This window comes from Streptomyces sp. NPDC001828 (assembly GCF_042892175.1).
In the GTDB taxonomy this organism is placed as follows: Bacteria; Actinomycetota; Actinomycetes; order Streptomycetales; family Streptomycetaceae; genus Streptomyces.
Genome location: NZ_JBIATV010000003.1, coordinates 1 through 57,671, shown reverse-complemented (window position 1 = coordinate 57,671; position 57,671 = coordinate 1). Strand labels below are relative to the sequence as shown.

Genomic DNA, 57,671 nt, shown 5'->3' with positions numbered 1-57,671 from the left:
CCGCTCCATCCAGGGCCGTGCGAGCATCCCCGCCAGGCCTCGCTCCTCGCGGTCGACCAGACCCACGACATGGCGGCGCGCCCGGTCCCGCAGCAGCCGGACCCGGTCCAGCTCCTCGCCCACGTCCGGCACGACCTTCTTCGCCGCGTCGGTCGGCGTGGACGCCCGCAGGTCCGCGACCAGGTCGAGCAGCGGCGCGTCCGGCTCGTGGCCGATCGCCGACACCACGGGCGTACGGCACCGGCCGACCGCGCGTACCAGCTCCTCGTCCGAGAACGGGAGCAGGTCCTCCACGCTGCCGCCGCCCCGGGCCACGATGATCACGTCGACGTCCGGCCGCTCGTCGAGCTCCTCGACCGCCCGGACGACCTGCGGCACCGCGTGCACCCCCTGCACCGCCACGTTGCGCACCTCGAAGCGCACGGCCGGCCAGCGCCGCCGCGCGTTCTCCAGGACGTCCCGCTCGGCCGCCGAGGCCCGCCCGACCACGAGCCCCACGAGCTGCGGCAGGAAAGGCAGTTGGCGCTTGCGGTCCAGCGCGAAGAGCCCCTCCGCGGCGAGCGTCCGCTTCAACTGCTCGAGTCTGGCGAGCAGTTCACCGATGCCGACCGGCTTTATCTCCACCGCGCGCAGCGAGAGCTGGCCGCGCGGCGCGTACCACTCGGGCTTCGCGTGCACGACGACGCGCGCGCCCTCGGACACGACGTCGGCCACCGCGTCGAACACCTGCCGGTAGCAGGTGACCCCCACCGAGATGTCGTGCGAGGGATCACGCAGCGTCAGGAACACCACGCCCGCGCCGGGCCGCCGCGAGAGCTGGGTGATCTGCCCCTCCACCCAGACCGCCCCGAGGCGGTTGATCCACCCCCCGATGAGGCGGGACACCTCGCCGACGGGGAGCGGCGCGTCCGCACTCGTATTCAGAGCCATGTACGCAGGCTAGCCCGCGCCACCGACAGTCCCGCCCGGCGCCGGGGGCTGGGAGTCGCGGCCGTCGCGCCGGCCCCACTGGATGGCGAGGACCACCAGGCCCAGCGCGAGCCAGCCGAGGCCGACCAGCTGGGCCGTGGTCGTCGCCTCCCAGACCACCGCGACGATGACGGCCGCCCCGAGGACCGGGACCACCACGTGGCGCAGCCAGTTGGGGGCGCCCTCCATGCGGCGCACCGCGTACCAGGCGATCACGGAGACGTGCAGCAGGAAGAACGCGGTCAGCGCGCCCATGTCGACCACGGAGACGAGGTGGTCCATGCCGTCGTCCCGCCGGGCCGCCCACACCGCGGCGACCAGCGTGACCACGGCGGCCAGCAGGAGCGCCGCGCGCGGCACCCCCGACGCGGTCCGCGACAGGACGTGCGGCAGCCGCCGGTCGCGGGCCATCGCGAAGACGAGCCGGCCCGCCGCGGCCTGCCCGGCGAGCGCCGCGAAGGCTGCCCCGATCGCCTTGCTGACCGCCACCAGGGTGTGCAGCCAGCCGCCGACCGAGGTCTCGACGGTGTCGTAGAACGCCGAACCCTGCTTGACGGGGTCGGCGGCCAGCTGGGCCGACGACATCGGTTCCAGCAGGGCCGCCAGATAGGACTGCGCGACGAACAGGAACCCGGCCAGGACCAGGCAGAACAGCACCGCGCGCGCCACCTTCGCCGAGCCGCCCGTCACCTCCTCGGCGAACGTGGCGATCGCGTCGAAGCCGAGATAGGACAGGACCGCCACCGACACGGCACCCAGCACCGCGCCGAGAGTGAAACCGGCGTCCCCGGTCAGCGGCGACAACCAGCCCCGCTGCGCCCCGTCCCGTACGAGCACGACCACCGCGGCCACGACGAAGACGAGCAGCACCACGATCTCCATCGCGAGCACCGCGAAGCCCACCCGGGCCGCGGCGCGTACGCCCCACAGGTTCAGGAGGGTGGTGAGCACCACGGCGATGGCCGTCCACACCCAGCGCGAGACCGAGGGGACCAGGGAGTTCATCGCGATGCCGGAGAAGAGGTAGGCGACCGCCGGGATCAGCAGGTAGTCGAGCATCGCCATCCACCCGGCGATGAACCCCGGCCCCTCGCCGAGCGCCTTGCGCGCGTACGCGAACACCGACCCGGCCAGCGGGACGACCCGGACCATCTGCGCGTAGCTGTACGCCGTGAACCCCATGGCGACCGTGGCGACCAGGTAGACCAGCGCGACGGCGCCGTGCGACTTGGCGTCCAAGGTGCCGAAGATGCCGACCGGGGCCATGGGCGCGATGAAGAGCAGCCCGTAGACGACCAGGTCCCGGAATCCCAGACTCCGCCGCAGTTGCCCGGCCCCCTCGGCCCCCTCGGCCCCCTCGGCCCCCTCGGTCCCCTCGCCGGGGCCGGTCCCCTCGGGGCGGCGGGGCCTGCCGGAATCCTCGTGCTCCTCGCGTACGCCACTCATGCGCCCAGTCTCACCGGCTCCGCGATCTTTGGCCCGCCGGGGGCGCCGGTCGGGCGCCGGGGAGGACGGCGGCGTTGCGTGGGGCCGGTCGGGCTGTCCGTGCCAGCCCCTACCATGGACGGCATGACTGCTACTGCTGCCCGCCGGGTCCTGCTCGCCGCTCCCCGTGGCTACTGCGCGGGCGTGGACCGTGCCGTGATCGCCGTGGAGAAGGCCCTGGAGCAGTACGGGGCGCCCATCTACGTCCGGCACGAGATCGTCCACAACAAGTACGTCGTGCAGACCCTGGAGAAGAAGGGTGCGATCTTCGTCGAGCAGACGGCGGAGGTGCCCGAGGGCTCCATCGTGATGTTCTCCGCGCACGGCGTCGCCCCGACCGTCCACGCCGAGGCCGCCGAGCGCAAGCTGGCCACCATCGACGCCACGTGCCCGCTGGTCACCAAGGTCCACAAGGAGGCCGTGCGGTACGCGAAGGAGGACTACGACATCCTCCTGATCGGCCACGAGGGCCACGAAGAGGTCATCGGCACCTCCGGCGAGGCCCCCGAGCACATCACCCTGGTCGACGGCCCGGACGACGTGGCCAACGTCGAGGTCCGCGACGAGTCGAAGGTCGTCTGGCTCTCCCAGACCACGCTCTCCGTCGACGAGACGATGGAGACGGTCGACGCCCTCAAGAACAAGTTCCCGAACCTGCTCTCGCCGCCCAGCGACGACATCTGCTACGCCACGCAGAACCGCCAGGTGGCCGTGAAGAAGCTCGCCGAGGACGCCCAGCTGGTCATCGTCGTCGGCTCCAAGAACTCCTCGAACTCGATCCGCATGGTCGAGGTCGCCCTCGACGCGGGCGCCCCCGCCGCCCACCTGGTGGACTTCGCCGACGAGATCGACGAGGCCTGGCTCGAGGGCGTCAGCACGGTCGGCCTGACCTCCGGCGCCTCCGTGCCGGACGTCCTGGTCGACGGCGTCCTGGAATGGCTGGCCCAGCGCGGCTACGGCGACGTCGAGACGGTCAAGACGGCGGACGAGTCGATCACCTTCTCGCTGCCCAAGGAGCTCCGCCGCGACCTGCGCGCCGAGGCGGCCGAGCTGTCGGGCGAGTAACACCGTCCAGCACGTCGCACCGCGCGTCCGCCCGTAACGTGGATCTCATGAACGCCATGAAGAACGTGTTCGGAGTGGACGTCGGCGGAACCGGCATCAAGGGTGCCCCCGTCGACCTCGATCGGGGCGACCTGGCGCAGGAGCGCCACAAGGTGCTGACGCCGCACCCCGCCACCCCCGATGCGGTGGCGGACCGCGTCGCGGAGGTCGTCGGCCACTTCGGCTGGTCGGGGCCGGTCGGCATCACCTTCCCCGGGGTGGTCACCGCGAACACCGTCCGCACCGCCGCCAACGTCGCCAAGGACTGGGTGGGCGTGGACGCGGCCCGCCTGCTCGGCGACCGCCTGGGGGACATGCCCGTCACCGTCCTGAACGACGCGGACGCGGCCGGCGTCGCCGAGATGCGCTTCGGCGCGGGCAAGGGCCGCAAGGGCACGGTGATCCTGCTGACCTTCGGTACGGGCATCGGCAGCGCGGTCTTCATCGACGGCAACCTCGTCCCCAACACCGAGCTCGGCCATCTGGAGCTGCACGGCCACGACGCGGAGAAGCACGCCTCGACCAAGGTCAAGGAGGACGAGGACCTGAGCTGGTCGCACTGGGCCCGCCGGGTCCAGAAGTACCTCGCCCATGTGGAGATGCTGTTCTCGCCGGAGCTGTTCATCATCGGCGGCGGGGTCAGCCGCAAGGCCGACAAGTTCCTGCCGCTCATCGAGGGCATCGAGGCGGAGATCGTCCCGGCCCAGCTGCAGAACAACGCGGGGATCGTGGGGGCGGCGATGGTGGCGTCCGGACGGTAGCCCGGCGGCGAGCACCGGGCTCGGCCTAGCCCGGGCGGGGGCTTGGGCGGGGGCTTGGGCGGGGCTTGGGTGGGGGTTTGGGCGGCGTTACGAGGGCGGTGCCGCGACGGCGGCATTACGAGGGTGGCGTTACGAGGACGGGTGCTGCGAGGCCCGTCCCCCCCCACCCGGGTCAGCGGCGGGCGTCGGCCTTGCCCGGGCCCCGGGCCTTGAGGGAACCCCCGGCCTTGACGGAACCCCCGGCTTTGACAGGGCCGCCGGCCTTGAGGGGCCCGCGCCGACGCCCCATGAGCCGCACCTTCCGTACGGTGGCGATCACGCCGGCCACCAGCGTTCCCGCGTACAGCCAGCCCGCGTGCAGGGCGAGCGCGGTGACCACGGCCATCGCCTGACCGCCGAAGCCGCCGGTGCCGCCCGCGACCGGGATGATCCCCACCGCGAAGGCGATGGGCACGCAGATCGGGGCGGTCACCAGGTCGGCGGGCCGCACCCACAGCGCGGTCACCGCGCAGACCGGCAGGAACAGCACCCCGTACACCGCGGGCGAACCGTCGAAGAGCAGCCAGTCCAGGGTGCCCAGCGCGAACATCAGGGCCGCGGCGAGGAGCCCGCCGCCGAGCCCGGTGAGCCGGGGGGACGGCAGTCTGCGCAGCGCGAGGACGATGGGCGGCACCCGCCGGGTGCGGCCGGCCGCCCGGTAGACGGCGGCGCTCTCACCGGTCACCGCCGCGCCGGCGGGCACGCCGAGTGGCGCCCGGGAGGGCCCCGGCGCCGAGGTCCGTGCTCGCTGTCCGTTCTGCGGGGTGCGCGTCCTAGATTGCTCCACCGCACCAACGTAGGTCGCGACAGGGGCGCAACCATCCATTGGACACGCCCTTTGAGTGAGCTTGCCCCTGCGTTCGACGGTCCGGGGCCGTCACGGCCGGTATCGCGCGCCCGTAAACTGGTGGGCGGTCCACCCTCCGGACCGTCCACCGCCCTCGTACCGGGAAGTCGCCACGTGTCGCTCACGATCGGAATCGTCGGTCTGCCGAATGTCGGCAAGTCGACCCTGTTCAACGCCCTGACCAAGAACGACGTACTGGCGGCCAACTACCCGTTCGCCACCATCGAGCCGAACGTCGGCGTCGTCGGCGTCCCCGACCCCCGCCTGGCCAAGCTCGCCGAGGTCTTCAGCTCCCAGCGCATCCTGCCCGCCACGGTCGACTTCGTCGACATCGCCGGCATCGTGCGCGGCGCGAGCGAGGGCGAGGGCCTGGGCAACAAGTTCCTCGCGAACATCCGCGAGTCGGACGCGATCTGCCAGGTCATCCGCGCCTTCAAGGACGAGAACGTCGTCCACGTCGACGGCAAGGTGTCCCCGAAGGACGACATCGAGACGATCAACACCGAGCTGATCCTCGCCGACCTCCAGTCCGTCGAGAAGGCGGTCCCGCGCCTGACGAAGGAGTCCCGCCTCCAGAAGGACAAGATCGCGGTCCTGGCGGCGGTCGAGAAGGCCCAGAAGATCCTCGAGGCGGGCGACACCCTCTTCTCGCACGGCATCACGAAGGGCACGGAGCAGGGCGACCTGCTGCACGAGCTGCACCTGCTGACCACCAAGCCGTTCCTGTACGTCTTCAACGTCGACGAGGACGAGCTGGTCGACGAGGACTTCAAGAACGAGCAGCGCGCCCTGGTCGCCCCCGCGGAGGCGATCTTCCTCAACGCGAAGATCGAGTCCGAGCTGATCGAGCTGGACGACGACGAGGCGCTCGAACTCCTCCAGTCCATGGGCCAGGAGGAGCCCGGCCTCGCCACCCTCGGCCGCGTCGGCTTCGCCACCCTGGGCCTCCAGACCTACCTGACGGCCGGCCCCAAGGAAACCCGCGCCTGGACCATCCCCCAGGGCGCCACGGCCCCCGAGGCGGCCGGTGTCATCCACACCGACTTCCAGAAGGGCTTCATCAAGGCCGAGGTCATCTCCTTCGCCGACCTGATCGACGCGGGCTCGGTAGCCGAGGCCCGCTCGCGCGGCAAGGCGCGGATGGAGGGCAAGGAGTACGTCATGCAGGACGGGGATGTTGTGGAGTTCCGGTTCAACGTGTGACCGGGTGAACCAACAGGCGTGTGCCTGACCCGGCGAGCGCGCGGGTCGTAAGGGGTCGGCTCATTCGTGAGCCGGCCCCTTCGCGTTTCGGGTACGGGGGTACTCGCTCCTCGTCTAGCCCCTGCTGATCGCCGGGACGGCAGCATGGGGCTGACTGTCCAGCGCGGCGGTGCCGACCAGCTCCCGCAGCTTCTCGCGGGTTTCGGCATCCGTGGAGTAGAGCACCGTGCCGATCATTCCGCGTGTGAGCAGCACCTTGTAGGTGTTGCGGATCAGGCGGTCGACGGCCGCGTCCGGAGTCGACTTCTTGAATACCGGGTCCTTGGACGCCGTACGGTCGGTGACCCAGCCGTCGCGGCGCCACACCAGGTCGGGGCCGATGATGACGCCGCTCCAGTCGTACTCGAAGCCCTGGGCCGTGTACACACAGCCCACCTGTCCGAAACCGGCCGGGTCGGTGGCCCACAGGGCGGCTGGAGGGGCGCCTTCGACGGCCCGGTCACCGAAGACGTTCCAGGGCCGTTCCCACTCTCCGATGACCACATCGGCCGGCAGGCTCTGCCCAGGGGCCACCTTCTTCGTCCACTTCCAGCAGTAGCCGGCGGACATGCGTGCGCTGTACTTCCGCGAGCGCTGTTCCTCGAGGAACGCTTCCATCTCCTGCGGGCTCTCCGCGAGCAGGAGTCGCATCCTGCCGTCGGGTTCCCATGCCGTGGCTCCACCTGGCTCGAGCCCCAACAGCCGCACCACCCACCGGAGATACGCATCGCTGCCCCCGCACCGGAACTGGCTGTCCAGCGGCACCACGTGACAGCGGAGCCCCTTCTTCGCGGCGGCCGCCTTGATCTCCGCGACTGTACCCATCTCACCGGGTCGCACGACTTGGTGCTCGTCCAGCAGGAAGACCGGGACGCGTGCGGCGTCGATGAGTTCCTCGATCTGGGGCTTGCCCGTGCGGTTCGCCGCCGACGTGTACCGGTTGGCGGACGTCTCCCTCATGCGGTGGGCCTCGTCGCAGATCAGGACGTCGAGGCTGTTGTGCTCGGCGGTCATGAAACTGTTGAAGTACTTGAAGAGCTCCTGCACCTCACGCTTCCGGGCGCCCGCGACCTTTCTCATTGTCGTGGTGAAGGAGCTGGAGCCGGTGGCGTGCAGCGCGGTGATGCCCTGCCGGTACAGCTCGCCCAGGAGCGACAACGCGATGACGCTCTTCCCGGTACCGGGCCCGCCGGTGACGATGACGACTTCCTTGTGGTCGGACTGCTTGGCCCGGCGAACGGAATTGAGAACCGTGCGGTAGGCGATCTGCTGCTCGTCCAGCAGGACGAACTGCTCACGCTCACGCACCTCTTGGGCGGCTGCCGCCATGAGCTGCTTGGAGGGCCCGATCCTTCCGTTGACCAGTTCGTCCGCGGCTTGAGCGCCGGACGCTTCTCCCAGCTTCGTCCGCAGGAAATCGATGAACTCGCCCCGGCGCGCGCCGATGAACAGCTGGCCGTACTGGTTCTGCTCGGCTTCGAAGAGGCCGGCGACGCCGAACTCGGTCGCGTTGTGCAAGTACGCGGCGCCATGCACCCGCTCCGGGTGTTCGGCCAGTGCCCCGTTGAAGGAGATGAGGTACTCGCAGTAGCCGCGGACCTGGTCGACGGGGTTGAGCACCGCGCGACGGTAGGCGTCCACCCGGCAGAGCGACGGATCGTCGTCGTCCGGCTCCGCACTGCTCCACTGCTTCAGTTCCACGATGACGTACGAAGGCAGCCCGGTGTGGGGGTGGACCCCGGCCAGTACCGCGTCGGCCCGCTTGCTGTTCAGCGGCAGCCCGTACTCCAGGAGCATTTCCACCCGGCCGAGCCCCGCGTCGGTGAGCGCGTTCGCGAGTGCCGGGATGCTCCGCTCCCACGAACGGATCTCGGACGAACCGGGTTTGTGGCCGTGCACGTGGACGAACTGCTCCGTCAGGCGGAGAAAGAGAGCGCCGGAAAGGCACTCGGCGGCAACCGCGGCGGCGGAGTCGCGGAACAGCAAGGTATGCCCCCCGGGCAGCACGAAGGTACTCGTGCGGGTGGGGGCATGTCCTTGGTGGCTCCGCCGGGCGGAGTGGAAGCCCGGCGGGCCGCAGCTACGACGGGATCAAGGTTACCCGGGACGCCTGCTGTAGGCCGGGGGCAGTTGGGATCCCTCCGCGGTGAGCTGCGGTTGGGCACCATCGAAGTGCTGCATGCCGATGGTGCCCGTGATGAGTCTGCGAAGCTCGTTCTGGGTCTCCGGGTCGACGGCGTAGACCACGGTGCCGACGACGCCCCGGGTGAGCAGCACGTGGTACGCGTTGCGGATGCAGCGGTCGACGATCGAATCGTCGACCGGACCGCGGAAGGCGGGGTCGCACGAAGCGGACCGCTCGATCCTGAACTTTCCGTCCCGGAACAGCAGGTCGCGCCCGATGATGACGCCGTTCCAGTCGTACTCGAAGGTCTGCGCCGTGTAGACGCAGCCGATCTGTCCGATGCCACGGGAATCGGTGGACCAGAGGTCGGACTTCGGCGCGTCCGGAACGCTGTGCTCCGGCTTCACGTTCCAGGGCATGTGCCAGTCGCCGATGCGTACGTCGTCGACGAGGTGCTCCCCGGCTGGATTGCTCCACGGCCAGCAGAAGCCCGCGGTGATGCGCGCCGTGGCTCCCGCCCGGCCACGTTCCCGGATGAACCGCTCCATCTGCTCGGGGGAGTCGGCGACCGTCAGGGTCATCCGCCCGTCCGGCCGCCAGGTCACCGGATCGGAGGCGTCGAGACCCAGCAACTGCTGGACCCAGCGTTGGTACCGCTTGCTGCCGCCGGCCCGGAACGTCCCTTCCAGGTCCGTCACTTCGACCAGGCAGCCGCTCTCCTCGGCGAGTTCCTTGAGATAGCGGGCCGTACCCACCTCGTCCGGACGGATCGACTGGTGGTCGTCGAGCAGGAAGATCGGTACTTTCGCCGCTCGGATCACCTCGGTGGCCTGCGGCCGATTGTCGTCCCGCAGCTCCTTCGGCGTCCAGCGGTACGTCGAGCTGCGGCGCATGCGGTGCGCCTCGTCGCAGATGAGGACGTCGATGCTGTCCGGCGGGGTTTCGCTGAAGCTGTTGAAGTAGCGGTACAGCTTGTTGGCCGCACGACGCTTGTCCGCCACCTGCCCCGGCCGTGCCGTACCGAGCATGATGTCGCGCAGGGTCTCCGTGTAGGCATGGGAGCCACTGGCCAACACGGCCTCGCGGCCCTTGAGCCCGAGCGCCCGCTGCAACTCCAGGGCGACGGCGCTCTTGCCGCTGCCGGGGCCGCCTCGCAGGATGTACACGCGTTTGACGCCCGGGTCGGAGGCGGGGGCATGGGCGGTGCTGGGCTCGTAGAACAGTCCGACGTCGAAACCGGTGAAGCGCGCCGTCTTCTCCAGATGCCGGGTGATGCGGTCGACCGCGACGTACTGCTCGTCCAGGAGCGTCAGGCCGCCGCCCCGGACGGACCTCTGCCGCGCCACATCGGTGACCTTGAGCAGGGGGTCGCGGCGTGCCTGCTCCAGCGCGAGTGCCGCTCCCTTTCCCGAGGCCGCGGTGAACCGGGAGGTCAGGGCTCTCCGGAACCGACCCAGGTCGTCGAGCGTGTAGAGGAAACCGTGGTCGCTCTCGGGCAGTTCGAAGAGAGCCTCCACGTCCGCGTCACGCGCGTTGTGCAGCAGTGCTACGCCCATCAGGGGGTCCGCGCTCTCACGAAGGTGCGGCAGGTAGCGCATCATGTACTCGCAGTACCGCTGGACCTGCCGCACCGGATGCAGCTTGTTCTTCCCTTCGCCGAACCCGAGGTCGACGGCGATCGGGCAGCGAGGGTCCACCGTGGCGTGGCGTACCTGCTTGAGTTCGACCGCGAGGTAGGAGTCCGCCCCCGTACCGGGATGCCGGCCGCACAGCACCAGGTCGACCGCGGAGTTGGTGTGCGGCAGTCCGACCTCGACCTGTACCTCCACCGCGTCGAGCCCGCAGTCGAGCAGCGCTTTGACCACTACGGGGATGCTGTTGTTCCACGACGCGACATCGTGCGACCCGGGCGTGCCTCCCTTGATCCGGGAGTGCTCGCTGATCAGCTGCTCGGTGAGCGGGAGTTGGGACGAGCCGGGCCGGGCAACGACGAGTTGACCGAGTTCAGCCGCGGACAGTTGCAGGAGCACGAAGGTTCCCCAGGCACGAGATGACTCGTGCGGGTGGGGGCGTGTCCTTCGTGGTTCCGCCGGGACGGACCGGAAGCCCGTCGGGCCGCAATGACAACCCGTAGATTAACCCGGGCCGAGGGGGTGTGGGCGGGCCCCTGGAGGCCCGCCCGTCCGCCGGGCTCAGCCGAGGCGGTGCACCACGATCTGCGCCAGCGCCCACATCAGGTTCGAGCCGAGGCTCACCGTGATGCCCACCAGGACGTCACGGACCCAGGTGCGAGGCTTGGGCGTGTACTCGACGGTAGCCATGGAAATGCGTCCCCTTCGGTTACGACCGGTGACGGTGCCGGTTGGCTCCCGCCGGGAGCGCACCATGGGGCCGCGTCACCGAACCGAAAGGGCCTACGTCTCCGCAGGTCGCGTCGCGTACAACCTCGTGGAGGACACGCGGTGCAGGGACAACGCTAGCAGTCGTTTCGACTGTGATCCATTGAGGTTCCATTCAAGTCTCTTGTGCACACGTGCAGTTGAAACCCCTTGGGTAAGCTGCCAAGCACACATGCGCAGAGCGTGCGCAGCCGAGACGGGGGCAGAGGCGTGGACGACGCGGTGGAACTGGCGGACATGATCGCTCAGTTGCGGAGCGAGCTGAGCCGGGCCATGGCGGACGGGGAGGGCGAGGGGATCCGGTTCCAGGCGGAGCGGCTCGATCTCGAACTCACCGTGGGGGTGGAGCGGAGCCGGGAGCCCGGGGCGAAGGTGCGGTTCTGGGTGTTCGACGTCCACCACTCGGCGCGCTCCGCGCAGACGGTCACTCAGCGGATCATGCTCACCCTCAAGCCCGTGAGCGCGGGCGAGCCCGACCGGCCCGCGCTGATCTCGGGTGCCGAGCTGCTCGATGAGACCTGAGCCCGCGGCCGACGGGCGCGGGCTCGACCCGCATCGGATCGCCGAGGTCATCGTCGAGGCCGGCGGCGGCAGGAGGCGCGGCTCCGGCTATCGCATCGCCCCCGGTCTGATCCTCACCGCCGGCCACGTGGTGGCGGATGCGACCGCCGTGGTCGTACGGTGCGACGCCGACCGGGACGGGGAGTGGTCGGCCCCGGCGCACCTGGCCTGGGCGGGCCGGGACACCGACCTCGCCGTCCTGAGCGTCGTCGCTCCGGCGACCGCCCCCGCGCACGTCGAGCGGGCCCGTTTCGGGCGCATCGCGGACGACCGGCACGGCGTGATCGACGTGCACGCGGCCGGGTTCCCGCTGTGGAAGCGCCGCAGCCGCCCCGGCGGAACCTTCCGTGAGCTGCACCAGGCGGACGGGACCGTGGCGGCGCTGTCCAATCTGCGCACCGGCACGCTGGAGATCACCGTGGCTCCGGCCGGTGCCGATCCCGATCCGGGCGCCTCGCCCTGGGCGGGCATGTCCGGGGCCGCGGTGTGGGCGGGCGCCCGCATCATCGGGGTAGTCGCCGAACACCACCGCGCGGAGGGCGCGGGCCGGCTCACCGCGGTGCGCCTGGACCACGTCCTGCGCCGGCTCGACGCCACGGAGCGTACGGAACTGACCCGGCTGCTCGGCCTGAGCGACCGCGAACCCCTGCCGCTCGCCGAGCCGGGGGAGCCGCCGGGCGGCCGGGTGCCGGACCTGCGGGTGGTGGGCGTCCCCGTCGCGTACGGCATCGAGCTGTTCAAGAACCGCACCAGTGAACGCGACGCGATAGCACGGCACTTGAGCGATCCCGCGATCAGGATGGTGACCATCACCGGGCCGCGCGGCATCGGCAAGAGCGCGTTGGCCGCGAAGGTCATGGACCTCCTCGACCGCGGCGCGTGGCCGGGCACCGCCCAAGGGCCGCTGCCGTCCGGTCTGGTCAACCTCTCCACCCGTACGTCAGGGATCTCCCTGGAACGCCTCTACTTCGACTGCGCCCGGCTGCTCGGCCCGGAGCGCCTCGCCGAGTTGCGTGCGGCCTGGGCCGCGGGCGGGACGCCGCAGGACCGGCTGTCCGAACTGCACGCGGCCCTGGGCGAGCGTCTGGTCGTCATCCTCATGGACAACCTGGAGGACCTGCTCGACGACGACGGCAGCGTCGCGGACGAGGAGCTGGCGGTCATCCTCGACTGGCTCTTCCGGGTCCGCTCCACCCCGCGTCTGCTGGTCACCAGCCAAGTCCCGGTGCGCCTCGCACCCGAACTCCGGCGCTTCGCCGCCCACGTGGAACTCTCCGAAGGGCTCGGGCCCACCGAGGCCGCGGCCCTGCTGCGCGAACTCGACCGGGACGGCAGCCTGGGCATCGCGGAGCTCTCCGACGACGAGCTGCTGCACGCCGCCGTGCATGTGCACGGAGTGCCGCGCGCCCTCGAACTGCTCATCGGCGCGCTCGCCGACGACACGGTGCTGCTGCCCAGTCTCCAGGACGTACTGAAGGACTTCACCCGGCGCCACGACGTCGTGGCCGACCTCGCCCAGGACCGCTACAAGCGCCTCGACGAGCGGGCGCACGCCGTACTCGGAGTGCTCGCCGCACTGCGTACGCCCGTGCGGCAGGGCGCCTTGGAGGAGATCGTGGCCGGGCTCGACCCACAGCTGCCCGCGGCTCTCGTCCTCACCTCCCTCGTCCGCAGACATCTGGTCTCCGTGGACCGGGCGCACCGCACCTTCGCGCTGCACCCGCTGGACGCGGAGATCGCCTACGGACGGATGCCGCGGCAGGGACCCCACAGGAGGCAGGCAGTGGAACGTCGGATCGCGGACTGGTACGGGCGCCTGGCCCGGCCGCGCGGCGAGTGGCGCACCCTTGAGGACATCGAGCCGAACCGGCGCCGGTTCGACCATCTCGTACGCGCCGGCGACCACGACGACGCGGCGCGGGTGCTGGGCGAGATCAGCGAATGGCTCGTCTGGCACGGCTCGGTGCTGGCCGCGGTCTCGATGCACCTGGCCGTCGAGGGGCGCATCCAGGACGAGCGGGTACGCCTCGCCCACGCCGTCGCCTACGGGCACGCCCGGCTCAGCGCGGGCCCGATGGAACAGGCGGTACGGCTGTTCGGCGAGGCGGTGCTTCTGGCCGAGCGACTCGACGACCGGCCCGCGCTCCAGAACGCGCTGTTCGGGCTGGGCGACGCGCACCGCCAGCTCGGCGACCAGGGCGCGACGATCGCACCGCTCACCCGCGCCGCCGAGCTGGCCCGCGAGCTCGGCGACACCGAGCGCGAGGTGCACGCCCTGCTGTCTCTCAGCCTCGCCCACAGCTATCTGGGCGATGGTGAGAGCGCGCTGGCGGGCGCGGAGCGCCTGACCCAACTCGCCTCCGTTGAGGGCGACTTGCTCACGCAGGCCCGCGCGGGCAACGCCCGTACCATCGCCCTCCTCACCCTGGGCCGCTGGCAGGAGACCGCCGACGCGGGCGCCGAAACGGCCCGCGCCTACCGGGCGGCCGACAGCCGGGAGGCGATCGCCTACGCCCTCAACGCGCAGGGCATCGCGCTGCTGGCCCTGGATGCCCCGGCCCGCGCTGCCGCTGTCCTGGAGGAGGCCCGCCACGAGGCCTCGCTGATGGAGAACCCCAGGGCCGAGGGCGTCTGCCTGCTCAACCTGGCCTGGGCGTACTGGTGCGACGGCCGCACCGAGGACGCGGCCGCCACGGCCGAACGGGCCTCCGCGGCCCTGGACATCGCGGGAGCGGGCCAGGCGGCCGCGGCCCGCTCCCTCGCACAGGCGGCGCGAGCCCTGGCGACCGCCCCTGGCGAAGCCGCCGAAGCCCTGAACCGAGCGGCCGCCGCCCTGGACGGCAACGCGGAAGTCATCCGACCGGGGTGGGTCCTTGAGCGGGCCGGGAGGCCCGGGGGCGAGAGGTAGGGGGCGCACTGCTCCGGGTTCGCCGGGTCGCACTCCCCTCAGACGCCCTTCCGCCCGGCGTCGCCCGCTCCTGCCGCCCCGGCGGCCACCGCGTCCTCCGCAACCGCAGCCAAAATCGTAGCCACGTTCAAGTGCAGCTCGAACGGGGCCAGTTCGAAGTACTTCAGGGCCTTTCCGTCCGTGCTCAGTTCCAGGCTGCCCGATACCAGGCCCGCTTTTTCGAGGCGTTCCAGGTGCATGTAGAGGAGGGGGCGGGACATGTTCAGGCGGCGGGCCAGTTCGCTTACGTACAGGCGGCCTTCGGAGAGTTCCGCCACTACGCGCAGTCGCTGGGCGTGGCCGACCGCGGCCAGCACGGCCAGAAGCTCCTCGCTGGTCATGGCCCACCCCGTAGCATCCCGGAAACCTGTAGGCCGAGACTTTCCCATGCCAGGAACAGCTGTCAAACGTATGTATGGACCTACGTGGCGGAGGCGGCGGGGGGCGGCGCCGATACCGCTGTCAAAAGGAACTCCGGTGTGGCCAGCCAGCGGCCTTCGAAGGTGGTGGCCTCGGGGCGGCCGGGCAGGACGACCGCCCGGAACGTACGCTCCGTGCCGCCCAGCGTGACCTCGATGTCGTGGAAGCTGTTCGGTCGGACGCCCCCGCGCCTCACACCCTCCGGGAACCACGCCTTGAACGTGGCCTCCTTCGCGCAGAACAGCAGACGGTCCCAGTGGACGGACGGGTCCAGGTGGTGGAGGGCGGTGTGGCGGTGCCGCTCGGTGCTCAGGGCCACGGTGCTCAGTACGCCCTCCCTCAGCGGGCCGTTCGGTTCGGCGTCTATGCCCAGGGTTCGAAAGTCGGCTCGCCGGGCGGCCGCCGCCGCCCGGTAGCCCCGGCAGTGGGTCATGCTTCCAACGATGCCGGGCGGCCAGCGCGGGGCGCCCCACGTGTCGGGCAGCAGCGGGGCCGGGGGCAGGCCCAGGGCCTTCAGTGCCGCCCGGGCGCAGTGCCGCACCGTCGTGAACTCCCGGCGCCGGCCCACGCCCACCGCCGCCACCAGCGCCCTCTCCTCGGGGAAGAGGCCGGCTCCGTCCGGTCTTTCGGTGTCCCCGAAGTGGTCCGCCACCGCGATCGCCGGGTGGGGGAGGAGGGTCTCGATCATGCTGTGACGCTTCGTGTAGTCGACGGGGCCGAGCCCACCGACGGAGCCGAGCCCACCGGCTGAGCCGGCGCCGCTAGCGTCGCCACCACGTCCTGCGCCACCTCCGCCACGCTCGGGCGGTTCAGGAGCAGCGAGCGGTCGATCGTCACCCCGCAGCGTTCGCCCAGCCGGGCCGCCAGCCAAGTGCTGGTCACCGAGTCGATTCCGTAGGCGCTCAGGGGTACGTCTTGGTCGATCAGGTTCTCTGCCAACTCCAGGTGCGAGGACAGGAGTTGGGTCAGGTGGTCCTTCACCTGACATTCCGTTACGGGTGTCGGCTCCGGCGGCATCGCGCGGCTGCTCATGCGGGCTGGGTCCTTTCCGGGCGGCCGGGGGCTCCGGCTCGTCGGCTCGTCCACTGGGCGAGGAACGGCAGCCGGCCCGCCCGTACGTCCGTCGCGCAGTCCCGGCGCCTGGTCTTGCCGCTCGTCGTGCGCGGCACCTGGTCGCGGGCCACCGCGAACACGCTCACCGGGGCGGGCAGCGCCCTGGCGACCGCGATGCCCGCGGCGCGTACCGCGCGGGCCAGCACCTCGGGGTCCCGCTCCGCCGTCTCGACGACCACCGCGACGCCCGGCGCCGCGTCGTCCAGTGGCCACGCGGCCGCCCGCTGGTGCGCGAACGCCTCGTGCGCGGCGCCGGCCACCGCCTCCACGTCCTGCGGGAAGTAGTTCTCGCCGCCCACCACCAGGACGTCCTTCAGGCGGCCCGTGACGAACAGTTCGTCGCCGTCCAGGCAGCCCAGGTCGCCCGTGCGGACGAACGGCCCGTCCGCGTCCGCTCCCTCCGGGCGGGCCCGGAACGCCTCCGACGACTCCCTGTCCCAGTAACCCAGGCCATTGCCGGGCGAGTTGACCCAGATCTCGCCCACCGCGCCCGCAGGCAGCACCCGCAGTGTGGCCGGGTCGACGATGCGGATCCGTACGCCGGGCAGGGGCGTGCCGCAGCCGACGAGTTCGACGGCGGTGTCGGGAGAGGCCGCCGGGGCCGCCGTGCCCCGGGCCAGCGCGTCCCGGTCGTAGCGGCGGACCGGCGCCTCGTACAGCGGGCGGCCCAGGGTGACGCCGAGCGTGCATTCGGCGAGGCCGTATCCCGGGGAGAACACTTCCGTGCGGAAGAAGGAGGGGCGGAAGGCGTCCGTGAAGCTGCGCATCGTCTCCGCCCGCACCGGCTCCGACCCGTTCGCGGCCACCCGCCACGTGGACAGGTCGACCCGGCTCCGTTCGGCCGCCGGGATCCGCCGCACGCACAGCTCGTACGCGAAGTCCGGCGCGGCCGCGAAGACGTCCTCCTCGGCCTCGATCGCGCGCAGCCACACCATCGGATCGCGTACGAAGGTGCCGGGCTCCATCGTGACCGCCGCGGCACCGGAAACGAGCGGCAGCACGACGCTCGTGCACAGGCCCATGTCGTGGAAGAAGGGCAGCCAACTCACCACCGTGGTACCGGAGTCGACCTCGCAGCGATCCCGCAGGGCGGCCTGATTGGCCGTCAGGTTGTGATGGCTGATCACTACGCCCCGAGGGTCGCTCGTCGAGCCCGAGGTGTATTGGAGGAGCGCGACCGCCGTCGGGTCGAGGGCGAGGGGGTGGGGGAGTACGTCCTCGGCCGAGCCGGGCGTCGCCGTCCGCGCCAAGGGGATCGCGACGGGGATCGCGACCGGGGTCGTGCTGGGGGCCGCGCCGCCGTTGGCGTCCCTCACCATGCCCCCCAACGCGTCCTCCGCCGTCGACACCAGCACCGCGACCGCCCCGCAGTCCCGGACGATTGCCCCCAGACGGTCCGCGCGCTCCTTGGCGCGGTGGCCGCTGTCGGGCTCAAGTGGCATGACCGGTACGGCGATCCGGCCGGCGTAGAGGCACGCCAGGAACCCCACGGGGAAGTCGAGGCCGGGCAGCGCCGGGACGATCACCCGGTCGCCCGGGCTGCCCACCTCGCGCAGTGCGGCGGCCGTGGTGCGCACCCGGGCGAGGAGTTCGGCGGCGGTGCGGCGGGCGATCCGCTCGCCTTCCGTGCCCAGTGCGGTGAACACCGGGCGGGACGCGTCCGGGCCCGAGGCGCGCAACAGTAAGGCGGCCACGGGCGTTGCGGGGTAGGGCAGTTGGGGCGGACTGGTCGCAAGGGCCTTGTCCATGAGGGTGGCTCCTCTCAGCCGGCGCCGCGCGGGAATGCGCAGCGGCCTAGCCGTATGTCGCTGCTCGCGGCGACCCTCTGCCGATGGTGCCGCCCGGCACTGACGAGGGGCTGACGAGGCCCCGCCCGGGCTTCCGAAACGGCCCCCGACCCGCCCCAACAACCCCGAGCCGCACCAACAACTCCGACCCGCCCCAACTACCGTGAACCGGCTGCCTGGAAAAGGCCAGACGCCGAACCGGCGGGGGATTCCGGTCCGGCGTCCGTCTGGGGGACCCGGCTAGCCGTACGAGTCGGCCGCCGGGTGATAGGGGTACGGCGCTTCGGCCGCCGGAGCGGGGGCGGGCCCTCGCCGGGCCCGTCGCGCGGCGCGGGAGGGCCACCAGGCGGCGTCGCCGAGCAGCGCCAGGGCCGACGGCAGGATCAGGGCCCGGACGACGAAGCCGTCCAGAAGGATCGCCGCCGCCAGGCCGAACCCGAGCTGCTTCAGCCCGTCCGGACGCAGGAGCAGGAGGCTCGCGAACACCGGCGCCGTCACCAGCGCCGCGCCGCCGACCGCCCGGGCCGAGTGGCCGAGCCCGTCGGCCACCGCCTGCCGGGCCGGCACCCCCTTCAGGATCGCCTCCCTGATCCGGCTGACCACGAAGACCTGATAGTTCGTCGAGAGCACGAAAAGGATCGCGCAGAGGAACAGCGGTACGTGTGAGTCGATCGCGTCGGTGGGACCGGTCGTGCCCGAGCCCAACAGGGGTGCTGCGACGCCCTGTTGGAAGAAGGCGGTCGTCAAGCCGAATGACGCCCCCGCGGACAGCAGGTTGAGCAGTGCACCGAGCAGGGCGATGGCCGCCGAGCCGAAGGCGCACAGCGTCGTCGCGAAGGTCAGGAGGAGTAGCGACCCGGCCATTACCGGTAACTCGGCTTTTTCGGAGCCCAGTTGATCGGTCCGCCCGGCGACCGGACCGCCTGTCGCGAATTCGGCACCCTCGATCTTCCCGAGCGTCGCGGGGAGTACGTTCTCGCGGAGGTCCGCGAGGGAGGCCTGCGCCTGGGGGGAGTCCGGCCGGTACGGCACCGGGAGGGTCAGCACGCTGATCCGGCCGTCCGGGGTGGTCCGTACCGTGGGCGGGATCTTCGAGCGCGCGGGGTCGGCCCCGGCCCTGGCCGCTACGGCGTTCAGCGTGGAGCGCACCTCGGCCCGCTCGCCCGGGTCGTTCTCGCGTACCGCCACCCGGTGCTCGGCGAGGAGCTCGGGGAAGGCCTCGGTCAGCCGGTCGTGCGCCGCCGCCTCCGGGGTGGTCCGGGGGTGGCCGGACATGGGCGGGATCCGTAAGTGCGCGCCGAAGGCGGGGAGTGACAGGCCGAGCATCACCGGTACGGAGAGGAGGAGGGTGGCTGTCGGGCGGGCCTTCGCGGGGCGGACCAGTAATCCCCAAATGCCTTCAGGGGAATGCCTGTTGAGCTGACGCCTGTCGAGTCCGGGCGCGGCAGGCGTCCGGCGGTCCGGGCGTCGGCCCAGTACGACCAGGAGTGCGGGCAGCAGGGTCATCGAGCCCGCGACGGCGACCAGGGACACCACGATCGCGGCGGCGGCCAGCGCGGAGGCGACGGGGCCGCCCGCGAGGAACAAGGTGGCCATGGAGACGGCGACCGCGAGCCCGGACACCGCGATCGCCCGGCCCGACGTCGCGGCGGCGATCCCCACCAGGGCCTCGGGGTTGAGCCGGCCGTCCGCCAGGGCCCGTTCCTCGCGCTCCCGCCTGAGGTGGAAGAGCGTATGGGCGACGCCCAGCGCCACCCCGGTCAGCAGGATCGCGCCGCTTGCGACGCCCGCGTCCGGCACCACGTGCGACACCAGTCGGGACAGGCCGAGGGCGGCGGCGACCGAGGAGGCCGCGAGCAGCAGCGGCACCCCCAGCATGAGCGGTGAGCCGAACGCCAGGAACCCGGCGAACACGACGGCCACGGCGAGCGGGAGGGCGATCCCTCCCGGCGCCGACAGGTCGAAGGCGGACGAGGTCGACCCGGAGAGGACGTCATCGCGCGGCCCGTCCACGCCGTTCCCGGCCGAGTCGTCGCCCACCTCTTCGATGCGCAGTCCGGGGCGGGCCGCCCGTGACTCCGCCGTCACCCGCTGGAGCGGTTCGCTCGGTGATGCCAACTGCCCTTCGTGCAAGGTCACTTCGAGCATCAGTGTGCTGCCGTCCGACGAGCGGACCGGTGCCGCCACCCGCTCGACCCCGGGCAGCCCCCGCATCCGCCGCGCGATGTCCTCGGCGGCGCTCACCGCGGCCGCGTCCGGGGCGGATCCGGTTCGGTCGGTGATCGCGATCCGCTCGGTGGGTTCGGGCTGAAGGCCGCCCTCGGCGGCGATGGACTCGGCGCGGCCGGACTCGCCCACCCGGTGGTCCTCTGCGTCCATCTGGCGTGTACCGGCCGCGGCGCCGAGAGCCAGGCAGAGAGCTACGAACACGAACCAGCCGGCGATCGCCCGCCCCGGGTGCAGAGCGCTCCAGCTCGCCACCTTCAGGGTGAGTGGCTGATCCTTCACCGAGCCCCAGCTCCTTACGGAAGTCACTCCAACCCAACGGGTGTCAGTGGAGAATTACATGTGGCGTTGTGGAGCGTCAACCCTTGCCCGCCGGTCCCGGTGCGGCCCGGTCGGCGCGGGGCCGGCTCCCGTCATCCGATGGGCATGACGCGGCCCCCGTCACCTGTCGGAGAGGTGACGGGGGCCGTCAAATACCTTGTCGCACAAGGGATTTGACGGTGCGTGTCGTGCCGTGCGGAGACCGGGCTCAGCCCGCCCGGATCGGGCCGAGGTCCAGCGCGTGCGCTCCGTAGATGTCGCTCACCCAGTTGCTCTGGTAGATCGAATCGAGGTAGCGCTCGCCCAGGTCCGGGGAGATCGCCACCGCCGTGCGGCGGTCGGAGCCCCGGTGTTCGGCGAGCCAGCCGAGCGCGCCCGAGACGACCGTGCCGGTGGAGCCGCCGAACAGGAAGCCGCCGGCGGCCAGTCGGTGGGCGACCCGGATCGTGTCGATCTCCGGCACGTGCACCACCTCGTCCACGAACGAGGTGTCCAGGAGCTGCGGCCGCACGCCGGAGCCGAGGCCCGGAATCATGCGCGGCGCCGGCGGCCCGCCGAAGGTCACCGACCCCACCGAGTCGACGGCGACCACCGTGACCCGGCGGCCCGACTCCTTGAAGTAGCGGGCGCAGCCCATCAGCGTCCCCGTGGTGCCCGCGCCCACGAACAGCACGTCGAGATCCGGGAAGCGCTCCGCGATGGCGGGTGCCGTAGTGCGGTAGTGCGCCTGCCAGTTGCAGGGGTTGGCGTACTGGTTGAGCCACAGGTACCGGCTGTCGGACGCGCACAGCTGGCGTACGTGGTCGAGCCTGGCGCCGAGGAAGCCGCCCTCGGGGTCGGGCTCGGTGATGGTGTGCACCCGGGCGCCCATCGCTTCCATCAACCGTCTGGTGTTCAGGTTGCAGCGGGTGTCCGTGACGCACAGGAACTGGTAGCCGCGGCTCGCCGCGATCATGCTCAGGGCCACGCCGAGGTTGCCCGACGAGGACTCGACGATGACCGAGCCCCGGGTCAGCAGCCCCTTGCGCTCGGCGTCGGCGATCATCGCCCGCGCCGCCTTCAGCTTGATCGACCCGGCGAAGTTGAAGCCTTCGCACTTCAGGTACAGCGGAACGTCCAGGACGGACCGCAGGTCCACATAGAGATCCTCCGTGTGGAAGTCCTCGGGTACGGAGATCACCGGCACTTGGGCCCCCTCACCTCAGGAACGGCTGTCGGTCGCGGTGCGCCCATACCTGTCCACCTCGTGGAAGAAGCCGTCGATGACGCGCAGTTCGCCTCGGGCGGTCACCTCGTCGTACACGAACTTGCCGACCGCGAGGTCGAGCACGCCGAGTCCGAACGGGGAGAACACCACCGGGCGGTCCGTCGGTATCACCACCTTTCCCGCCATCACCTCGGCCAGTGTTCCGTCGATGAACTCCCTTGATCCGGTGCGCTGTTCGGTCAGATGGGGCGAGGTGTCGGCCTTCAGGCAGTGCTCGACGTCGTCGACGACGTTCGCCGAGGCGAGCAGGATCTCGGGCGCCAGGTCGCGCAGCGAGATGTTCAGGACGACCGGGTTGTGCGCGAACCAGGCGGGCTCGTGGACGTGCGGAGCGGCCGCGACGGTCGCGAAGACCACCAGGTCCGAGGAGCGGATCAGCTCCTCCGCGCTGTCGTGCACGGTGATCCGCCCGGTCTCGCCCGCCCCCTCCAGATAGGAGCGGAAGCCGCCCGCGTACTCGGCGGCCAGGTCGTGCACCCCCACCTCGTCGAAGCTCCAGCCGGTCCCGGCGAGGTAGGTGTGGATGTGACGGGCGATGAACCCGGTGCCGATGAAGCCGACCCTGCGCGGGCGCGGGCGCCCCCGCGAGAGCAGGTCGGCGCCGAGCGCGGCGGAGGCCGCCGTGCGCGCGGCGCTGATGATCGAGCTCTCCAGGCAGGCGAGGGGATAGCCCGTGTCGTGGTCGTTGAGCACCAGCACCGCGGAGGCACGGGGGATCCCCGCGGCCACGTTCTCCGGGAAGCTGGAGATCCACTTCAGCCCGTCGACCCGGTTCGCGCCGCCGATGGAGGCGGGCAGCGCGATGATCCGGGCGGAGGGACGGTCCGGAAAGCGCAGGAAATACGACGGTGGGTTGACCGTGTCGCCCTCGCCGTGCAGCCGGTAGGCGGCCTCCACCAGATCCATCGTGCGCTGCTCGTGGCCGGTCAGAACGCTGTGGACCTGCGAGCCGGGGATCACGGCGAACGGGGGGACGGTTTCTTCCTTTGTCATCCAAATCTCCATTGCAGCGGGCGGGCGGAGCGATTCCCACCCGGTAACCCCGCCTTTCATGCTCCCCAGGACCGCTGACAGTGGGCTGACGCCGGTTCTGGGCGCCATCGGCGGCCGGCTGCCCGCTTCCGCCGCGGATCTTGCCGAACAGTCCGCGCGGTCAGTCCCACCTGCGCCTTTCGGCCATCACTTAAGGATCTGGGCCCCGAGTTGACCCGCCCCTAGTCTCATTTCTCGGTGGCGCCACCCAAGAAATTCCGACAAGTGGGCCGGAGCCACTGGCGGAACTCGTGGACGACCGAACAGGAGTCACCAGTGCTCAACAAAGTCGTGATCGTGGGTGGCGGAACAGCCGGATGGATGACGGCCTCGTACCTCAAGGCCGCGTTCGGGGACCGAATAAACGTGACCCTCATCGAGTCCGGCAACGTCGGCGCGGTCGGTGTCGGCGAAGCCACCTTCAGCGACATCCGCCACTTCTTCGAGTTCCTCGGACTCAAGGAGAAGGACTGGATGCCGGCCTGCAACGCCACGTACAAGCTCGCCGTGCGGTTCGAGAACTGGCGTGAGAAGGGGCATTACTTCTACCACCCCTTCGAGCAGATGCGCTCGGTCAACGGCTTTCCGCTGACCGACTGGTGGCTCCAGCAGGGGCCGACCGACCGGTTCGACAAGGACTGCTTCGTCATGGCCTCGGTCATCGACGCCGGGCTCAGCCCCCGGCGCCTGGACGGCGCCCTCATCGACCAGCCCTTCGACGAGGGCGCGGACGAGATGCAGGGCCTGACGATGTCCGAGCACCAGGGCAAGACCCAGTTCCCCTACGCCTACCAGTTCGAGGCGGCCCTGCTCGCCAAGTACCTGACGAAGTACTCGGTGGAACGCGGCGTCCAGCACATCGTCGACGACGTCCAGCAGGTCAACCTGGACGAGCGCGGCTGGATCAGCGGGGTCACCACGGCCGAGCACGGCGACCTCACCGGTGACCTGTACATCGACTGCACCGGGTTCCGCGCGCTGCTCATCAACAAGGCGCTGAACGAGCCGTTCATCTCCTACCAGGACACGCTGCCCAACGACAGCGCGGTCGCCCTCCAGGTCCCGATGGACATGGAGAAGCGCGGCATCCTGCCCTGCACCACCGCCACCGCCCAGGACGCCGGCTGGATCTGGACCATTCCGCTGATGGGCCGGGTCGGCACCGGATACGTCTACGCGAAGGACTACCTCTCGCCCGAGGACGCCGAGCGCACCCTGCGCGAGTTCGTCGGGCCCGCCGCCGCGGACGTCAACGCCAACCACATCAAGATGCGCATCGGCCGCAGCCGCAATTCCTGGGTCAACAACTGCGTGGCCGTCGGACTTTCCAGCGGATTCGTCGAGCCGCTCGAATCCACCGGAATCTTCTTCATCCACCACGCCATCGAGCAGATCGCCAAGAACTTCCCCAACGAGGACTGGAATCCCAACCAGCGCCTGCTCTACAACCGTTCCGTGTCCCACGTCATGGACGGAATCCGGGAATTCCTGGTCCTGCACTACGTCGCCGCCAAGCGACAGGACACCCAGTACTGGCGCGACACCAAGACCCGGGTCATTCCCGACTCGCTGGCCGAGCGCCTGGAGATGTGGAAGACGCAGATCCCCGACTCCGAGAGCATTTACCCGTACTACCACGGTCTGCCCGCCTACTCGTACATGTGCGTTCTGCTCGGTATGGGCGGAGTCGAGGTGAAGCCGTCGCCCGCGCTCGCCCTGTCCGATCCCTCCGCCGCGGCAAGGGAGTTCGAGGCGATCCGCGACAAGACACGGCGGCTGACGGAGACACTGCCCAAGGCGTACGAGTACTTCGCTCAGCACCACTGAGCCCACGACGGGGGAGCGCGACATGGAATCGCTGAGAATCCTGGGGGACGCCCCGCGCGTCGCCCACGTCCTGGCGGCACTCGCCGCCATCCTGCTGATCGCCCTGGCGGGCCGGGCGCTCGCCAGGCTGCTGCGCCAGCCCGTGGTCATCGGGGAGATAGTCGTCGGGCTGCTCTCCGGGCCCGCCGTGATCGCCCTGTTCGGCCGGGGCACCCTGAACACGCTGCTGCCGGGCCCCGTGTTCGACGTGGTCAAACTGATCGCCCAGGCCGGCCTCGTGCTCTTCCTGGTCGGCCTCGCCCACAAGCTGGGGACGGACTCCGGCGGCCCGCGCCGCGGCGGCACCCTGTGGGTCGCGGTCGGGTCCCTGATCCCGCCGCTCGTCACCGGACTGCTCCTGGCCGGCCTCGTGCTGCTCACCGATGACGACGCGGCCCGTGGCAGCGCCCCGCTGCCCGCGTTCCTCCTGATGGTCGCGGTGTCGATGTCCATCACCGCCGTGCCCGTCATGGCGCGGATCCTGGAGGACCGCGGCATGACGCGGTCGGGGGCCGGGCAGACGGCGCTGGCCGCGGCCATCGTCATCGACGCGGCCGGCTGGCTGCTGCTCACCCTCGCCATCAGCCTCGGCAAGGGAAGCCTCGCAGGACTGCTGCACTCGGTCCGGGCGCTCGGGCTCGGCGTCCTGTGCGCACTGGCCGTGCGCTACGGCCTGCGCACCCGGGTCGCCAGGACCGCCTGCGTGCGGCTGCCGCGCACGGTGACGGTGCTCCTCGGCTCGGTGGCCCTCGTGGTCGCGATCGCCATGGACCACCTCGGCATGACGGCGATCCTCGGGGCCGCCCTGGTCGGCTTCTCCATCCCCGGTGGTGAGGACGCGCCCTGGGAGGGCGCGGTCGCCTCCGTCTCGCGGACCGGCGCGGTCCTGGCGCCCGCCTTCTTCGTGGTCACCGGGATCACCGTACTCACCCGCTCGTTCGCCGACACCTCCTGGCAGCTGATCGCCGCGGCCCTCGTGCTCGGCTGCCTCGGCAAGGGGGTCGGGGGCTATCTGGGGGCCCGCCGGGGCGGCCGTACTCCGGAGACCGCCCGCAAGGTCGCCGTGCTCATGAACACCCGCGGTCTCACCGAACTCATCGCCCTGCAGGCCGGGTTGAGCGCGGGGATCCTGACCGGTCCCCTCGTCCTCGCGCTGATCGTGATGGCGCTGACCACGACGGCCATGACGGGACCGCTGCTCACTCTCCTCGACCGGGGCGAGCGCCGCCTCACCACCGGGGCGCTCGCCGTAGCGACAGAAAGCAGTGTCCGATGACCGAACACACCGTCAACGTAGAAGCGGTGGCCGACCGGACGACGCCCGACCGCTTCCGCGCGATGATGAGCGGTTTCCCCACCGGGGTCGGCGTGGTCACCAGCACCGGCCAGGACGGGGCGCCACGCGGCATGACGTGCTCCTCGGTGTGCAGCGTGACGCTCAAGCCGCCCACGCTCCTGGTCTGCCTGCGCGAGGGCAGTCCCACCCTGGAGGCCATCCTGGAGCGGGGCACCTTCGCGGTGAACCTGCTGCACGAAGGCGCCCAGGAGACGGCCGAGCTGTTCGCCTCCGGCAACCCGGAGCGCTTCCACATGGTGCCGTGGGAGCAGGAGGCGGATTCGGGCGGCCCGCACCTGGTGCGCGACGCCCACACCGTCGCCGACTGTGACGTGAGCGCCCTGCACCGCACCGGCGACCACGTCACCGTGTTCGGCGAGGCCCGCCTGATCACCCAACGGCACGGCCTGCCACCGCTGTTGTACGGACTCCGCCAGTTCCGCCACTGGTCCCGGCTCTGACGCCCGGGATCCGACGGAACGGCCAAAAGGTCCGGCCCCCCACCGTGGGGGGCCGGACCTTTCAAATGGGCTGCGGCGGAAGCGAGTTGACGTTACGTCAGGAGACGTGCTGGCCGACCGGCTGTGGGACGCTGTCCAGGGCGCGGCGCCACATCTCGGACGCCGTGGCCTGCGCCGGCACCCGGTCCGTGGTGGAGCGCGTGGGCAGGCCGTCGAGGAGGGCGAGGCCCAGCGGGGTCACCGTGTGCAGGACGGTGTTGCGGATGCGGCGGGTGGTGATCAGGCCGGTCTGGCGCAGCACCGTGGTGTGCTGGCTGGCGCCCGCCGCCGAGATGCCGAGGCGGTGGGCGAGCTGGCTGGTCGTGCAGGTGGCCCGCAGCACCCGCAGGGCGGCGGCCCGTGTCTGGCCGACCAGCGCGCCGAGCGACTGCGCGCTGTCGTCCGGCGCGTCCCACAGGCTCGCGGCGCGCTGGACGTCCGGCGGCGCGGCGAAGGCGAGGACCAGTTCACCGCCCTCGCTCCGCCGGCCCGTCAGCTGGGCCGGGCGGTGGTTGAGGAACACCGAGGGGGTGAGCGCGAGGCCGCGCCGGTCGAGGTAGATGTCCTCGTCGGGGCCGCCCGGGATCTCCAGGACCTGCGAGCGCCACTTGATCTTCGGGTGCAGGGTGGCGAGCAGCAGCCCGAGGCCGCCGGCCATCACCACCCGCCCGCGTGCCTCGCACTCGACCTCCAGATACGCCTCCATGTGGTCCCAGTACGGGGCGATCGCCGCCTGCCACACCTCCGAGAGCCCCGCCGCCTCGCGGTAGGCCGACAACTGGGCTGCCAGCGCATCCTGTTGGGAGGGATCGTGGGCGGCGTGGCCCTCGGTGCCGCTGTGCTCGATCAGCCCCAGCAGCACCTCGGGATCGCTGACGACGCTGACGCCGCCCGACCGTAAGCGCGGCCACGCCGGGAGGCGGGTGGCGACCTGCTTGCGCCAGCGCGCGTACGCCGGGGTGACGCCCCGGCCAAGGAGTCCGTAGGCGAAGGCCGTCTCGATCAGCGGCCCGGCGGTGGTCTTCAGCCGGGTCTTGGCTATATCGGCAGCGGTGAAGTGAATGCGTTGCATAACTGCCCCCGTTGGTAAGCGCGTTCGCGAAAGGAACGGTCAGGCCGACAGGCCGTTGAGCGTCATCAAGACGTCGTCGAGCGTCGCCGAGCGCGATGAGGACCAGGCGCCTCCTTGGGACTGCGGACCGGCCGCCGGACCGCTCTTGGCGTCCGTGCGCCGGCTGCTTCACGCGGGCGAGTCGTAGGAAGATGCGGGTTCGTACGGCCCGTGCCCTCATGCTTGCCGGGCCCGCTGACGCGGAGCTGACAGCCCGGAGGGATGCTCAGTCGACGCTGCGCAGCAGGGTTTCGACCGACTTCACGCGGTCGTCGAGCTCGGCCAGCTGGCCGCGCAGAGCGCCCTGGCTGGCCACCGCGTTCTCGGCGAGCCTGCGGTACTCGGCCATGGCGACGGCGTCGGCGCGATGCCGCTGCAGACGGAAGTACGCGACCACACTCGCTGTGATGCCGCCGATGACGATCAGGACGATGGCAATGGCGACAACGGCGCCGGTCATGTGGGTGTCCCCTCGGGTCCGTCGAGTCATCTTTGCCCGTGCCATCAAGGATCGTATCCACGTCGGCGAAACTGTCAGCACCGCCTCAGCCGGATCGCGGCCCGTGCGGAGCATGGTGCAACTGCCGTACTGCAGAGGTCAGTTGACGTTTCTGGCAAGCCTCACGACGGGCATCCGGCCGGGCCCCGTCCGCGTACACCCCGGAGCGGTTCCTCCTCGTCCCGCTGTGGCATCCCGGCCGCCCGCTCGGCCCCTGCCCGTCTCGCCCGGTACGTCCACCGGACCCACCGCGTCCTTGCCAGGAGCTTAAGCGCTTGCTGTCGACTTCGGTGCTCCGCACAGCAATTGGAGGGCGAACGGTATGGCCCGCGGTCAGTCGTGCGTCAGGGGATGGCCGGAACCTGAGGTGTCCGGTGCGCGCGGCCGGGACACATCGGATGGGACAAACGGGGGCGACACTGTGCAACGGATCCATTTCTCGGCGGCCGACCTGGCCAGAACCCGGCTCAGGGCCGGCGTCGGACCCCTGGTCGAGACGGCCTTCGCGGCCGGGCTGCTCGGCCGGGGCGTCAACGCGCCCTACCTCCGCTGGCACCGGCAGCTGACCAAGCGGCTGCCGCTGTGGTCGGTGCACGGGCAGGACGGCGGGATCGACCTGCTCGACGTCTGGCGGGCCGCGGTCGCCCCGTACTGGGAGAACCTGCACGCCTATCTGGAGGCCGAGTGCGAGGCGCGGGGCCGGACCGTGATGGCGGGCGGGGTCGAGCAGCTGATGGCCACGATGCACGCCCGCACCACCTGGGCCCCGCCCGTACTGGAGATCCCCGGCGGGCCCGACGAGGACATCGTGCTCGGCGGTACGGGCCTGGTCCTGGCCCCCTCGGTGTTCCTCAACCACCGGCCGGCCCAGCTCATCCACTCGCTCGATGGCGGGGCCCGGCCGACCCTGGTGGTCTCCGCGCCCCCGCAGCCGCACGAGGCGGCGGCGCTGTGGGCGGAACCCGACGACGACACCGCCGAGGCGCTCGGGGCGCTGGTCGGCCAGACCAGGGCGGCCGCCCTGCGCGTGCTGCGCGGCGCGTGCACCACCTCGGAACTCGCGGACCGGCTCGGCATTTCGCCGGCGGGCGCGAGCCAGCACACCGCGGTGCTGCGCCGCACCGGCCTGATCACCAGCCGCCGTGTCCGCAACTCGATGCTGCACACCGCGACCCCGCTGGGGCTCGCCCTTCTGGACGGCAGACCGGGATTCGTCCCCGGTCAGCGGGCGCATACCAGGTCATTAAGCGTCCAATGAACATCACAGATGGGCCACCTGTCGTATTTCTCTGACGCATGGACCACCGGCCGGCGGGCGCTGCGAAGCCATACTGATGGCGCTCGTATTCGCGGCGAGGTGGTATTTCCCCCGGCCGAATCCACCTGGGCATCATGTGCCGAGTCCGCGAGTTGACATGGGGGTCGTGCTATGGAAATCAACGTTCTTGGTCCGCTTTACCTCGCGCACGGAAGCAAGCGGTACACGATGGCCTCGAAGCGGGCGAGCGTGGTCCTGACGATGCTCGCTCTCTCGCCCGGCGTACCGGTCAGCTCCGACCGCATGGTCGACGAGCTGTGGGGCGAGCAGCCGATGGCGAACGCCCGCAACGCACTTCAAGCCAATGTGAGAAGGCTGCGCAAATTGCTGCAGTCGGTGACCGGCACGACCGAGCCGCTGCGCACCGTCAGCAGCGGATACCTGCTCGACGTGCCCGCCGCCGGAGTGGACGCGCACCGCTTCCTCGAACTGGCGAACGCCGGCGCCGAACTCGTCGACCGGGACCCGCACCGGGCCATCGTCACGCTGGAGTCGGCGCTCGCGCTGTGGCGCGGGCCCGCCCTGATGGACGCCCGGGACGGCATGCGCTGCCGGATCCAGGCCGACCACCTCGAAGAACGCCGGATCACCGCCTACGAGGACCTCACCGCGGCCAAGCTCTCCGTGGACGCGGCGCGCGTGCCCGTCTCCGAGCTGCGGCAACTGGCCGTCGAGCACAGCGGGCGGGAGCGGCTCAGCGAGCTGCTGATGCTCGCCCTCTACCGGGACGGCCGGCAGGCCGAGGCCCTGGAGATCTTCCACGGCGCGCGCCGGCGGCTCGCCGTCGATCTGGGCCTCGAACCCGGCCGCGCGCTGCACCGGGCGTATCAGGCGATTCTCCGCCAGGACGAAACGCTCGGCGAGCCGCGTTGTGTTCTGGCACATGCCCTGCCCGCGGCCGGCTGACCGATTTCCACTGCATTCCCCCGATGCGGTCCGGCGGCCCACGTCCGCGCCGGACAACGATATGGACTGAACCAGTGCGTCCTGTTAGCGTGCGACCGGTCCGGGCCTCTTGCCGGATGGACGTCCGCGGGTGTCGGTCGCGAACGGGGGATAAGTGAACGTCGAGTTACGTCATGCCAGGATCGTGATGGCCATCGACTGTGCCGGAAGCATATCCAAGGCAGCGGTGGAATTGAATCTTCCGCAATCGAGCCTGACCGCACAATTGCACCGTATTGAAAGAGCCATCGGCGGCGAACTATTCGTGCGCAGCCGCTCGGGCGTAATCCCCACCTCACGCGGCGAACGCCTGCTGCCGCTGCTCGCCGACCTCGTGCACCAGGCGGACCTGGTGATCGCCGAGGCCAGCGCGTACTCCTCCGAGGTGTTCCGCTTCGGGAACGCGGAGTGGACGCCACCGTCGCTGCGCACGGTCCTCCAGGAAGCGCTGCCCGTCGGCGAGGTGCGCAGCGAGACCCTCGCACCGGCCGCGGCCGTGGCGGCGGTGCGCGGCGGGGCCCTCAACGCGGCCCTGGTGCCCAGCATGGCGCTGATCGCCCCGGCCGATGTGCTGGAGCCGGCCCTGGCCAAGACCGTCATCGTGCGCGAACCCGTCTGGCTCGCCGTGCCGCGCGGCCACGCGCTGGCCGACCGGGCCGGGGTGGGCGTGGCCGACCTCGCCGGACTCACCTGGGTCCGTTACGCGCGTGACCACTGGTTCCACCCCATCGAGAAGCACCTGTTCGCCAAGTTCGACCACGCCGACCCCGAGGTCCTCCACTACGTGGACGGCCACCACGAGGCGATGAACTGGGTGCGGGACGCGGGCGCGGCCGCCCTGACCACGCCGACGGGAGCGACCAAGGAGGTCGCGCTCGTGCCGGTGAGCGGCACCGCGAGCACCGAGATGCTCCTCGTGTGGCGCAGCGACTCGCTCGCCCGGAGCACCCTGCGCAGCCTGGTGGACACGGTGCGCCGCTACTACTGCGAGTACGCCAGGACCATCGCCCGCTACTGGTCGTGGATCGCCCAACACCCGGAGTCCTTCGCGGAGTTGAGACCCTTCCTGCCGGACGCCGCCTGAGTGGTGCCCGGCAGGACGTGCCGTCCCGGCGCGGATCACGGCAGGGCCAGCACCTCGGCCGGCCGGGTCCGCAGCGCCATGCGGGTGGGTAGCAGGGTAGCGATCAGGGTCAGCGCGCCGACGCCGGCCACGATGGCCAGATAGGCAAGGACCCCGCCGCCCGGCACCCACGACCCGTCGAGCGCGAGACTGAACGGCACCAGGGTGGCCAGCGCGACGAACGAGCCGAGCACGATGCCCATGACCGCGACCATCGCCGCCTCGACCGTCACCATCCGCAGGATCTGCCCCGGCGTCGCACCGACCAGACGCTGCAGCGCGAACTCGCCGCGCCGTTCGGCGGCGGCCACCACCAGCGTGTTGACCAGGGAGATCACCGCGTATCCGATGATGGTTCCGGCGAGCAGATAGTTGATCCACGCACTGGTCGCCTCGCCTCCGCCGCCGGCGTCCGAGCTGAGCTGGAGGTAGATCAGCGCGGTGGCGAGACCGGTCGCGAGCACCACCGGGGTGACCGCGCCGGCGGTACGGATCCTGCGGGCCCGGGCGTTGTCGGACGCCAACTCACCTGCCAGGCCCGGCAGCAGGCGCAGCGGTGGACGCAGCACGGCGAGCAGTACCCGGGTCGGTCCCGGGGCGATCAGCGCGACCCCGCCCGTCCACAGCATGGCGGCGGGCCCCGCGGTGCTGGAGGCGACCTCGCCGCTCATGACGGTCGCGGTGACGAACGCGAGCGCCCCGGCCCCGCCGAAGCAGAGCAGCGCGCACACCAGGCGCGGCGCGCTCAGCCAGCGGCTGGGCAGCGCGGACTCGGCGAGGGCGGCCGTGGGCGGGGCGAGGGCGGCGCGGCGCGAGGCGATGAACGCCGCGGCGATGGCGGAGAGGAACGCGGTCCCGGCGGCGATCACCAGGGGAATCCACCCGGCCCGGTAGACGATCTCGGAGTCCACCACACCGGCGTCGGCCAGCTGATGGAGCATCAACTCGCCCGCCGCGCGCCCCGGGAAGAGGGCGAGCACGGTCGCGAGGACACCGACGATCAGCGTCTCGCCCACCACCATCCGCCGGATCTGACCGGGCAGCGCGCCGATCGCGCGCAGCAGGGCCATCTCCCGCATGCGCTGCTGGATGAGGACGGCGAGGGTGGACCCCACGACGAACACCGCCACCATGGCGGCGATCCCGCCGAAGACGGCGGACATCGAGATCAGGGGAGAAGCGCCGCCCTCGGAGCCGGGGAACTCGACGGTTCCCCGGTTCTCGCCGGTCACCGCCGTCGCGTCGAGACCGTGCAGCGTGGAGGCCAGACTCCGCTGCAACTCCGCCGCGGATACGCCGGGTTGGGGAAGTACGGCGATGGCGTCGACCTTGTCCGGGGCGCCGCGCAGCTGCCGCGCCCGCGCGTCCGTGAAGTACAGGGAGGTGCCCGTCCCGGACGAGGAGCGCACCACACCGCTCACCCGCACGGACACCGGCGTGCCGCCGACGGTGAGCCGCAGCCGGTCGCCGGGCCGCACGCCGAGCCGGCCGGCGAGGCGCGCGTCCACGGCGGCCTGCCCGGCCGCGCGCGGCTCGGCGCCCTCGGCGAGCGGGGCGCCGGCCAGCAGGGCCGAGGACCAGCCGTGACCGGTGAGTCCGTCGTCCGCGCTCGCGCCCTTGTCGGGGGCGAGCGCCGGGAACGACACGTCGGCCAGGGCCCGCCGGACGCCCGGGACGGCCGCGATCCTCGCGGTGAGCGAGGCGTCGAGGCGGTCGTAGGCGAGGACCAGGTCACCGTGGTCGGACGTGCCCCGGGCCACCACGACCGGGGCCGCGGCGAAGCGCTGGGGCGGCACGTCGGCGCGTACGCCGGTCTCCATGAGGCCGCCGCAGGCCGCCAGGATCAGGGCGCCGAAGAACAGCGCGACGAAGGAGGCGAGGAAGCCCCCCTTGCGGAAGCGGAGCGTCTGCAACGCCTGGCGGAACATCACAGGGCCCCTTTGAGGGAGTGGGTGCCGGGCAGGTCGCCCCAGGCGCCGAGGTGGGTCATGCGTTCGGCGATGGTGTCGGCCGACGCTCCGTACAGCTCGTCGACGACCTGGCCGTCGGCGAGGAAGACCACCCGGTCGGCGTGGGAGGCGGCCACCGGGTCGTGCGTGACGACGATCGCGGTCTGCCCGTCGTCGCGCACCGCCGCGCGCAGCAGGCGCAGCACTTCCAGCGCGGTGCGGGTGTCCAGGGCGCCGGTGGGCTCGTCGCCGAACAGGACGGCGGGGTCGGTGATCAGGGCGCGGGCGATGGCGACCCGCTGCTGCTGGCCCCCGGACAGCTCGCCGGGCCGGTGCCCGATCCGGTCGGCGAGGCCCACCCGCTCAAGGGCCTGGACGACGCTGCCGCGCGCGGGCCTGCGCCCGGCGAGCCGCAGCGGCAGCGTCACGTTGTCCTCGACGGTGAGCGCGGGCAGCAGGTTGAAGGCCTGGAAGACGAAGCCGATGCGCTCGCGCCGCAGCTTGGTCAGCGCGCGTTCGTTCAGGCCCGACAGGTCGAGCCCGTCGAGGGTGACCGAGCCGGAGGTGGGCCGGTCCAGGCCCGCGGCGCACTGGAGCAGCGTGGTCTTGCCGGAGCCGGAGGGCCCCATCACGGCGGTGAAGGTGCCGCGCCGGAAGGCGACCGAGACACCGTCGAGGGCGACGGTGCGAGCGCGTTCGGAGCCGTAGGTGCGGCGGACTTCGCTCAGCACGACGACGTCGTCCGGGCCGTGCGGCCCTGTGCGGTTCATCAGATCGACTCCCTGGTCGGATGAGTACTGCCGGTCGTCGGGGACTGCGGAGGGTGTTCCGCAGGGACGCGGGGGGAAGGCAACTCGCTTGGTGTGACGGGGAGTTGAGGTGAACCCCGGCCGTTCGCGCGGCGATCGGGCCGCGTACACGCCCACACTGACGCCGTCGGTCACGTACAGGTTGAGGGGTGCGGCGAGGATTCCACTTTCGGGTGAGGAGCCGTTGGCACGTGCGGGGCGGGCGCCCACGATGGCGGCGTGGTGCCGCCGGGGACCAGGTGTTTCACGCTGCGCTGAACAACGCCGGTCACCGGCCCGCGACGAGGGTTCACGAGGCCGGGTCGTGGCGGCTTCGCACGTGATTCCCGGCGCCCCGGCGGGGGGTGGGAGTCAGCCGACCGTCAGGTCCGCGTCAGCGCCGGCGAGAAAACTCCTCGGTATCCACCCGGTACCCCAACCACTCGCATCTCACATGGGAGGCGCAATGCCCAGCACGGTCGCCATCACCGACGAACAGCGCGCTCAGATCCAGGAGATCGTCTGCGAGATCCTGGAGATCGAGCCCGCCGAGGTCACGGACACGAGCCTCTTCAAGGAGGACCACAACGCCGACTCGCTCGGCGCGATCGAGATCCTCTCGTCCCTCGAGCGCACCTTCCAGATCGAGATCGACCAGGCCGAGCTCGTCCGGATGGTCAACATGGACGGCGTGGTCGCCGTGGTGCGCGAAGGCCTGTCCAAGTAGGTCCGGCCCCGGACGTTGCCAGAGAGGAGACACCGGTGAGCAGTGAGCGCCGGCAGCCACACCGGGTCGTCGTCACCGGCCTGGGAACGGTCACCAGCATCGGCACCGGACCGGCCGAGTTCCTGACCGGGCTCAGGACCGGCCGGAGCGGCGTCAAGCCGATCACCTCGTTCGACACCACCGGATACGCGCACGCCAACGGCTGCGAGATCGAGGGCTTCGACGCGGCCGAGTGGATCGAGCACATCGATCCGGGCGAGCTCGGCCGGGCCAGCCAGTTCTGTGTCGCGGCGGCCAGGATGGCCGTGAACGACGCGCACATGGAGCCCGCCTCCCTGCGCGAGCGCCGCGTCCTGGTCTCCGTCGGCACCACCGACGGCGAGTCGCACGACCTCGACGTACTGATGGAGCGTCAACTCGCCGACGGGCCGGAGAACTTGGACCCCGTCGCGGCACGGCGGTCCACCGCCGGACTGCTGTCCAGCAGCATCGTGCGCGAACTGGAGCTGTCGGACGTGGAGGCGGTCACCATCCCGACCGCCTGCGCCGCCGGCAACTACGCCATCGGCTCCGGCTTCGACGCGATCCGCTCCGGCGAGGTCGACATCGCGCTCGCCGGCGGCGCCGACGCGGTGTGCCGCAAGACGTTCACCGGGTTCTACCGCCTCGGCACCATCGCGCCCGAGGTGTGCCAGCCCTTCGACGTGGACCGCAAGGGCATCCTCACCGGCGAGGGGGCGGGCATCCTCTTCATGGAGAGCCTGGAGTCGGCCCTCGCGCGCGGCGCCCGCATCTACGCCGAGGTCCTGGGCTACGGACTCAACTGCGACGCCCACCACCCGGTCGCCCCCGACCAGGACAGCCTCGCCGCCTGCATCGAACTGGCCCACCGCAACGCCGGGGTCAAGCCCGAGGACATCGACTTCATCTCGGCGCACGGCACCGGCACCAAGGCCAACGACGTCACCGAGGCCGGAGCCATCCGGCAGGTGTTCGCCGAGCCGCCGCCCACCATCTCCATCAAGTCCATGCTCGGCCACACCATGGGCGCCGCCAGCGCCCTCGCCTCGGCGGCCTGCGCCCTAGCCATCACCGAGGGGTTCATCCCGCCGACCATCAACCACCACGAGACCGACCCCGAGTGCGCGCTCGACCCCGTACCCAACGAGGCGCGGGCCGCCGACGTGCGCATCGTGCAGAACAACGCGCTGGCCTTCGCCGGGAACAACGCGGTGGTGATCCTCGGCAAGTACGAGGGAAGCCCGGCCGCATGAGCCGGCTCACCGCGCGGCTGCGCAGGCCCGCCACGGCGGGCGGGCCCGGCGAGCCGGCCCGGGTCCTGCTCCTGCACGGGCTCGGCGGCAAGTCGTCCGTCTGGGACCCGTTCGCGGCCCGCGCGGACGAGCGCCTCGAACTGTGGGACGCGGAACTGCCCTGGCGGGCCATGCGGGCCGGCGACGGCTGGGGCGCACTGCCCGAACCGGGCCGCTGCCTGCGGGACCTCGTCGACGAACGGTACGACGCGGTCGTCGCCCACTCCTACGCCGCCAACCTGCTCACCGAGGCCCTCGCGGCCGGGCACCTCGCGCCCCGCCGCACCGTACTGATCAGCCCCTTCTACCGGCCGAGCCCCCAGGACTTCGACTGGTCGGTGATCTCGTACTACCTCAACGACTTCCACCGCGTCTTCGAGGAGGCGCTCGCCGTCGGCGAGACCGCCCGGTTCGCCAAGGGGCACCGGGACTGGATGGCGCGCAGACTGCGCGACCAGATCGGTCCCTACGGCTGGATGCGGTTCTTCGAGTCGTATCTGCGCACGCCCTTCCTCGACCTCGAAGCCGTCCGCACCCCGCTGCTCGTCCTCTCCGGCGAGCAGGACATCGCGGCCCGCGCCGAGGACGGCCGGGCACTCGCGGCGGCCGTCGCGGGCGCCCGGTTCGAACTCCTCGACGGCTGCGGCCACTTCCCGATGGTGGAGGCCGCCGACCGCGTCACCCGCCTGGTGTGCGACTTCATCGCCGCCGACCCCTGCCCGGCGCGGCACGTCGCCGCAGCCCCCGTTTCCCTACTGGAGAAGCCATGAGCGTGAGCACCGCCGCGACGGACGAAACCACCCGCCTGGAGATACGGCCCCGCTACGAGGGGTCCAACATCTGCACCTGGATCGGCTTCAAGCACGTCAACTACATGGTGGAAGAGGCCGTTTACGACCACCTGCGCCAGCGGGGCTTCCCGGCCGGGCAGCTGTACGAGCGCTACGGCCTGGGCGTCGACATCACCGACATCGACACCAAGATCCTCACCGCGTTCCACATCGACGACGTCGCGACGGCCGCCGTGACCCCCGCGCCCGACAAGGGCGACGGACTGCGCTTCCTCGTCGAGATGACCGTCGAGCGCGCCGGGACGACCGAGAAGGCCGTCGTGTCCAAGGTCGCCGTGCAGCTGCGGTTCGACCCGCGCGGCCACGAGGCCGAGCAGCCGCCCGCCGCCCTCGAAGGCGCGGTCGTGGACCGGCTCGGCGCGGGCGCCGAGCCGATCGCGCTGCGGCCGGGCGCCGACCCCCTCGAACAGCTGACGGAGGGCCGCAACGCCTTCGGCTGGGCCTGGCGGATGCCGTACTTCTACTGCCACTTCACCGAGCGCGTGCAGATGTCGGGCTACCTGCGGCAGATGGAGGAGGTCGTCGACCTCTTCCTGGCCGACCGCGGCGTCTCCATCAAGACCCTGCTCGACGAGCAGGACTGGATCCCGGTCGTGCCGCACTCGAAGATCACCGTCCTCGACGAGGCCCGGATGGAGGAGACGCTCTACACCGTCTACACCGTCGAGAACGTCTTCAAGCGCTTCACCTACACGGCCCGCATGGACACCTACGTCCTGCGCGACGGCGTCCTCGTGCCGACCACCACCGGCCGCATCACCCACGGCTGGGCCGTGATCGAGAACCGCCGGGACTGGAGCCTGGTCAACTTCGACGACCGGCTGCTCAACGCCCTCAACGGGAAGCCGGGCGGGACCACCGGGCGCGGGACCACGGCATGAGCGGCGCCGCCACCCTTCAGGACCCGGGCCCGGCGGCCCCGGCCGCGCCCGCCGGCGAGCTCGTCTTCTCCGCCTGGTCCGCGGTCTCGCCCTACGGCGCGGGCCGGGCCGCCTACCGCGCCGGGCTCGCCGCCGCCGAGAGCGCGCTCACCGCGCTCGACGCCACGGACCACCCCGGACCGTACCAACAGGCCGCCCTGGTACCGGAGTTCAGCGCCGCGGGCGCCCTCGGCAAGAAGGGCACCCGCACCATGGACCGGCTGACCGCGCTCGCGGTCTCCGCGTACGGGCAGCTGCTCCAGGAGTGCGGGCCGGACGTCGTCGAGCGGCCCGAACGGCTCGCCCTGGTCCTCGGCACCGGCCACGGCAGTGTCCAGAGCATCATGGACTTCACCCGGGACTCGCTGACCGGCGAGCGCCCCTACCTCGTGGACCCGGCGCGCTTTCCCAACACCGTGATGAACCGGATGGCCGGCCAGAGCGCCATCTGGCACGGCATCAAGGGCCCCAACACCACAGTCGCCGGTGGGTGGTTGACCGGCCTGCTCGCCCTCGGCTACGCGGCCCGGCTGCACCGGGGCGGTCACTGCGACCGGGTCCTGTGCGGGGCCGCCGAGGAGTACTCGACGCAGCGGGCCTGGCTGGAGTGGCACGCCGCCGAGGGCGCGGCCCGGCCGCCGCTCGGCGAGGGCGGCGTGGTCTGGCTCCTGGAGCCGGCCGCGCGCGCCTCGGCCGCAGGCCGCACCCCGCTCGCCCGGCTCCTGGGCACCCGCTTCCGCGCCTACCACCGGCCCGAGCAGGCCGCCGACGCGCTCACCGCCTGCGTACGGGCGGTCCTGGCCGACGCCGGGGCGAGCGCCGAGAGCGTACGCGTCGTCGCCCCGCTCGGCACCGAAGGGGAGGAGGACGCCGTGCTCGGCGCCCTGCCGTCCGGCGCCGACCCCCGCTGGATCCGGTGCCGGCCGCTGCTCGGCGACACCTCGGCGGCGGCCACCGCCTTCCAGACCGCGGCGGTCCTCGCGCTCGCCGAAGAAGGAGGGCTGCCGCCCGGCGCGACGGCCCTGGTCACCGGGATCGACCGGGACGGCACCGTCGGCTGCGCCCTGCTCGGCGCATGAGGAGGACACGACCATGATGCTCCAAGAGGTGCTCAGCATCGCCGAGTTGGACCTGCGCGACCCGAGCGGCCCGGCCGCACCGCCGGCCGCCGACGAGACCGTGCGCGGCAGCGTCACCGTCGCGCACGGCGCCCCCTTCCTGCGGGGCCACTGCCCCGGCTTCCCGCTGGTGCCGGGCTTCGCCCTGGTGCAGTACGTGTACGACCTGGTGTCCGCCCACGGGGTCGGCGCCGGACAGCCCATGGTGGTCAAGAAGGCCCGCTTCCTGAGCCCGGTGCGGCCGGGCGAGGAACTGGTCATCGAGGCCCGGATCGAACGGAGCGGCGGCGGAGTGCGGGCCACGGCGTCCGTCAGCGCGGACGCCAGGCCCGCCGCCCGCATCGCCCTGCACTTCCCGCCGCACCGCCCCGACCAGGAGGACGAGTGACCCCCGAATTCCGCATCACCTCCGTCATCCCGCACCGCTACCCCGCGCTGCTCGTGGACCGGGTCGGGGAGGTGGAACCGGGCCGGCGCCTCGTCGCGTACAAGGCGGTCAGCGTCGCCGAACCCGCCTACCGGGGCCTGGCCCAGGGGGCCCAGCAGGAGTACGCCTACCCGCTCAGCATGATGCTGGAGTCCTGGGCCCAGGCCGCGCTGCTGCTCGCCTGCTGGGAGCGGCCCAACCCCGATGTGCGGACCGGACAGGTCACGCTCGGGGCGGGGGTGCGGGACGCGCGCGTCCTCGGCCCGGTGTACCCGGGCTCGGTCCTCGTGCACGAGGTCACCCTGGTCCGCGACCTCGGCGACACCGTCGTCACGGCCGGCTCCAGCTCCGTGGACGGGCGGCGGGTCCTCGACGTAGGACAGCTCACCTTCGCGCTGCGCCCGGCCACGGAACTGGAGCGGGCCGCGGACGAAGCGGTCCTGGCACGCCCGTGAAGACAACCCACGAGAGGTCATGATGTCCGCAGACAAACCCCGCGTCGCACTGGTTACCGGGGGCTCCCGGGGGATCGGCGCGAGCGTGGTGCGCCGGCTCGCCGCCGACGGCTACGCGGTGGCCTTCTGCTACCGCTCGCGCGAGGAGGAGGCCCGGGCCGTCGCCAAGGAGGCCGAGGAGGCGGGCGCATCGGTGCTCGCCCGGTGCGTGGACGTGGCGGACGGGGCCCAGGCCCAGGAGTTCGTCCGCGAGACCGAGCGCACCCTCGGCCCCGTCCACGCGCTGGTGTCCTCGGCCGGCATCGTCCGGGACAACCCGCTGATCATGCTGAACGACCAGGCGTGGCAGGACGTGCTGCGGGTCAACCTCGACGGGACGTACCACGTCTGCCGCGCGGCCGTGTTCGGCATGCTCAAGCGGCGGGCCGGGACCGTGGTCACGATGTCCTCGGTCGCCGGGGTGTACGGGAACGCCACCCAGACCAACTACTCGGCGTCCAAGGCCGGGATCATCGGCTTCTCCAAGGCGCTCGCCAAGGAGGTCGCCCCGCGCGGCATCCGCGTCAACACGGTGGCCCCCGGCTTCATCGAGACCGACATGACGGCCGCCCTGGGCGACGACAACGGCGCCAAGCTCGCCGAGCGCATCCCGCTCGGCCGCTTCGGCCGCCCCGAGGAGGTCGCCGACCTGGTGTCCTTCCTGGTGTCGGAGCGCGCCTCGTACATCACGGGCCAGGTGTTCGGCGTCGACGGGGGCCTGGTGATCTGAGGTGGGAGCCGTACAGAAGACCCCCAGGTTCTACTTCTCGCTGCGCAGCCCGTACTCCTGGCTCGCCCACCGCGCACTCATGGCGGACCACCCGGACGTCGCGGCCCTGGTCGAGTGGCGGCCGTTCTTCGAGCCGGACGCGGTCAGCGACCGGATGCTGACCGAGGCCGGCGGCACCTTCCCGTACGCGGCCATGACGCGGGCCAAGCACCTCTACGTGCTCCAGGACGTCGGCCGCATCGCCAAGTCCCTCGATGTGAAGCTGAGTTGGCCGGTCGACCGGGACCCGGTGTGGGAGATCCCGCACCTCGCCTACCTGGTCGCCCGGCGCGAGGGGCGCGGCCCGCAGTACATCGCGGCCGCCTACCGGGCGCGCTGGGAGGAGGGCCGCAACATCTGCGACCGTTCCGTCATCGCCGGCATCGGAGCCGAACTCGGGCTGGATTCGGCCGAGTTGGCGGCCGCCTCGGACGACCCCGAGCTGCGCGAGGAGGGCGTACGGCTCCTCCTGGACGTCTGCGCGGACGGGGTGTTCGGCGTGCCCTTCTTCGTGCACGGCTTCAGCCGCTTCTGGGGTCTCGACCGGCTGCCCGGTTTCGTCGCCCACCTGCGCGAGCGCGGACTCACCGAGCCCGCCCTGCCGGAGCCGGTCGGAGCGGCCGTCGGACTCGGTCCGAGATCCGTCGACGACGGGCACGCGGGCGGCTGCGGATGACCGGATGTACGACCGTCGTACGGCGGTGAGTTCGGACGGGGGGCAGTCCTCAGGGGGTATCCGGGGGTCTGCCCCATGTTCGTGCCGTGACGCGCTGCGTTAGCGTCGTGACACGGAAGGTCCCGAGTCCACGGGGACCGGAATTTTCCTCACGCCTGTGCGGGCGGCATGCCTGTTCGGGCCCAGCTGATTCTCCAGAACCGGGAGACATTCCATGCGTCAGCAGCTCCGCGCCCTGGGCATCCTCACCGCGGTCGGCCTCGCCGCCGGCGGACTGGCCGCGTGCGGCTCGATCGGCTCGCTCAACCAGCAGTCCTTCGAGGACGACAGCGCGCTCTCCGGGAAGATCACCTCCGTACGCCTGGAGAACGGCTCGGGCGGGGTCACCGTGAACGGGACCGACGGCGGCTCGGCGTCCTTACACCGCAAGGTGCAGTACGACAAGGGAGCCACCAAGCCGTCCGGCGCCACCCACCGGATCGAGGGCGGCGTGCTGATCCTCGGCGGCTGCTCCGGGTCCTGCTCGGTGAAGTACACCGTCCAGGTGCCCGCCGGCATCCCCATCAGCGGCGATGTGTCCTCGGGAGAGGTCAGCCTCCACAAGGTGGGTGCGGTCAGCGTGTCGGCGAGCTCCGGCGACATCACCCTCGACGAGGTCAGCGGTGCGGTCAAGGTGAAGACCACCAACGGCGAGATCAGCGGAACGGGCCTCGCCGGCGGCGGCATCGACACCCAGACGGGCTCCGGGGACATCCACCTCACCCCCAGCAAGCCGCAGAACGTCCAGATCACCGCCGGCAGCGGCGACGTCAGCCTCACCGTGCCGTCCGCCAGCTACCGGGTCACCGTGAAGACCGGCAACGGCGACAAGAACATCAAGGTGCCCAACGACCCCGCGGGCAAGTACGAGATCGGTCTGAAGACCGGCAGCGGGGACGTGAGCGTCAAGAGCTCCTGAACCCACCGTCGATCCCAACCCCCTTACGGCTGAGGCGGGTTGGGATTTCGGCGTGCCGCCCCAGGTCAGCCCCGCGTCAGCCGGGCGTCAGCGGTTCCGGCAAGTCTTGAGTGGCTCCAATCACTCAAGGAGGCCCGGCGCATGACCTCACTGGAAGCGGTGTCGAGTTACCTGCCGCCCACCATCTCCGTGGCGGAACTGCGCGAACCGCTGGGACTGAACGACCAGCAGGTGCGCAGGTTCACCCGGCTCTACGGCCTCGACCGGATCTGCCAGGCGCCCGACCAGTCCGAGGCCGAGATGCTCCTCACGGCGGCCGGCAAGCTGGACGCGCTGGCCGGCCAGGAGGACCGGGTGCGTTACGTGGTGCGGGCCAAGGGGCTGCGGACCACGGCGCCCTATCCGGTCAACCCCCTGCAGGAGGTGCGCGAGGCCCTCGGCCTGCGCAATGCCACCGTCTTCTCGGTGGCCGACCACGGCTGTGCGACCGGACTGCTCGCCATCGACGCGGCCGGCACCCTGCTCGCAGCCGACGGCGACCCCGGCGCGCTGGCCCTGGTGCTGGCCGGGGACAAGACCTTCACCCCGTTCTCGCAGTGGGTCGCCGACGTCTCCATCATGGGCGAGGGCATGACGGCCGTACTCGTCAGCGCCGACGGCCCCCGCGACCGGGTGCTCGGCTACCACGCGCGCATCGTCGGCCGCGAGGACGGCATCATCGACCTGGACCCCGAGGGCGCCAGGGAAGCCAAGCGCATCTACCAGGACGTCATGTCCGACGTCATCCACTGCGCCCTGGACGACGCCGGGCTCACCATCGCCGACCTCGACATCGTCCTGCCGCACAACGTCAACCGCGTCTCGTGGACGGTGGCCGCCAAGGAACTCGGCATCGCCCCCGACCGCATCTTCCTGGAGAACATCGCGAAGACGGGCCACTGCTTCTGCGCGGACCCCTTCGTCAACTACCAGTCCGCGCGCGAACTGGGCCTGCTGCGGCCCGGGGCCGCCTATCTGATGACCTCCGCGGGGCTGGGCCAGTCCTTCGCGGCGATGGTGCTCGAACACTGAGCGCCACGGCACCGAGCACCGCGCGGCTCCCGGCCGAGCGGCTCCCGAGACCCGAGAGGACGGCACATGAGCGGCACTTCGCCCGGCTTCCGCGAGCGACTCGCGACGGCACTGACCGGTGCCCCGGACACCCCCCTGGTGTTCCTGGGCAACTTCGAGGTGGAACAGCAGTGGGCGCACGGCGAACACACGCTGCCCCGCCTTTCGGCCGCGGCGTCCGACGCGGTGGTCAACCACATGGACGAGTTCGCGCTGCTGCTCGGCGACGAGCGCGACCACGTCGTCCTCAAGTCCCGCCCCGACGAGGCCTACCTCGCCTTCCTCACCGGGCTCGGGCTGCCGCTGCCGCGCATCCACGTGGCCGCCCGCCAGCAGCCGGGGCGCACGGTGACCGAGGACGCGCTGGACGACCCGGCGCTGCTCGCGGAGCTGACCGCCCTCGCGGCCGCCGGCTGCCGGCTCACCGCGCACGGCATCTCCGTACGCGAGGAACTGCTCGCCTCGGCCACCGGACTGCCCGTCGCGGCCCCCAGTGCGGCCATCTGCAAGGCGGTCAACAGCAAGGTCTACAGCAGGCAGGTCGCCGACGAACTCGGACTGCGCCAGCCCCGTGGCTGGGCCTGCCGCACCCTGGCCGAACTCGCCGAGGCCTTCGACGCCGCCGCCCGCGACGAGCGGAACCGGTATGTGGTGAAGGAGGCGTTCGGCGTCTCCGGCAAGGGCATCGCCGTCCTGGAGAGCAGGCGCCGAGGTGACCGGATCCGCTCGGTCGTCACCAAGCAGGCGGAACGCGCGGGCCATGACGAGGTCGCCTTCGTCGTCGAGGAGTGGGTGGCCAAACAGGGCGACCTGAACTACCAGTTCACGGTGGGCCGCGACGGCTCGGTGCGCTTCGACTTCGTGAAGGAACTCCTCACCGAGGGCGGGGTGCACAAGGGGCACCGGATGCCCGCCCGGCTCACCTCCGCCCAGCTCGACGTCGTGCGCGACACCGCCGAACGGCTCGGCAAGCGGCTCGCGGCCGACGGCTACTTCGGCGTGGTCGGCGTGGACGCCATGGTGGACCCGGCGGGGGAGCTGTACCCCGTGGTGGAGATCAACGCCCGCAACAACATGTCCACGTACCAGGTGCGCCTCCAGGAGCACTTCGTCGCGCCCGGCCGGATCGCCGTCGCCCGGCACTACTCGCTCAAGCGCACCGTGCCCCTGCCGTTCGAGGAGGCCCGGGCGCTCCTGGACGGGCTGCTCTTCGACGCCGGGCGGCACACGGGTCTGCTCGTGAACAACTACGCCACGGTCAACGCGGGCTTCCCCACCGACGGGGAACCGCCCGCCGCCCCCGTCGCGGGCCGCCTCTACGGCGTGCTCGTCGCGGACTCGGACGACGGCATCGAAGCCCTCGACACGGAGATATCCGCCCGGCTCGCGGCGGGAAGGGACACCGGCGCATGACCACCACGACCACCGGCCACGACGTGCGGGAGGGCCCGGCCACCGTGCAGGGCATCCCCGTCGCCGAACTCGCCCGGACCTACGGCACCCCTCTGTTCGTGTACGACGGAGACCAACTCGCCGGGCGCATGCGGCAGTTGCGGGAGGCGTTCGACGAGCGGCTCCAGATCTTCTACTCGCTCAAGGCCAACCCCAACATCGCCGTCTGCGCACTGCTGCACGCGCACGGCGCCCGCGCCGAGGTGTCCTCGATGACGGAGCTGCTCACCGCGCGCCGCGCGGGCGTCGCCCCCGAGGACATCCTCTTCCTCGGGCCCGGCAAGAGCCGCGCCGAACTCGCGGCCTGTCTCGACGAGAACATCGCCGCCATCGTGTGCGAGTCGCTGCCGGAGCTGGCGTGGATCGACGAGCTGGCCCGCGAACGCGGGACGCGCGCCCCGGTCGTGCTGCGGGTCAACCCGGCCTTCTCGGTGAAGGGCTCGGGCCTCACCATGGGCGGCAAGCCCCGCCAGTTCGGCATGGACGAGGCCCAACTCCTCGCGGAATCAAGCCTGGTGAAGCAGTACGAGCACGTACGGGTGATGGGCGTCCAGGTCTACATGGGCACCCGGATCCTGACCGAGGCCACCATCGTCCAGAACACCGAGCGCATCTTCGAGCTCGCGGAGCGCCTCTCGGCCGCCCTCGGCTTCGACCTGGACCTGGTGGACGTCGGCGGCGGCCTCGGCGTCGCCTACTTCGACGGCGAACGCGACCTCGACCTGGCCGAGCTCGGCGCCCAGCTCAACCCCGTGGTGGCCCGGTTCGCCGACGCCCACCCGCGCACCCGCCTCGTCATGGAACTGGGCCGCTACCTGACCGCCGAGTCCGGCACCTACGTGGTGCGGGTGCGGTACGTGAAGACCTCGCTCGGCGAGCGGTTCGCCGTCACCGACGGCGGCACCCACCACCACATGGCGGCGGTCGGCATCGGCTCCTTCGTCAAGCGGAACTTCCCCATGCGGCTGCTCAGCGGGTCCGTGGACGGGGCGCAGCCCGCACCGGCCGAGGCGTGGAACGTGACCGGGCCGCTGTGCACCCCGAACGACACGCTGGCCAAGAAGGCCCAACTCCCGCCGCTGAGCCCGGGGGACCTGCTCGGCGTGGAGCGCTCCGGCGCCTACGGGCCCACCGCGTCGCCCGTGCACTTCCTCAGCCACGGCTACCCCGCCGAGGTGCTCGTCGCCGAAGGCCGGGCGCATCTGATCCGCGAGGCCGACCGGCCCGAGGACCTGCTGAGCAAGCAGCACCTGCCGGCCGCGGCCGCCTTCCGCCGGGCCGCCGCCCGCTGACCCGTCCCACGACCCCTGCCCTCCCCCTACGAAAGGACCGCCGACCATGGCCGGACTGACCGCCACCGACCGCGACCGGATCGTCGCCGCGATCTCCGAGGCGCTCGGAGAGGTGCTCGACTACGACCTGCCCCAACTGACCGAGGAATCGAGGCTGTTCGACGAGCTGGGCCTCGACTCGACGGGCGTGTTCGAGATGCTGATGCGCCTGGAGGAGGCGCTCGACATCGAGTTCGACACGGACTCCCTGGAGATGGCGCACTTCACCAGCGTGCGCTCGCTCGCCGACTTCATCGCCACGGAAACGGGCTCCTGACGATGGCCGCACAGGCCGCCGGGGCCCCGTCCGCGCGACGGGCCCCGTACCGATTCCCGCTGCGGCTCGACACGGTCGTGCACCGGGAATTCCCCGCCGGGAACGTACGGATCGACGACGCCTTCTCCCGGCGGCACTTCGCCGACCTCACCGCCCTGTACGGGGTCGAGGCCCGCCCGGAGGTGGCGGACGGGCCGGCCGGGAACACCTTCGCCGACATGGCCGCGGCCCTGCTCGCCGACCTCACGGACGAGCCCGCGGACATCGGCCTCGCCGTCGTCGCGCACACCACGCCCGACCTGGACTGCCGGCGAGCCGCGGTCACCTGCCTGTCCGAGGTCATCCCCGGGCGGCCCCTGGTGTTCACGGTCGCGGACTGCGGTTCGGCCGCGCCGTTCGTCGCCCTCGAAGCGGCGGGCGCGTACATCGAGCGCCACGGGCACCGCGCCGCCGCCGTGTTCGTCCTGGACCAGGCGACGCTGCCCTACCGGACCGGGCGCTACCTCGCCGGTGACGCGGGGGCGGCGCTGCTCTTCACGCCCACCGGGCGGGCCGGGTCGCTGACCGTGCGCCGGACGTCCGGGGTGGCGGCCGACGACGTGCCGGCCGCCGTGCGCGCGTCGCTCGACGAGCTGGGCTGCGACCCGGAGGTGCCGGCGGTCCTCAGCCCCGGGCTCCGGGCGGCCCGCGACCTGCCCGGGCACCGCGGGCCCACGGTGTCCGCGCCGGACGGGTTCCCGGTGTCGGGCGTGCTCGGCGCGCTGGCCGCCGAGATCGGCTGCGCCGCGCCGGGCCGGGAGAGCCGGCGCGTCGTGGTCGACCACGACCCGGACACGGCCGAGCTGAGCGTGTGCCTGCTCGACCAGGGAGCGCCATGACCACCCTCGTCCGGGACGCCACCGAGGTGCTGGAACGCTGTCACGACGCGGCACGCCACGAGGGCCTCGCCCCGGCCCTCGGCGTGCTCGCCGACGCCGTGCTGCCGGGCCTGTTGCCGTGCGGCCCCGGCGGACACGCCGTGGTCGCGTCGCGGACGCACACCGAGGCCCGCGCGCTCTGGCTCGACGGCGCCCGGCGCCCTCGACAATCCGCGCGTGAGACCTCGCGGGCCGAACTCGACCTGCCCGGCGGGCCCGTGGTCCTCGCCGACCTCGGGCAGCGGGCCCCGGCCGACCGGGGCGGACGGGTCGCCGTGGAACAGCGGGAGCTGTACGGCCTGGGGCTCGTGTGGCTGCGCCTCGGGCTCGCCCAGGCGCTGCGCGCCGCCTGCGTCACCCGGCTCGCCCACCGGCGGGTGGGGGACTCCACCCTGCTCCAGCAGCAACTGGTGAAGGGCACGGTGGCGGACGTACTGGCCGAACACCTGGAGATCCAGGCCGTGTTGACCGGCGCCCGCCCCGGCTCCCTCTCGCTCGGCATGCTCCACCACCTGCACCGGCGGCTCACCGCCGCCGACCGCGAGCAGGTCCGCCTCCTGGGCGCGGCGGGCTATCTCACCGACAGCCCCGGCATGACCGCCTATGTGTCGGAACTCCTCGCCGAGGCCCACGCCGTGGCCCAGGAGGCATCGTGACTCACCTGGACGACCGCCTGCTCGCGCTGCGCGGGCAGGTCCGCGAATGGGGCGCCGACCTGCGTCCGCTCGCCCTGGAGATCGACCGCGACCCGGAAGCCATCCGCGGCCACTTCGACCTGCCCGCCGTGCGCCACCTCGCCACCATGGGCGTCCCCGAGGAGTACGGCCACGAACCCGAAAAGATCGACGGACACCGCTTCTACGGCGTCTCCGCGCTCGAACGGGCCGTCGTCATGGAGGAGGTGGCCTGCGCCGACGTCGGCACCCTCGTCGCCTCGCCGGGGCCGCTGCTCGCGGGCGTCGCCGTCGGCCTGTGCGCCGACGACCGGCAGAAGCGCTGGTTCTACGGGCGGATGCTCGCCGAACCCCTGTGGACCTGCTTCGCCCTGACCGAACCGGAGGGCGGCTCGGACGCGGCGGCGCTGCGCACCTCGCTCACCGAAACCCCGGACGGCACAGCGCTGTTGAGCGGCGAGAAGCGATACGTCGGCAACGCCTGCCGGGCCCAGCTCGGCGTGGTGTTCGCCCGGGCCAGGCCCGGGCCGCTCGGCATCCAGGCCGTGCTCGTCGACACCGCCGAGCCCGGCTTCACCGCCGAGCCCCTCGACATGATCGGCCTGCGCGGCGCCCGGATCAGCTCCATCGTCATGGACCGGGTGCCGGTCCCGCAGGACCGCTTCCTGGGCCGCCACCTGACCGCGACCCGGCGCGGGGTGTGGGCGTTCGTGCAGACCTTCAACGTGCTGCGGCCCGGCGTCGCGGCCATCGCGGTCGGCATCGCCCGCGCCGCCCTGGAGTACGTGGCGGAGAACCGCGCCACCCTCCGCGCCGCCGAGCGCGAGCGCTTCGAGGAGCTCGGCCGGCGCGTGGACGCCACCCGCCGGCTGGTGCACCACGCCGCGGCCGCCGTGGACGCGCGCGGCACCGACGGCCATCTGGCGTCCGCCGCCAAGCTGCGCGCGGCCCGCCTGGCCGAGGACGTCACCCTGGCCGCCTGTTCCTTCTTCGGACCCGGGGCCCGCCTGTCCCACCCCTTCCTGGACAAGCTGGCGCGCGACGCCCGGGCGATGGAGTTCCTCGAAGGCACCGGCAACATGCAGCGCCTCAACCTCTTCCAGGGGCTGCTCGGCGGAAAGATCGACCGCGACCGGCGCCCGCAGGCCGCCGAGGTCTGAGCGGCCCCGGGAAGAGCCCGCGTCAGCGGTGAGTCAGGACGCCGTCAGGCGGCCGGGAAAGGATGAACGCATCCTTCTCGGTCCTGCCCCGGCCCGGCCCCGCACCCCGTGAACGAACCGACCGCCGCCGGCCCGACTTCTCCTGGGAGCCTGTGATGACTACGACTCATGGCACCGTGCTGCCGCTGACCGCGGGCCAGGTGGAGATCTGGCTCGACGCGCAGGGCGCCGGACGCGGAAACGCCTACAACTCGGCCGGCTATCTGGACCTGCGCGGCCCCCTGGACCGCCGCCGCTTCCGCGTCGCGCTGCGCCGCCTCTTCGACGAGGCGCAGTGCCTGCGGGCCCGGTTCAGCGACATCGAGGGCGAGCCCCGCCAGCACATCGAGCCGCTGTCCGAACTGCCCTTGACCGAGCTTGACTTGAGGGACGCCGAGGACCCCGAGGCGGCCGCGGTCGCCTGGATGACCGCCGACCTCGACGTGCCGTTCGGCCTGGACGACTTCCCGCTCATGCGCACGGCGCTCCTCACCGTGGGTGCCGAGCGCTCGCACTTCTATCTGTGCGTCCACCACCTGCTGTGCGACGGATTCAGCCAGACCGTCCTGTGGCGCCGCCTGGCCGAGCTGTACGAGGCCGACCCGGACGGCCCCGTGCCGCAGGGCGCGCTGCCGCCGCTGAGCGAGCTGACCGACGCCGAGAGCGCCTACCGGGAGTCCACCGGCGCCCGGCGCGACACGGCGTTCTGGCGGGGCCGCTTCCCCGAGCCGCCCTCGCTCGTCACCCTCTCCCGCCGCCCGGAGCCCTCGGGCCTTCCCCGTGGCTTCCTGCGCGTCTCGACCCCGCTGCCCGCCGCCACCGCTCGTCAACTGCGTTTCAGCGCACGCGAGTTGGAGGTCACCCTGCCCACCGTCGCGGTGGCCGCCGTCGCCGTGTACACCCAGCGCACCACGGGCACCGAGGACGTCCTGCTGACCCTCGCCGCCTCCGCCCGGATGAGCGCACGTCAGCGTTCGGTGCCCGGCATGATGGCCAACTACCTGCCGCTGCGGGTGCCCGTGCGGCCCACCCTGACCAAGGCGGAGCTGCTGCGCCGGGCCTCGCGCGAACTCGCCCAGGTGCTCAAGCACCAGCGCCACCGGGTGAGCGCGATCCGCCGGGACATGGGGCTGCGCCCCGAGGACCGCAGGCCGTTCGGCCCGTTCGTCAACCTCCTGCCGCAGCAGGCCTCGCTGACCCTCGGCCCGTGCACGGCCGAGGTGACCAACCTGTCCACCGGACTCGTCGACGACCTGATGGTCACCGTCGTCGAGACCGCCGGGGACGGCATCGAACTCCACCTCAACGCCAACCCCGACCGCTACACGCGCGACGAGGCCGAGGCCCACATGGCGCAACTGGCTCATTTCATAGGCGAGTTCGCGGCAGCCGGAGCAGACCTGCCGATCGGCCAGGTCGACGCCTCCGCGGCCGCCGAGCAGGACCGGCTGCGCACGGACATCGGCCCCGAGCGCGCCGCCGACTTCAGCTGTGTCGTGGAGCGGGTCCGCGAGCGGGCCGCCCTGCGCCCCGACGCGGTGGCCGTCGAGGAGGACGGTGAGCGCCTCACCTACGCCGCCCTGGTGGGCCGGGCCAGCGCCCTGTCGCGAAGCCTGCCCGGGACCGGGCTTGTCGGCATCCTCGCCGCGCCCGGCGCCGGGTTCGTGACCGCCGTGCTCGCCGTGATGGGCGCCGGCGCCGCCTACGTACCCCTGGACCCGCACGCCCCGGTCGCCCGCACCACCGCGCTGCTCGCGGACAACGGCATCGACTGGCTCGTGGCCGACGAGGAGCACCGCACCCTCGCCGAGCAGGCCGCCTCCGCCGTCGGCCGGCCCGTGCGCCTGGTCACCCCCGACGGATCCGAGGACCCCGCCGAGCACCTCGCCCCGCTCTCGGGCGGCCCGCAGGACCTGGCGTACGTCATCTTCACCTCCGGCTCCACCGGCAAGCCGAAGGGCGCCATGGTGCACCGGGCGGGCATGGTGAACCACCTGCTCGCCAAGATCGACGATCTGGAGCTCGGCGAGCACGACACCCTCGTGCAGAACGCCCCGGTGACCTTCGACATCTCCGTCTGGCAGATGCTCGCCCCGCTCGCCGTCGGCGGCCGGGTGCGGGCCGTCGACCGGTACACCGCCGCCGACCCCGACCTGCTCTTCCCGCTGGCCGCCGCCGACGGCGTCACCGTGCTCGAAGTCGTCCCCTCGCTGCTGCGCGCGGCCCTCGACGTCTGGGACTTCGACGGCACCGACATCGCCCTGCCGGGCCTGCGGTACCTCATGGTCACCGGCGAAGCCCTGCCCGCCGACCTGTGCGGCCGCTGGCTCGCCCGCTACCCCGGCATCCCGCTGGTCAACGCCTACGGCCCCACCGAGTGCTCCGACGACGTGACCCACGCGCACATCCGCCGGGCCCCGGCCGACGGCCGGCCCGTGCCGATCGGCGTCCCGGTCCGCAACACCCGCCTGTACGTGCTCGGCGACGATCTGCGACCCGTGCCGCACGGCACGCCCGGCGAGCTGTACGTCGCGGGTGCGGGCGTCGGCCGCGGCTATCTGGGGGCGGCCCCGCGCACCTCGGCGACCTTCGTCGGCGACCCGTACGGCGAGCCCGGCACCCGGATGTACCGCACCGGCGACCGCGTCCGCTGGGACGAGGAGGGCCAGTTGACGTTCCTGGAGCGGCGCGACGACCAGGTGAAGGTGCGCGGCCACCGCATCGAGCTCGGCGAGATCGAGGCCGCGCTGCGTAGCCACCCCGCCGTCGCCGACGCCGTGGTCAAGGTGGCCGACGACGCCTCCGGCGGCAAGCAGCTGATCGGCTACTGCGTGCCGCGCGACGGCGCGGACCCCGACACCGGGGCGGTCCGCGCCCATCTGAAGGCGACCCTGCCGTCGTACATGGTGCCGCAGCACCTGCTCACCCTCGACGCGCTCCCGCTGACCGCGCACGGCAAGGTCGACCGCAAGGCGCTGCCGCTGCCCCGGCCGCAGGGCCCCGGCAGCGTGCCGGCCGCCGCCGAGCGGCGCTCGCGCGAGGAGGAGATCCTCTGCGCCGTCTTCGCCGAGATCCTCGGCCTTCCCGCCGTCGGCGTCGACGACAACTTCTTCGCTCTCGGCGGCGACAGCATCAGCACCATCCTGGCGGTCAGCCGCGCCCGCAAGGCGGGGCTCTCGCTCACCCCGCTCCTGATCCGCAAGCACGGCACCCCGCGCGCCGTCGCCGCCCTCGCGACCGCGGGCACCCCCGGCACCGGCCCCGCCACCGCCGACGACGACGGTAGCGGTGAGGTCGAACTCGGCCCGATAGCAGCCCAGTTGAGGGAGGACCTCGGCGCCCTCGACGAGCGCTCGCGCGAGTACGGCCAGTACGTGGTGCTCAGCACCCCCGAGGGCCTGGGCCTCGACGCGCTGCGCACCGCGGCCGCCGCCGTCCTGGACCGGCACGCCGCGCTGCGGACACGCCTGTCCGTGCCCGTCGAGGGCCTGTGGTCGCTGACCGCGCTGCCCGCCGGCGCGGTCGCCGTCGATGACGTGGTGCGCCGCGTCGACGTGTCCGCCCTCGCCGACGACCCGGCCGCGCTCGCCGCCGCCGTCCGCGCGCAGACCGACCTGGCGCGCCAACGGCTCGCCCCCGAACGGGGCCTGGTCACCCAACTGGTGCTCCTGGACGCGGGACCCGGCCGCCCGGGCCGTCTGGTGTGGCTGACCCACCACCTGTGCGTGGACGGCGTCTCCTGGCGCATCCTCGTGCCCGACCTCGCCGCCGCCGTCGCGGGCACCGCCCCCGACGCGGTGCCCACCTCCTACCGCCGGTGGACCCGGCTGCTCGGCGAGCAGGCGCGGTCCGCCGAGCGGCTCGCCGAATTCCCGCTGTGGGCCGAGCAGTTGACCGGCGCCTCGGCCTCCGTGGGATCCGGCCCGCTCGATCCGGCCCGCGACACCTACGGCAGCGCGCACCGGCTCCGCCTGGAACTGCCCGCCGACACCACCGCCGCCCTGCTGTCCGGGGCGCGGGACGCCCACGACGGCGAGGTCAACGACCTGCTCCTGGCCGCCCTCGCGATCGCGGTCGCCGACTGGCGGCGCCGCCACGGCGACGCCTCGCCCGCCGGAACCCTGGTCGAGCTGGAGGGCCACGGCCGCGAACAGTTCACCGACGACGTCGACCTGTCCCGTACGGTCGGCTGGTTCACCAGCGTCTACCCCGTGCTGCTCGGTCTCGGCGACCCGGTGGACTGGGACGAGCTGTGGGCGGGCGGGCCCGGCGCGGGCGCCGCCGTGCGCGAGGTGCGCCGGCTGCTGCGCCGACTGCCGGACCACGGCCTCGGCTACGGCCTCCTGCGCCACCTCAACCCGCAGACGATCCCCGCCCTGGCCCGGCACGGCACCCCCGCGATCGGCTTCAACTACCTCGGCAGGTTCCGCACCGCCGAGGCGGCGGGGGACTGGTCCCTGGTCACCGAGGACGGCGTCGTCGGCACCGGCACCCACCCCCGCATGCCGCTGCGGCACACCCTCGCGGTCACCCCGGTCACCGAGGACCGGGCGGACGGCCCGCACCTGGTGGCCGACTGGCTCTGGGCGCCCGAGGTGTTCGCGGACGACGACGCCCACGACATCGCCCGCACCTGGTTCCGGGCGCTCGACACCCTCGTACGCCACGCGCGGGCCGCCGCCGAGCACGCCGTGCCCGAGGTGCTGCCGCTGTCCCCGCTGCAAAAGGGCCTGCTCTTCCAGGCCGAGGCCGAACTCGACAACCAGCACACCGACTCGTACCTGATGCAGGTCGTCCTCGACATCGAGGGGCCCTTCGACGCGGACACCTTCCGCGCCGCCGCCGACGTGCTCCTGGCCCGGCACGCCGGTCTGCGGGTGTGCTTCCCCGCGACGCCGGAGCAGGAGGAGCACACCCAGACCGTGGCGCCGCACGCCCGCACCCCGTGGGCCGAGGCCGACCTGACCGCCCTGACGGACGACGCGGAGCGCGCCGCCGAGATCGAGCGGCTGACCGACGCCGACTGGGAGCGCGGCTTCGACCTGAGCACCGCCCCGCTGCTGCGGTTCACCGTGCTGCGCCTGCCCGGCGAGCGCGTACGCCTCCTGTGGACGCTGCACCACCTCCTGGTCGACGGCTGGTCGATGGGGGTCCTCGCCCACGAGCTGTTCACCCTGTACGCCGCCGGCGCCGACCCGTCCGCGCTGCCGCCCGCGCCGCCCTACCGCGACTACTTCGGCTGGCTCGCCGACCAGGACGCCCCGGCGGCCCGGGCGGCCTGGCGCACCGCGCTCGACGGGATCACCGAACCCACCCGGCTCGGCACCGAGGAGGGGGCCGACGCCTCCACGCTGCCCGTGTCGGTGGCGTTCGAGCTCACCGAGGAACTCACCGCCCGCCTCACCGCCTTCGCCCGCGAACACGGCGTCACCCTGAACACGGTGCTCCAGGCGTGCTGGGCGGTCGTGCTCGGCCGCCGCACCGGCCGCTCCGACGTCGTGTTCGGCGCCGTCAGCTCGGCCCGGCCGCCCGAACTCCCGGGCGTGGACGGCATGGTGGGTCTGTTCATGAACATGCTGCCCGTGCGTGTGGTGCTCGACCCCGCGCAGCCCTTCGCCGCACTGGTCCGCCAGGTGCAGGCCGAGCAGACCGACCTCCTGGAGCACCACCACCTCGGCCTGTCCGAGGTGCAGCGCGTCATCGGTGTCGGCGACCTGATCGACACGGTGCTCAGCTTCCAGAACCAGCCGCGCGCGGACCTCACCGCGCTGAACGCGCTCGTGCCGGACCTGCGTCTGACCAACGGCACCACCCGCCTCGCCGCCGAACGCGGCCTCGCGGTCCTCGTGTACCCGGGGCGCCGGCTGTCCCTGAGCGTGCAGTACCGGCCCGCCGCGTACGAGAAGGAGGGCGTCGAGGCGGCGCTCGACCAGCTGGTGCAGGCCGTGCGGGCGCTCCTGAACAGCCCCGAGGCCCCGATCGGCGGCCTCGGCCTGCACCAGGAAGCCGAGTTCGGGCGCATCGTGGGCCAGTGGGGCGGCGAGGCCGCCGAAAGCCCGCGCACGGTCATCCCCGACGTCTTCGAGGCGCATGTGGCGCACGACCCGGCGGCGGTGGCGGTCGTCGACGGGGACAGCGAGCTCACGTACGGCCAACTCGACGCCCGGGCAAGCCAGTTGGCGCGTCTGCTCATGGCGCGCGGCGCCGGACCCGAGCGGATCGTCGCCCTCGCCCTGCCGGACCCCGTCGAGATGACGGTGGCCGTGTTCGCCGTCCTCAAGGCGGGCGCCGCCTATCTGCCGGTCGACCCCAAGTACCCGGCGGACCGCATCGCCTTCATGCTCGCCGACAGCGCGCCCTCGCTCCTGGTCACCACCGAGGAGCTGGCCGGCCGGCTGCCCGAGCCCGGCTGCCCGACCGTGCTGGTCGACCTGCCCGAAACGGTCGCCGAACTGTCCGCGCTGCCCGCCGTCGCGCCCGAGAACGCCGACCGGATCGCCGCGCTCGAACCCCGCCACCCCGCCTATGTCATCTACACCTCCGGCTCCACCGGCCGCCCCAAGGGCGTCATGGTGGACCACGCGGGCTTCGCCGCCATGCTGGCGAGCCTCATCAGCAAGTTCGGCGTGGACGCGGACACCCGGGTGCTCAAGTTCGCCTCCTTCAGCTTCGACGCCTCGGTGTGGGAGCTGAGCCTGTCCCTGCTCGCCGGCGGCACGCTCGTCATCGCCGACGAGGAGTGCCGCGTCCCGGGCCGCCCGCTGGTGGACCTGATGCACCGGCACCGGGTGAACCTCGCCGGGCTGCCGCCGGTCGTCGTCGGCGCGCTGCCCGAAGGCAGCCGACTGCCCGACGACCTCACCCTGATCGTCGCCGGCGAGGCCTGCCCGCCGCACGTCATGGAGCGTTGGTCCGCCCAGGTCCGGATGTTCAACGGCTACGGCCCGACCGAGGCCGTGCTCGCCTCCACGGTCAGCGACCCGCTGCACGGCGCCGGGCATCCGCCCATCGGCCGCCCGACCGAGGCCCACCGCGTCTACGTCCTCGACGAGGCGCTGCGCCCGGTCCCGGCCGGGGTGACGGGAGAGCTCTACGTCGGCGGCAACCTGGCCCGCGGCTATCTGCACCGCCCGGCCCTCACCGCCCAGCGCTTCGTCGCCGACCCCCACGGCCCCGCCGGAACCCGTATGTACCGCACCGGCGACCTGGCGAAGTGGCTCCCGGACGGCCAGCTCCACTACACCGGGCGCGCCGACGACCAGGTGCAGCTGCGCGGCTTTCGCATCGAGCTCGGCGAGGTGGAGGCCGAACTCGCCGCACAGCCCGAGGTGCGCCAGGCCGCGGCCCTCGTCCGCACCGAGGACGAGCGCGGCGACCGCCTGGTGGCCTACGTCGTCCCGATCGTGCCGGACGCCGCGGACCCGGACCTGCTGCGCGAGCGGCTCGCCCGCACCCTGCCCGAGTACATGGTGCCCGCGGCCATCGTGTTCCTGGACGAACTCCCGCTCACCCCGCAGGGGAAGCTGGACCGGCGCGCCCTGCCGGACGCCGAGGAGGAGGCGAGGGCGGTACGCGGCCGGGGCCCGCGCACCCCCGTCGAGGAGATCCTCTGCGGCATCTTCGCCGACGTCCTCGGCAAGGAGGCCGTCGGCATCGACGAGGACTTCTTCGCGATCGGCGGCGACTCGCTGCTCGGCACCCGTGTCGTCAGCCGGATCCGTACGACCCTCTCCGTGGAGCTGCCGATCCGCACCATGTTCGAGCAGCGCACCGTGGCCGGCGTCGCCGAGCGGCTCGGCACCGAGGAGGACGTCCGGCCCGCACTGCGCCGCACCGAGCGCGCGGACGGCGAACCGCTGCCCGTCTCCTTCACCCAGACCCGGCTCTGGTTCCTGAACCGGCTCGACCCGGACTCCGCCGCCGAGAACGTCTCCTTCGTCGCCCGGCTCTCGGGACCGCTCGATGTGGTCGCCCTGGACGGGGCGTTGGGGGATGTGGTGGCGCGGCACGAGAGTCTGCGGACGGTGTTCCCGGAGGTCGACGGGGAGCCGAGGCAGGTCGTCCTGGACGCCGGGGTCCGCAGTGGGCTGCGGGTGCGGGAGGTCTCGCCCGAGCAGCTCGCCGAGGCCTCACGCGCCGAGGCGCGCCGCGGCTTCGACCTGACCTCCGAGGTGCCCCTGCGCGCCTTCCTCTACCGTACCGAGCCCGGCGAACACGTCCTCCAGCTCGTCGTCCACCACATCGCCTGGGACGGCTGGTCCGTCGCACCCCTCCTGCGTGATCTGTCGCGGGCGTATGGGGTGCGGCGTGAGGGTGGGGTGGGGGATTGGGCCGGGTTGCCGGTTCAGTATGCGGATTTCGCTGTGTGGCAGCGGGAG

General features: G+C 72.1%; 46 protein-coding genes (1 of these 46 running past the window's edge). 29 read left to right on the top strand and 17 right to left on the bottom strand.

The annotated features are described in order from the left end of the window. Both xseA and ACFYZA_RS11540 read right to left on the bottom strand, forming a co-directional pair. Nucleotides 1-930, bottom strand: partial view of an exodeoxyribonuclease VII large subunit gene (xseA, locus tag ACFYZA_RS11545; protein ID WP_382597394.1) — the 5' portion only. 285 nt of this gene lie to the left of the window's left edge; only the first 930 of its 1,215 coding nucleotides appear in the window; it begins with the start codon at nucleotides 928-930; its stop codon lies off the left edge, out of view. 9 nt (nucleotides 931-939) lie between these two features. After that, nucleotides 940-2,415: an APC family permease gene (locus tag ACFYZA_RS11540; RefSeq protein ID WP_388489533.1), complete on the bottom strand. Its 1,476-nt coding sequence runs from the start codon at nucleotides 2,413-2,415 to the stop codon at nucleotides 940-942. Nucleotides 2,416-2,529: 114 nt separating this feature from the next. Here ACFYZA_RS11540 and ACFYZA_RS11535 point away from each other — a divergent pair, with 114 nt between their 5' ends. Next, complete coding sequence (locus ACFYZA_RS11535; RefSeq protein WP_382597390.1) at nucleotides 2,530-3,519, top strand: 4-hydroxy-3-methylbut-2-enyl diphosphate reductase; 990 nt, start codon at nucleotides 2,530-2,532, stop codon at nucleotides 3,517-3,519. 47 nt (nucleotides 3,520-3,566) lie between these two features. Further along, nucleotides 3,567-4,319: a polyphosphate--glucose phosphotransferase gene (ppgK, locus tag ACFYZA_RS11530; RefSeq protein WP_382597388.1), complete on the top strand. Its 753-nt coding sequence runs from the start codon at nucleotides 3,567-3,569 to the stop codon at nucleotides 4,317-4,319. A 172-nt stretch (nucleotides 4,320-4,491) separates the two neighbouring features. Here ppgK and ACFYZA_RS11525 read toward each other — a convergent pair whose 3' ends face one another. Then, nucleotides 4,492-5,145, bottom strand: a complete 654-nt coding sequence (locus ACFYZA_RS11525) for a DUF6542 domain-containing protein (protein ID WP_382597386.1) — start codon at nucleotides 5,143-5,145, stop codon at nucleotides 4,492-4,494. Between the two features lie 174 nt (nucleotides 5,146-5,319). Here ACFYZA_RS11525 and ychF point away from each other — a divergent pair, with 174 nt between their 5' ends. Beyond that, entirely contained in the window at nucleotides 5,320-6,408 is a 1,089-nt protein-coding gene (ychF, locus tag ACFYZA_RS11520) for a redox-regulated ATPase YchF (RefSeq protein ID WP_388489529.1), read from the top strand. 114 nt (nucleotides 6,409-6,522) lie between these two features. Here the strand turns inward: ychF and ACFYZA_RS11515 are convergent, their stop codons facing one another. The 3 genes from ACFYZA_RS11515 to ACFYZA_RS11505 all read right to left on the bottom strand — a co-directional run bounded on the left by ACFYZA_RS11515 (nucleotide 6,523) and on the right by ACFYZA_RS11505 (nucleotide 10,893). Then, on the bottom strand, nucleotides 6,523-8,433 hold the full coding sequence (locus ACFYZA_RS11515; RefSeq protein WP_388489525.1) for a DNA/RNA helicase domain-containing protein: 1,911 nt from the start codon (nucleotides 8,431-8,433) through the stop codon (nucleotides 6,523-6,525). Nucleotides 8,434-8,544: 111 nt separating this feature from the next. Then, a complete protein-coding gene (locus tag ACFYZA_RS11510) occupies nucleotides 8,545-10,602 on the bottom strand; it encodes a DUF2075 domain-containing protein (RefSeq protein WP_388489522.1) in 2,058 nt (685 codons plus the stop codon). A 162-nt stretch (nucleotides 10,603-10,764) separates the two neighbouring features. After that, the gene (locus ACFYZA_RS11505; RefSeq protein WP_388489520.1) at nucleotides 10,765-10,893 is read right to left on the bottom strand and encodes a DUF6408 family protein; all 129 of its coding nucleotides are present in this window, start codon (nucleotides 10,891-10,893) and stop codon (nucleotides 10,765-10,767) included. A gap of 288 nt (nucleotides 10,894-11,181) precedes the next feature. On the opposite strand from ACFYZA_RS11505, the gene ACFYZA_RS11500 reads away from it, so the two are divergent. Then, entirely contained in the window at nucleotides 11,182-11,493 is a 312-nt protein-coding gene (locus ACFYZA_RS11500) for a trypco2 family protein (RefSeq protein ID WP_382597380.1), read from the top strand. After that, nucleotides 11,483-14,440 carry a trypsin-like peptidase domain-containing protein gene (locus ACFYZA_RS11495; protein ID WP_388489517.1) on the top strand — a complete coding sequence of 986 codons (2,958 nt, stop codon included), beginning with the start codon at nucleotides 11,483-11,485 and terminating at the stop codon, nucleotides 14,438-14,440. Before ACFYZA_RS11500 ends, ACFYZA_RS11495 begins: the two co-directional genes overlap by 11 nt. Before the next feature lie 38 nt (nucleotides 14,441-14,478). On the opposite strand, the gene ACFYZA_RS11490 is transcribed toward ACFYZA_RS11495, so the two are convergent. The 7 genes from ACFYZA_RS11490 to sbnB form a co-directional block, all read right to left on the bottom strand. Further along, nucleotides 14,479-14,820, bottom strand: coding sequence for an ArsR/SmtB family transcription factor (locus ACFYZA_RS11490; RefSeq protein ID WP_382597376.1), 342 nt, complete (start codon nucleotides 14,818-14,820; stop codon nucleotides 14,479-14,481). Between the two features lie 80 nt (nucleotides 14,821-14,900). Continuing rightward, the gene (locus ACFYZA_RS11485) at nucleotides 14,901-15,587 is read right to left on the bottom strand and encodes a 4'-phosphopantetheinyl transferase (protein WP_388489514.1); all 687 of its coding nucleotides are present in this window, start codon (nucleotides 15,585-15,587) and stop codon (nucleotides 14,901-14,903) included. Next, nucleotides 15,584-15,931 (bottom strand): acyl carrier protein, encoded by a 348-nt coding sequence (locus tag ACFYZA_RS11480; protein ID WP_388489511.1) that lies wholly within the window; start codon nucleotides 15,929-15,931, stop codon nucleotides 15,584-15,586. Before ACFYZA_RS11480 ends, ACFYZA_RS11485 begins: the two co-directional genes overlap by 4 nt. Then, nucleotides 15,928-17,760: a fatty acyl-AMP ligase gene (locus ACFYZA_RS11475; protein ID WP_388489509.1), complete on the bottom strand. Its 1,833-nt coding sequence runs from the start codon at nucleotides 17,758-17,760 to the stop codon at nucleotides 15,928-15,930. The genes ACFYZA_RS11480 and ACFYZA_RS11475 overlap by 4 nt, the downstream gene beginning before the upstream one ends. Nucleotides 17,761-18,039: 279 nt before the next feature. After that, the gene (locus tag ACFYZA_RS11470; protein ID WP_388489506.1) at nucleotides 18,040-20,307 is read right to left on the bottom strand and encodes an MMPL family transporter; all 2,268 of its coding nucleotides are present in this window, start codon (nucleotides 20,305-20,307) and stop codon (nucleotides 18,040-18,042) included. A gap of 247 nt (nucleotides 20,308-20,554) precedes the next feature. Next, nucleotides 20,555-21,532, bottom strand: coding sequence for a 2,3-diaminopropionate biosynthesis protein SbnA (gene sbnA / locus ACFYZA_RS11465; RefSeq protein ID WP_382597366.1), 978 nt, complete (start codon nucleotides 21,530-21,532; stop codon nucleotides 20,555-20,557). 15 nt (nucleotides 21,533-21,547) lie between these two features. Beyond that, nucleotides 21,548-22,606 (bottom strand): 2,3-diaminopropionate biosynthesis protein SbnB, encoded by a 1,059-nt coding sequence (gene sbnB / locus ACFYZA_RS11460; protein ID WP_382597364.1) that lies wholly within the window; start codon nucleotides 22,604-22,606, stop codon nucleotides 21,548-21,550. 315 nt (nucleotides 22,607-22,921) lie between these two features. Here sbnB and ACFYZA_RS11455 point away from each other — a divergent pair, with 315 nt between their 5' ends. The 3 genes from ACFYZA_RS11455 to ACFYZA_RS11445 are packed head-to-tail and all read left to right on the top strand — an operon-like array spanning nucleotide 22,922 to nucleotide 26,308. After that, the gene (locus ACFYZA_RS11455) at nucleotides 22,922-24,472 is read left to right on the top strand and encodes a tryptophan halogenase family protein (protein WP_388489503.1); all 1,551 of its coding nucleotides are present in this window, start codon (nucleotides 22,922-22,924) and stop codon (nucleotides 24,470-24,472) included. Between the two features lie 22 nt (nucleotides 24,473-24,494). Continuing rightward, on the top strand, nucleotides 24,495-25,787 hold the full coding sequence (locus ACFYZA_RS11450) for a cation:proton antiporter (RefSeq protein ID WP_388489500.1): 1,293 nt from the start codon (nucleotides 24,495-24,497) through the stop codon (nucleotides 25,785-25,787). Next, nucleotides 25,784-26,308 carry a flavin reductase family protein gene (locus ACFYZA_RS11445; RefSeq protein ID WP_382597358.1) on the top strand — a complete coding sequence of 175 codons (525 nt, stop codon included), beginning with the start codon at nucleotides 25,784-25,786 and terminating at the stop codon, nucleotides 26,306-26,308. The genes ACFYZA_RS11450 and ACFYZA_RS11445 overlap by 4 nt, the downstream gene beginning before the upstream one ends. Nucleotides 26,309-26,405: 97 nt before the next feature. Here the strand turns inward: ACFYZA_RS11445 and ACFYZA_RS11440 are convergent, their stop codons facing one another. After that, on the bottom strand, nucleotides 26,406-27,419 hold the full coding sequence (locus tag ACFYZA_RS11440; RefSeq protein ID WP_382597356.1) for an ArsR/SmtB family transcription factor: 1,014 nt from the start codon (nucleotides 27,417-27,419) through the stop codon (nucleotides 26,406-26,408). A gap of 265 nt (nucleotides 27,420-27,684) precedes the next feature. Beyond that, on the bottom strand, nucleotides 27,685-27,918 hold the full coding sequence (locus ACFYZA_RS11435) for a hypothetical protein (protein WP_382597354.1): 234 nt from the start codon (nucleotides 27,916-27,918) through the stop codon (nucleotides 27,685-27,687). A gap of 460 nt (nucleotides 27,919-28,378) precedes the next feature. On the opposite strand from ACFYZA_RS11435, the gene ACFYZA_RS11430 reads away from it, so the two are divergent. From ACFYZA_RS11430 to ACFYZA_RS11420, 3 genes are all read left to right on the top strand, one after another. Then, the gene (locus tag ACFYZA_RS11430) at nucleotides 28,379-29,215 is read left to right on the top strand and encodes an ArsR/SmtB family transcription factor (protein WP_388489496.1); all 837 of its coding nucleotides are present in this window, start codon (nucleotides 28,379-28,381) and stop codon (nucleotides 29,213-29,215) included. A gap of 171 nt (nucleotides 29,216-29,386) precedes the next feature. Continuing rightward, nucleotides 29,387-30,181, top strand: a complete 795-nt coding sequence (locus ACFYZA_RS11425; protein ID WP_382597350.1) for a BTAD domain-containing putative transcriptional regulator — start codon at nucleotides 29,387-29,389, stop codon at nucleotides 30,179-30,181. 154 nt (nucleotides 30,182-30,335) lie between these two features. Then, nucleotides 30,336-31,304 (top strand): LysR family transcriptional regulator, encoded by a 969-nt coding sequence (locus ACFYZA_RS11420; RefSeq protein ID WP_382597348.1) that lies wholly within the window; start codon nucleotides 30,336-30,338, stop codon nucleotides 31,302-31,304. Between the two features lie 35 nt (nucleotides 31,305-31,339). Here the strand turns inward: ACFYZA_RS11420 and ACFYZA_RS11415 are convergent, their stop codons facing one another. Together ACFYZA_RS11415 and ACFYZA_RS11410 are read right to left on the bottom strand one after the other, a co-directional pair. Next, entirely contained in the window at nucleotides 31,340-33,271 is a 1,932-nt protein-coding gene (locus tag ACFYZA_RS11415) for an ABC transporter permease (RefSeq protein WP_388489493.1), read from the bottom strand. Further along, nucleotides 33,271-34,062 carry an ABC transporter ATP-binding protein gene (locus tag ACFYZA_RS11410; RefSeq protein ID WP_382597344.1) on the bottom strand — a complete coding sequence of 264 codons (792 nt, stop codon included), beginning with the start codon at nucleotides 34,060-34,062 and terminating at the stop codon, nucleotides 33,271-33,273. Before ACFYZA_RS11410 ends, ACFYZA_RS11415 begins: the two co-directional genes overlap by 1 nt. A gap of 484 nt (nucleotides 34,063-34,546) precedes the next feature. Between ACFYZA_RS11410 and ACFYZA_RS11405 the strand changes: the two genes are divergently transcribed. From ACFYZA_RS11405 to ACFYZA_RS11320, 18 genes are all read left to right on the top strand, one after another. Continuing rightward, on the top strand, nucleotides 34,547-34,807 hold the full coding sequence (locus tag ACFYZA_RS11405) for an acyl carrier protein (RefSeq protein WP_382597342.1): 261 nt from the start codon (nucleotides 34,547-34,549) through the stop codon (nucleotides 34,805-34,807). A gap of 35 nt (nucleotides 34,808-34,842) precedes the next feature. Further along, entirely contained in the window at nucleotides 34,843-36,081 is a 1,239-nt protein-coding gene (locus ACFYZA_RS11400) for a beta-ketoacyl-[acyl-carrier-protein] synthase family protein (RefSeq protein ID WP_388489490.1), read from the top strand. Further along, nucleotides 36,078-36,890, top strand: a complete 813-nt coding sequence (locus ACFYZA_RS11395) for an alpha/beta fold hydrolase (RefSeq protein ID WP_382597338.1) — start codon at nucleotides 36,078-36,080, stop codon at nucleotides 36,888-36,890. Before ACFYZA_RS11400 ends, ACFYZA_RS11395 begins: the two co-directional genes overlap by 4 nt. Then, a complete protein-coding gene (locus ACFYZA_RS11390; protein ID WP_388489487.1) occupies nucleotides 36,887-37,852 on the top strand; it encodes a hypothetical protein in 966 nt (321 codons plus the stop codon). The genes ACFYZA_RS11395 and ACFYZA_RS11390 overlap by 4 nt, the downstream gene beginning before the upstream one ends. Continuing rightward, nucleotides 37,849-38,970: a beta-ketoacyl synthase N-terminal-like domain-containing protein gene (locus ACFYZA_RS11385; protein ID WP_388489484.1), complete on the top strand. Its 1,122-nt coding sequence runs from the start codon at nucleotides 37,849-37,851 to the stop codon at nucleotides 38,968-38,970. The genes ACFYZA_RS11390 and ACFYZA_RS11385 overlap by 4 nt, the downstream gene beginning before the upstream one ends. Before the next feature lie 13 nt (nucleotides 38,971-38,983). Next, nucleotides 38,984-39,397 (top strand): hotdog domain-containing protein, encoded by a 414-nt coding sequence (locus ACFYZA_RS11380; RefSeq protein ID WP_388489481.1) that lies wholly within the window; start codon nucleotides 38,984-38,986, stop codon nucleotides 39,395-39,397. Next, nucleotides 39,394-39,891 carry a 3-hydroxyacyl-ACP dehydratase FabZ family protein gene (locus tag ACFYZA_RS11375; RefSeq protein WP_382597330.1) on the top strand — a complete coding sequence of 166 codons (498 nt, stop codon included), beginning with the start codon at nucleotides 39,394-39,396 and terminating at the stop codon, nucleotides 39,889-39,891. Before ACFYZA_RS11380 ends, ACFYZA_RS11375 begins: the two co-directional genes overlap by 4 nt. Nucleotides 39,892-39,913: 22 nt before the next feature. Further along, entirely contained in the window at nucleotides 39,914-40,660 is a 747-nt protein-coding gene (fabG, locus tag ACFYZA_RS11370; RefSeq protein ID WP_382597400.1) for a 3-oxoacyl-[acyl-carrier-protein] reductase, read from the top strand. Between the two features lies 1 nt (nucleotide 40,661). Further along, nucleotides 40,662-41,375 carry a 2-hydroxychromene-2-carboxylate isomerase gene (locus tag ACFYZA_RS11365; protein WP_388489478.1) on the top strand — a complete coding sequence of 238 codons (714 nt, stop codon included), beginning with the start codon at nucleotides 40,662-40,664 and terminating at the stop codon, nucleotides 41,373-41,375. 214 nt (nucleotides 41,376-41,589) lie between these two features. Then, nucleotides 41,590-42,333 (top strand): DUF4097 domain-containing protein, encoded by a 744-nt coding sequence (locus ACFYZA_RS11360; protein ID WP_382597326.1) that lies wholly within the window; start codon nucleotides 41,590-41,592, stop codon nucleotides 42,331-42,333. Nucleotides 42,334-42,474: 141 nt separating this feature from the next. Then, nucleotides 42,475-43,404: a 3-oxoacyl-[acyl-carrier-protein] synthase III C-terminal domain-containing protein gene (locus ACFYZA_RS11355; protein WP_382597324.1), complete on the top strand. Its 930-nt coding sequence runs from the start codon at nucleotides 42,475-42,477 to the stop codon at nucleotides 43,402-43,404. Between the two features lie 66 nt (nucleotides 43,405-43,470). Then, a complete protein-coding gene (locus tag ACFYZA_RS11350; RefSeq protein ID WP_388489475.1) occupies nucleotides 43,471-44,856 on the top strand; it encodes an ATP-grasp domain-containing protein in 1,386 nt (461 codons plus the stop codon). After that, on the top strand, nucleotides 44,853-46,187 hold the full coding sequence (locus ACFYZA_RS11345; protein ID WP_388489472.1) for a type III PLP-dependent enzyme: 1,335 nt from the start codon (nucleotides 44,853-44,855) through the stop codon (nucleotides 46,185-46,187). Before ACFYZA_RS11350 ends, ACFYZA_RS11345 begins: the two co-directional genes overlap by 4 nt. Nucleotides 46,188-46,233: 46 nt before the next feature. Beyond that, entirely contained in the window at nucleotides 46,234-46,503 is a 270-nt protein-coding gene (locus ACFYZA_RS11340) for an acyl carrier protein (protein ID WP_382597318.1), read from the top strand. Nucleotides 46,504-46,505: 2 nt separating this feature from the next. Next, a complete protein-coding gene (locus tag ACFYZA_RS11335; protein ID WP_388489469.1) occupies nucleotides 46,506-47,381 on the top strand; it encodes a hypothetical protein in 876 nt (291 codons plus the stop codon). Then, a complete protein-coding gene (locus ACFYZA_RS11330; RefSeq protein WP_388489467.1) occupies nucleotides 47,378-48,076 on the top strand; it encodes a hypothetical protein in 699 nt (232 codons plus the stop codon). Before ACFYZA_RS11335 ends, ACFYZA_RS11330 begins: the two co-directional genes overlap by 4 nt. Beyond that, on the top strand, nucleotides 48,073-49,254 hold the full coding sequence (locus ACFYZA_RS11325; RefSeq protein WP_388489464.1) for an acyl-CoA dehydrogenase family protein: 1,182 nt from the start codon (nucleotides 48,073-48,075) through the stop codon (nucleotides 49,252-49,254). Before ACFYZA_RS11330 ends, ACFYZA_RS11325 begins: the two co-directional genes overlap by 4 nt. 155 nt (nucleotides 49,255-49,409) lie before the next feature. Continuing rightward, on the top strand, nucleotides 49,410-57,671 hold an 8,262-nt coding region (locus ACFYZA_RS11320; protein WP_388489461.1), incomplete at its 3' end, for an amino acid adenylation domain-containing protein.

Excerpts from the sequence above, each read along its gene's own strand:
- ACFYZA_RS11495 (WP_388489517.1), top strand. The coding sequence starts at position 11,483 with ATGAGACCTGAGCCCGCGGCCGACGGGCGCGGGCTCGACCCGCATCGG.
- ACFYZA_RS11355 (WP_382597324.1), top strand. The coding sequence starts at position 42,475 with ATGACCTCACTGGAAGCGGTGTCGAGTTACCTGCCGCCCACCATCTCC.
- ACFYZA_RS11540 (WP_388489533.1), bottom strand. The coding sequence starts at position 2,415 with ATGAGTGGCGTACGCGAGGAGCACGAGGATTCCGGCAGGCCCCGCCGC.
- ACFYZA_RS11535 (WP_382597390.1), top strand. The coding sequence starts at position 2,530 with ATGGACGGCATGACTGCTACTGCTGCCCGCCGGGTCCTGCTCGCCGCT.
- ACFYZA_RS11415 (WP_388489493.1), bottom strand. The coding sequence starts at position 33,271 with ATGTTCCGCCAGGCGTTGCAGACGCTCCGCTTCCGCAAGGGGGGCTTC.
- ACFYZA_RS11505 (WP_388489520.1), bottom strand. The coding sequence starts at position 10,893 with ATGGCTACCGTCGAGTACACGCCCAAGCCTCGCACCTGGGTCCGTGAC.
- ACFYZA_RS11335 (WP_388489469.1), top strand. The coding sequence starts at position 46,506 with ATGGCCGCACAGGCCGCCGGGGCCCCGTCCGCGCGACGGGCCCCGTAC.
- ACFYZA_RS11475 (WP_388489509.1), bottom strand. The coding sequence starts at position 17,760 with ATGGACAAGGCCCTTGCGACCAGTCCGCCCCAACTGCCCTACCCCGCA.
- ACFYZA_RS11380 (WP_388489481.1), top strand. The coding sequence starts at position 38,984 with ATGATGCTCCAAGAGGTGCTCAGCATCGCCGAGTTGGACCTGCGCGAC.
- ACFYZA_RS11410 (WP_382597344.1), bottom strand. The coding sequence starts at position 34,062 with ATGAACCGCACAGGGCCGCACGGCCCGGACGACGTCGTCGTGCTGAGC.
- ACFYZA_RS11360 (WP_382597326.1), top strand. The coding sequence starts at position 41,590 with ATGCGTCAGCAGCTCCGCGCCCTGGGCATCCTCACCGCGGTCGGCCTC.
- ACFYZA_RS11395 (WP_382597338.1), top strand. The coding sequence starts at position 36,078 with ATGAGCCGGCTCACCGCGCGGCTGCGCAGGCCCGCCACGGCGGGCGGG.
- fabG (WP_382597400.1), top strand. The coding sequence starts at position 39,914 with ATGTCCGCAGACAAACCCCGCGTCGCACTGGTTACCGGGGGCTCCCGG.
- ACFYZA_RS11485 (WP_388489514.1), bottom strand. The coding sequence starts at position 15,587 with ATGATCGAGACCCTCCTCCCCCACCCGGCGATCGCGGTGGCGGACCAC.
- ACFYZA_RS11480 (WP_388489511.1), bottom strand. The coding sequence starts at position 15,931 with ATGAGCAGCCGCGCGATGCCGCCGGAGCCGACACCCGTAACGGAATGT.
- ACFYZA_RS11440 (WP_382597356.1), bottom strand. The coding sequence starts at position 27,419 with ATGCAACGCATTCACTTCACCGCTGCCGATATAGCCAAGACCCGGCTG.
- ACFYZA_RS11345 (WP_388489472.1), top strand. The coding sequence starts at position 44,853 with ATGACCACCACGACCACCGGCCACGACGTGCGGGAGGGCCCGGCCACC.
- ppgK (WP_382597388.1), top strand. The coding sequence starts at position 3,567 with ATGAACGCCATGAAGAACGTGTTCGGAGTGGACGTCGGCGGAACCGGC.
- ACFYZA_RS11390 (WP_388489487.1), top strand. The coding sequence starts at position 36,887 with ATGAGCGTGAGCACCGCCGCGACGGACGAAACCACCCGCCTGGAGATA.
- ACFYZA_RS11350 (WP_388489475.1), top strand. The coding sequence starts at position 43,471 with ATGAGCGGCACTTCGCCCGGCTTCCGCGAGCGACTCGCGACGGCACTG.
- ACFYZA_RS11445 (WP_382597358.1), top strand. The coding sequence starts at position 25,784 with ATGACCGAACACACCGTCAACGTAGAAGCGGTGGCCGACCGGACGACG.
- sbnB (WP_382597364.1), bottom strand. The coding sequence starts at position 22,606 with ATGACAAAGGAAGAAACCGTCCCCCCGTTCGCCGTGATCCCCGGCTCG.
- ACFYZA_RS11435 (WP_382597354.1), bottom strand. The coding sequence starts at position 27,918 with ATGACCGGCGCCGTTGTCGCCATTGCCATCGTCCTGATCGTCATCGGC.
- ACFYZA_RS11405 (WP_382597342.1), top strand. The coding sequence starts at position 34,547 with ATGCCCAGCACGGTCGCCATCACCGACGAACAGCGCGCTCAGATCCAG.
- ACFYZA_RS11340 (WP_382597318.1), top strand. The coding sequence starts at position 46,234 with ATGGCCGGACTGACCGCCACCGACCGCGACCGGATCGTCGCCGCGATC.
- ACFYZA_RS11385 (WP_388489484.1), top strand. The coding sequence starts at position 37,849 with ATGAGCGGCGCCGCCACCCTTCAGGACCCGGGCCCGGCGGCCCCGGCC.
- ACFYZA_RS11450 (WP_388489500.1), top strand. The coding sequence starts at position 24,495 with ATGGAATCGCTGAGAATCCTGGGGGACGCCCCGCGCGTCGCCCACGTC.
- ACFYZA_RS11330 (WP_388489467.1), top strand. The coding sequence starts at position 47,378 with ATGACCACCCTCGTCCGGGACGCCACCGAGGTGCTGGAACGCTGTCAC.
- ACFYZA_RS11425 (WP_382597350.1), top strand. The coding sequence starts at position 29,387 with ATGGAAATCAACGTTCTTGGTCCGCTTTACCTCGCGCACGGAAGCAAG.
- ACFYZA_RS11490 (WP_382597376.1), bottom strand. The coding sequence starts at position 14,820 with ATGACCAGCGAGGAGCTTCTGGCCGTGCTGGCCGCGGTCGGCCACGCC.